41 protein-coding genes and 1 pseudogene are annotated in these 48,433 nt (G+C 60.5%); 9 read left to right on the top strand and 33 right to left on the bottom strand.

The features are described from left to right. Positions 1–140: 140 nt before the first annotated feature. Positions 141–1,115: an IS5 family transposase gene (locus EX20_RS21430; protein ID WP_034194679.1), complete on the bottom strand. Its 975-nt coding sequence runs from the start codon at positions 1,113–1,115 to the stop codon at positions 141–143. A 156-nt stretch (positions 1,116–1,271) separates the two neighbouring features. Here EX20_RS21430 and EX20_RS32110 point away from each other — a divergent pair, with 156 nt between their 5' ends. Then, entirely contained in the window at positions 1,272–1,484 is a 213-nt protein-coding gene (locus tag EX20_RS32110) for a hypothetical protein (protein WP_131929123.1), read from the top strand. Between the two features lie 13 nt (positions 1,485–1,497). Here EX20_RS32110 and EX20_RS21435 read toward each other — a convergent pair whose 3' ends face one another. Continuing rightward, a complete protein-coding gene (locus EX20_RS21435; RefSeq protein WP_034194680.1) occupies positions 1,498–1,926 on the bottom strand; it encodes an ACT domain-containing protein in 429 nt (142 codons plus the stop codon). Positions 1,927–2,144: 218 nt separating this feature from the next. Here EX20_RS21435 and EX20_RS21440 point away from each other — a divergent pair, with 218 nt between their 5' ends. Together EX20_RS21440 and EX20_RS21445 are read left to right on the top strand one after the other, a co-directional pair. After that, positions 2,145–3,110: a fatty acid desaturase family protein gene (locus EX20_RS21440; protein WP_034194681.1), complete on the top strand. Its 966-nt coding sequence runs from the start codon at positions 2,145–2,147 to the stop codon at positions 3,108–3,110. Continuing rightward, positions 3,091–4,338: an SLC5/6 family protein gene (locus EX20_RS21445; RefSeq protein WP_034194682.1), complete on the top strand. Its 1,248-nt coding sequence runs from the start codon at positions 3,091–3,093 to the stop codon at positions 4,336–4,338. Before EX20_RS21440 ends, EX20_RS21445 begins: the two co-directional genes overlap by 20 nt. Here the strand turns inward: EX20_RS21445 and EX20_RS21450 are convergent. Together EX20_RS21450 and pobA are read right to left on the bottom strand one after the other, a co-directional pair. Then, positions 4,335–5,291, bottom strand: a complete 957-nt coding sequence (locus tag EX20_RS21450; protein WP_034194683.1) for an HTH-type transcriptional regulator ArgP — start codon at positions 5,289–5,291, stop codon at positions 4,335–4,337. The genes EX20_RS21445 and EX20_RS21450 overlap by 4 nt on opposite strands. A gap of 230 nt (positions 5,292–5,521) precedes the next feature. After that, positions 5,522–6,718, bottom strand: a complete 1,197-nt coding sequence (gene pobA / locus EX20_RS21455; protein WP_034194684.1) for a 4-hydroxybenzoate 3-monooxygenase — start codon at positions 6,716–6,718, stop codon at positions 5,522–5,524. A 165-nt stretch (positions 6,719–6,883) separates the two neighbouring features. On the opposite strand from pobA, the gene EX20_RS21460 reads away from it, so the two are divergent. Continuing rightward, positions 6,884–7,777 (top strand): helix-turn-helix domain-containing protein, encoded by an 894-nt coding sequence (locus EX20_RS21460; protein ID WP_006400215.1) that lies wholly within the window; start codon positions 6,884–6,886, stop codon positions 7,775–7,777. Between the two features lie 437 nt (positions 7,778–8,214). On the opposite strand, the gene EX20_RS21465 is transcribed toward EX20_RS21460, so the two are convergent. The 16 genes and pseudogenes from EX20_RS21465 to EX20_RS21530 form a co-directional block, all read right to left on the bottom strand. Then, complete coding sequence (locus EX20_RS21465; RefSeq protein ID WP_034194685.1) at positions 8,215–9,792, bottom strand: methyl-accepting chemotaxis protein; 1,578 nt, start codon at positions 9,790–9,792, stop codon at positions 8,215–8,217. A 595-nt stretch (positions 9,793–10,387) separates the two neighbouring features. Further along, positions 10,388–11,800, bottom strand: a complete 1,413-nt coding sequence (locus EX20_RS21470; protein ID WP_231572275.1) for an MmgE/PrpD family protein — start codon at positions 11,798–11,800, stop codon at positions 10,388–10,390. 361 nt (positions 11,801–12,161) lie between these two features. After that, a complete protein-coding gene (locus tag EX20_RS21475; protein ID WP_034194687.1) occupies positions 12,162–13,103 on the bottom strand; it encodes an electron transfer flavoprotein subunit alpha/FixB family protein in 942 nt (313 codons plus the stop codon). Positions 13,104–13,118: 15 nt separating this feature from the next. Beyond that, positions 13,119–13,868, bottom strand: a complete 750-nt coding sequence (locus EX20_RS21480) for an electron transfer flavoprotein subunit beta/FixA family protein (RefSeq protein ID WP_006400219.1) — start codon at positions 13,866–13,868, stop codon at positions 13,119–13,121. Between the two features lie 113 nt (positions 13,869–13,981). Further along, positions 13,982–14,308 carry a hypothetical protein gene (locus tag EX20_RS21485; RefSeq protein WP_034194688.1) on the bottom strand — a complete coding sequence of 109 codons (327 nt, stop codon included), beginning with the start codon at positions 14,306–14,308 and terminating at the stop codon, positions 13,982–13,984. A 207-nt stretch (positions 14,309–14,515) separates the two neighbouring features. Continuing rightward, positions 14,516–15,253, bottom strand: a complete 738-nt coding sequence (locus tag EX20_RS31100; RefSeq protein WP_072465576.1) for an alpha/beta hydrolase — start codon at positions 15,251–15,253, stop codon at positions 14,516–14,518. Positions 15,254–15,280: 27 nt separating this feature from the next. After that, positions 15,281–15,558 (bottom strand): annotated as a pseudogene (locus EX20_RS32970) (FAD-binding protein); the annotation flags it as partial. A gap of 91 nt (positions 15,559–15,649) precedes the next feature. Next, on the bottom strand, positions 15,650–16,711 hold the full coding sequence (locus tag EX20_RS21490) for a porin (RefSeq protein WP_072465575.1): 1,062 nt from the start codon (positions 16,709–16,711) through the stop codon (positions 15,650–15,652). Positions 16,712–17,100: 389 nt separating this feature from the next. Beyond that, positions 17,101–18,495: an MFS transporter gene (locus EX20_RS21495; protein ID WP_034194690.1), complete on the bottom strand. Its 1,395-nt coding sequence runs from the start codon at positions 18,493–18,495 to the stop codon at positions 17,101–17,103. A gap of 216 nt (positions 18,496–18,711) precedes the next feature. Further along, a complete protein-coding gene (locus EX20_RS21500) occupies positions 18,712–20,457 on the bottom strand; it encodes an FAD-dependent oxidoreductase (protein ID WP_034194699.1) in 1,746 nt (581 codons plus the stop codon). A 212-nt stretch (positions 20,458–20,669) separates the two neighbouring features. Continuing rightward, positions 20,670–22,160, bottom strand: coding sequence for an aldehyde dehydrogenase family protein (locus EX20_RS21505; protein WP_006400227.1), 1,491 nt, complete (start codon positions 22,158–22,160; stop codon positions 20,670–20,672). Positions 22,161–22,199: 39 nt separating this feature from the next. Continuing rightward, complete coding sequence (locus tag EX20_RS21510) at positions 22,200–22,970, bottom strand: SDR family NAD(P)-dependent oxidoreductase (RefSeq protein ID WP_006400228.1); 771 nt, start codon at positions 22,968–22,970, stop codon at positions 22,200–22,202. Positions 22,971–23,010: 40 nt separating this feature from the next. Then, the gene (locus tag EX20_RS21515) at positions 23,011–23,967 is read right to left on the bottom strand and encodes an alpha/beta hydrolase (RefSeq protein ID WP_006400229.1); all 957 of its coding nucleotides are present in this window, start codon (positions 23,965–23,967) and stop codon (positions 23,011–23,013) included. 280 nt (positions 23,968–24,247) lie between these two features. Then, entirely contained in the window at positions 24,248–25,402 is a 1,155-nt protein-coding gene (locus EX20_RS21520; protein ID WP_006400230.1) for an acyl-CoA dehydrogenase family protein, read from the bottom strand. Then, a complete protein-coding gene (locus EX20_RS21525; RefSeq protein WP_034194692.1) occupies positions 25,399–25,902 on the bottom strand; it encodes a MaoC/PaaZ C-terminal domain-containing protein in 504 nt (167 codons plus the stop codon). The genes EX20_RS21520 and EX20_RS21525 overlap by 4 nt, the downstream gene beginning before the upstream one ends. Further along, positions 25,899–28,064, bottom strand: a complete 2,166-nt coding sequence (locus EX20_RS21530) for an acetate--CoA ligase family protein (RefSeq protein WP_006400232.1) — start codon at positions 28,062–28,064, stop codon at positions 25,899–25,901. Before EX20_RS21530 ends, EX20_RS21525 begins: the two co-directional genes overlap by 4 nt. Positions 28,065–28,302: 238 nt before the next feature. On the opposite strand from EX20_RS21530, the gene EX20_RS21535 reads away from it, so the two are divergent. The 3 genes from EX20_RS21535 to EX20_RS21545 all read left to right on the top strand — a co-directional run bounded on the left by EX20_RS21535 (position 28,303) and on the right by EX20_RS21545 (position 31,543). Next, positions 28,303–29,496 (top strand): thiolase family protein, encoded by a 1,194-nt coding sequence (locus EX20_RS21535; protein WP_006400233.1) that lies wholly within the window; start codon positions 28,303–28,305, stop codon positions 29,494–29,496. Continuing rightward, positions 29,496–29,921, top strand: a complete 426-nt coding sequence (locus EX20_RS21540; protein ID WP_050804574.1) for a Zn-ribbon domain-containing OB-fold protein — start codon at positions 29,496–29,498, stop codon at positions 29,919–29,921. The genes EX20_RS21535 and EX20_RS21540 overlap by 1 nt, the downstream gene beginning before the upstream one ends. Positions 29,922–30,121: 200 nt before the next feature. Continuing rightward, a complete protein-coding gene (locus tag EX20_RS21545) occupies positions 30,122–31,543 on the top strand; it encodes an MmgE/PrpD family protein (protein ID WP_006400235.1) in 1,422 nt (473 codons plus the stop codon). A gap of 49 nt (positions 31,544–31,592) precedes the next feature. Here the strand turns inward: EX20_RS21545 and EX20_RS21550 are convergent, their stop codons facing one another. From EX20_RS21550 to EX20_RS21560, 3 genes are all read right to left on the bottom strand, one after another. Then, positions 31,593–31,880, bottom strand: a complete 288-nt coding sequence (locus EX20_RS21550; protein ID WP_034194694.1) for a DUF1330 domain-containing protein — start codon at positions 31,878–31,880, stop codon at positions 31,593–31,595. Between the two features lie 307 nt (positions 31,881–32,187). Beyond that, complete coding sequence (locus EX20_RS21555; protein ID WP_034194695.1) at positions 32,188–33,291, bottom strand: CaiB/BaiF CoA transferase family protein; 1,104 nt, start codon at positions 33,289–33,291, stop codon at positions 32,188–32,190. 32 nt (positions 33,292–33,323) lie between these two features. After that, positions 33,324–34,019, bottom strand: a complete 696-nt coding sequence (locus EX20_RS21560) for a nitroreductase (protein WP_006400238.1) — start codon at positions 34,017–34,019, stop codon at positions 33,324–33,326. 251 nt (positions 34,020–34,270) lie between these two features. Here EX20_RS21560 and EX20_RS21565 point away from each other — a divergent pair, with 251 nt between their 5' ends. After that, positions 34,271–35,149, top strand: coding sequence for a FadR/GntR family transcriptional regulator (locus EX20_RS21565; protein WP_006400239.1), 879 nt, complete (start codon positions 34,271–34,273; stop codon positions 35,147–35,149). A gap of 207 nt (positions 35,150–35,356) precedes the next feature. Here EX20_RS21565 and EX20_RS21570 read toward each other — a convergent pair whose 3' ends face one another. The 9 genes from EX20_RS21570 to EX20_RS21610 all read right to left on the bottom strand — a co-directional run bounded on the left by EX20_RS21570 (position 35,357) and on the right by EX20_RS21610 (position 45,797). Next, positions 35,357–36,166, bottom strand: a complete 810-nt coding sequence (locus EX20_RS21570) for an enoyl-CoA hydratase-related protein (RefSeq protein ID WP_051974467.1) — start codon at positions 36,164–36,166, stop codon at positions 35,357–35,359. Positions 36,167–36,381: 215 nt separating this feature from the next. Next, complete coding sequence (locus EX20_RS21575; protein ID WP_006400241.1) at positions 36,382–37,218, bottom strand: SDR family NAD(P)-dependent oxidoreductase; 837 nt, start codon at positions 37,216–37,218, stop codon at positions 36,382–36,384. 186 nt (positions 37,219–37,404) lie between these two features. Next, positions 37,405–38,052 carry a 3,4-dihydroxy-2-butanone-4-phosphate synthase gene (ribB, locus tag EX20_RS21580; protein WP_072465574.1) on the bottom strand — a complete coding sequence of 216 codons (648 nt, stop codon included), beginning with the start codon at positions 38,050–38,052 and terminating at the stop codon, positions 37,405–37,407. A 115-nt stretch (positions 38,053–38,167) separates the two neighbouring features. Continuing rightward, positions 38,168–38,827, bottom strand: a complete 660-nt coding sequence (locus tag EX20_RS21585; RefSeq protein ID WP_050804576.1) for an NADPH-dependent FMN reductase — start codon at positions 38,825–38,827, stop codon at positions 38,168–38,170. Positions 38,828–38,906: 79 nt separating this feature from the next. Beyond that, positions 38,907–39,695 (bottom strand): alpha/beta fold hydrolase, encoded by a 789-nt coding sequence (locus tag EX20_RS21590; protein WP_006400243.1) that lies wholly within the window; start codon positions 39,693–39,695, stop codon positions 38,907–38,909. Beyond that, on the bottom strand, positions 39,692–40,936 hold the full coding sequence (locus EX20_RS21595) for an LLM class flavin-dependent oxidoreductase (RefSeq protein WP_006400244.1): 1,245 nt from the start codon (positions 40,934–40,936) through the stop codon (positions 39,692–39,694). The genes EX20_RS21590 and EX20_RS21595 overlap by 4 nt, the downstream gene beginning before the upstream one ends. A gap of 46 nt (positions 40,937–40,982) precedes the next feature. After that, positions 40,983–42,677, bottom strand: coding sequence for an AMP-binding protein (locus EX20_RS21600; protein WP_034194697.1), 1,695 nt, complete (start codon positions 42,675–42,677; stop codon positions 40,983–40,985). 67 nt (positions 42,678–42,744) lie between these two features. Then, a complete protein-coding gene (locus EX20_RS21605; RefSeq protein WP_006400246.1) occupies positions 42,745–43,779 on the bottom strand; it encodes an alcohol dehydrogenase catalytic domain-containing protein in 1,035 nt (344 codons plus the stop codon). A gap of 197 nt (positions 43,780–43,976) precedes the next feature. Beyond that, positions 43,977–45,797, bottom strand: coding sequence for a flavin-containing monooxygenase (locus tag EX20_RS21610; RefSeq protein ID WP_006400247.1), 1,821 nt, complete (start codon positions 45,795–45,797; stop codon positions 43,977–43,979). A 553-nt stretch (positions 45,798–46,350) separates the two neighbouring features. On the opposite strand from EX20_RS21610, the gene EX20_RS29935 reads away from it, so the two are divergent. Beyond that, the gene (locus EX20_RS29935) at positions 46,351–47,040 is read left to right on the top strand and encodes a TetR/AcrR family transcriptional regulator (RefSeq protein ID WP_050804578.1); all 690 of its coding nucleotides are present in this window, start codon (positions 46,351–46,353) and stop codon (positions 47,038–47,040) included. Positions 47,041–47,870: 830 nt separating this feature from the next. On the opposite strand, the gene EX20_RS31110 is transcribed toward EX20_RS29935, so the two are convergent. Next, positions 47,871–48,140, bottom strand: coding sequence for a DUF4148 domain-containing protein (locus EX20_RS31110; protein ID WP_072465573.1), 270 nt, complete (start codon positions 48,138–48,140; stop codon positions 47,871–47,873). Positions 48,141–48,433: the final 293 nt, after the last annotated feature.

Consider the following 48,433-nt stretch of genomic DNA (forward strand, 5'->3'; position numbering starts at 1 on the left):
CTAAGGCTACGCTGAACAAGCAGCTGAATTGGCGGCGTGTTGGCGATGTGGAGGTGTTCAGGTCGTGAAGCCGACCGTCACTCCTTTGCTTTTGGCCCTTGCGGGCATTGCACGCGGGCGTTTTGCCCGCCTTTCGCCCATTACGGGCGCAACTGCGCCATCAATCGCGTGCGCGACAGGTACACGTTGGCGAGCGCCAAAGCGACGAAGGCCCGGTTCGCATTCTTCGCCAACCCGCGGTAGCGCACCTTCGTGAAGCCCCACAGTCGTTTGACCACCGCGAACACATGCTCCACGCGTGCACGGATCCTCGACTTGTGGCGGTTCTTGCCGCGCTGCACCTCATCGACTTCACCCGCGCGACGGGTGCGCTGATTCGTGAAGTCGCGCGCCTTCGGCGCTTTGCTGTGGATCAGCGCTTTCTGGCTGGCGTATGCGCTGTCACCGTAGACCCGCCGCTCCTGTCCGTGCAGCAATTGTGGCAGCGGATGCTTGTCATGCACGTTGGCCGGCGTGAGCACTGCGCTGTGCGCCAGGCCGCTCTGGCTGTCCACGCCGATATGCAGCTTCGCGCCAAAGTACCATTGCTTGCCTTTGCGCGTCTGATGCATCTCGGGGTCGCGCGACTTCTGCTCATTCTTCGTCGAACTCGGCGCACCGATGATCGTGGCGTCCACGATCGTGCCGCTCTTGAGTTTCATGCCGCTCGCCTGCAGCACCCGGCCGACTTCGGCAAACAGCTTCTCGCCCAGTTTGTGGGTTTCGAGAAGACGACGAAATTTGAGCAGCGTGGTGGCATCTGGTGCCGCCTCGCAGCCCAGATCAATTCTCGCAAAGCGACGCAGGCTGGCACTATCGTAAAGCGCCTCTTCACACGCGAAATCGGCCAGGTTGAACCAGTGCTGGATGAAATGGATTCGCAGCATGCGCTCCAGACCAATCGGCGGGCGGCCATTGCCGCGCTTCGGGTAATGCGGCTCGACCACCGCGCACAACTCAGTCCACGGCAGAATTGCATTCATCGTATCGAGAAACTCATCGCGCCGTGTTCGCTTGCGGTGTGTCTCGAAACCCGCACCTTCATCAGCTGCCATCGCCAACGTCTGCTGCTTCATCCTGTTCTGCCTTCCTTATCCACCCCGATCTATAACGCTCGGAGCAGTTCTGCGGTGGACTTGATCAGCTTTGCCCTAATCTTCAGACCAGTGAGTATGTGCCGAACGTTGCAGTCGCATTTGTTGCGACGTCAAACAGCTTGTGGGAGAAACACCATGAGTCGCCTGGAAGAAGTGCGCGAGGAACTTGAACAACTCGGGAAGGAAATCGAACTGGACGCGCACGCGTGCCAGGGGCCGGCAATCGTCAAAGGCGCATCAAATCCTTGCAAAAACGTCTGCCTGCAACTTTTCCTGCCGCCAGATTTGTACCCGTGCCTTCATGTTGAACTTAAAATCAGCATAACTAAATGTATGAATGACAAATAGACGATTTCAAGGCTCAGCAAACCAGCAACTTTACGCACGCAGCATCGCGCATCCTTTCCAGTAGCGTGATGGCTTCATCCGTACGAGAGACTGGGATCAACAGGTGGTCGTGATAGTAGGCCGCGACAGCGTTACACGGAATCTTCGCATCAGCCAGGACTGTTGCGATCGTCGCGATGAAACCGACGGCTTCTAGGCTCGGAGGAACGTCCAGTGTGACCAGTCTCGATTCAGATAAAAAAGGTAATGCCAGCCGTTCAGCCGTCTGATTCTGGAGGACGACCGTCAATCCTTCGCTTTCGCGAAACGTGAAAAACACCTCGTCCTGCTCTAACCCGCTCAGCAGCACAAAGTCATGGAAACAGCAGTAGACGTAGATCGCGGCCTGCATGACAGGCCGAATCGCCTCACAGAGCTTCGTCAGGTCGCGCTCTCCAGTCATCGAATCCTCCGCTGCTCTCACGTCAGGTTATGCATAAAAAATCAACGTGCGGCAATGGTCAGAAAAATTAAACGGCATGCAATTTTTCTGCTTGCTGGATCAACGTAAGCCCGGTTTCCTAAGATGAGTTGACCGTCGGCACAATACGGAATCCCATTCCCGGAAACACACAGCCCGGCGTACACAGTGGACAGGTCCCCAGGATTGCGAGGCACGCCATGAGTACCAGCACCGTTACCGCCGATCAGAACGTGATTCGTGTCGCGCTTCGCGAACACGGAGTGGATCTTGCCGACCTCGCCGCGCCCGACGTGCTCCATCCGTTGCTCGATATCACATTCGACTGGCTCAGCATCGGGGTAGCCCTCTTCGCGTTGCACCGGATCGGGTGGTGGTTAAGTCCCGCGGTAATCGCATGGATCGGCAACCGGCAACGCGCCCTCGGAAATCTGCTGCACGACGCCGGCCACCGCAATCTGGCCCGGACTCACCGCGTAAACGATACGATCGCCTGCCTGCTTCTTGCGCCGCCGCTACTGAATAGCCTCGCGGTCTACCGCGAGTTACACGCGCGGCACCACGCGTGGCTCGGAAACCCCTCCGCCGACCCCGACCATATCCCGAATGTCTCAGGGCCCACTCACTCATGGTGGATGTCCTACGGTAAGGTTCTGCTAACCCGCCAGGCTCTGCTCGGCTCCATGCTCGGGCACCTTCACGTGTCCCGCACGACCCGCCTCCAGAAACTAGGCATCCTCGGCTGGTGGACTTGCGTGCTGGCGACAGTCTGGACGTGCACCGGCTTTGAGGCTGCGCTAGCATATGTCCTGGTGTGGATGGTCGCCAGAATCACGGCTTTCCACGCCATCACGACATTCCGCGAGATGTGCGACCATTTTGGGTTGCTTCCTGATGGTATCTTCAGCTTTACACGCGACATCTCTACGCGCGGGATCTGGCGATGGATCATCCATCCGCGCAACAATGGGTATCACCTGACGCATCATCTAATGCCGTCGATCCCATACCATCGCCTCGCAAGAGTGCATCACATGCTGGAATGCATCCCCGTCTTCGCCTCAAAAGCGCGGGTGTGTCATGCCTACTTCCACGGTCCCGTATCCGTGGTAAGAGATTGGGGGAGCTTCACACCTGGAGATCATAGTGACATCTCACAGGCTTGACGCGCTCCAGGTCGGTGCGCTGCTGGTGTCCGCCAGCTATGGCATTGCATTTCTGTTCGGCTCTGGCGAAATGGCGATGCGCTGGGGCATGGCGGGTAGCCTCTACGCCGTAGTGACCGCTCTCGGCATGGTCGTGCTCGCCGCATGCGCCCGTCGGTTATGGGCTGCTGCTGAACTCATCTGGGAAGTCTTCGGCCGCGCATACGGCGACGTCATCAGGAAGGGCGTCGCCCTGCTCTCCCTGACCTGGATGGCTGGCGTTCTGGCTGCACAGATTCATGGCGGCTTCGTCATCCTGATGATCGCCGGGGTTCCGAGGGCATGTGCCCCCGTCCTGATGGCGGGGGCATTGCTGGCCGCCTCGTCAATTGATCTCGGCGTTGCCGCGGGTTTCTTCGCCTGCTGTCTTCTCGCGAGCAATATTGTTCTATTTCACATCGTTGTACAGGCAGGAGGAATATCCCTGTACCTCCACGCCGCCCCGGAATTTATCCGGGATGCACACAGCCTGCCACACGCGGATCTGCTGGTTACCACCGTTGCAGTTGGCTTCCTGGTCATCACCGGCGCGGACTACCAGCAGTTCATCATCGCCGCGCGCCGCCCTGTCGACGCCGTCGCCGGCTGCCTGATCGCAGGGCTCTTTCTTCTTCTGACGGGATTCCTCCCAGCGGCTGCCGTGGTTGCCGCACACCGATCCGGCCAGCTGACCGGCATTCCGGACGCTGCGGAAGTCATCCCCCTGTTGTTGCTGCACACAGCCAATGGCATTGGCCGCACCGCAGCACTCGTGTCGCTCGGCTTTCTCCTCGCGGCAGCGCTCGGCGCGGGTGCAGCCATTACGCGCGCAATGGCCGGTGCACTTGCGGCTACCCTGTCCGGAGCCGCTCGACATCGGCTCGCATGCCGGTGTCTGATTGTCGTGGCCGGCAGTGTGATCGCTATCGATGGTCAAACCATCATATCAACCATCGTCTCGCTGAATATCGTGTATGTCTCGGCTATCGGACTGGCATTTCTCCTGTATCAGTCAGGTCGGCCAGTCAGCACCCGATGCATGGCGTGGATGCTTTCATCGGGTGCTGCATTTTCGCTCGGCGCATCTGTAATGAACTGGGCTGGAATCGGCGACACGCCGTCCTGGTGTGCCCTGCCGGCTGGACTCGTCGCCTCGAGCGTTGCCGGCATCTGGCGATCGGCGGTGAGTACGCGCCGCGCGACCGGTTAGCCGCACTTGGCATGCCCAGATACGCTCTCATCGGAACAGTAGCCCTGCACAAGACAGTGTCGGGCGTGCGCCATCACGAGCTGGCTGATTTTTGCCGCCGGCGGGGGTTCAGATTCCCAGTGATGCCAGTACAGATCCACCACGAGACTTTGTTCGGGGGCGAGATCAACCAGTTGACCTGAAGCGATCAAGGGGTCTGCCTGCATCGCAGGGACAAGTCCATAGCCCAGCCCGTTCAGTATCCCGTTCAACAGTGCACCGGGGGACGGGAAGTAGTGCTTCACGTATTTGCCAACCGCCACCCCGAAGAATGATTTGAGAAAGCTGTCGTGGAGGGCGTCCTTGCGGTTAAATAGGATGGCGGTGACTTTCAGTGCGTCTGCGAGCATAAAGCCGTTCGCAAAATGGCGTCCGGCAAATTCGGGGGGCGCCACGCACCGGTAACGCATCCCGCCGACGAACTCCGCGACGAATCCGGGCAGAGGCTGACGCTGCGTGGAAATACAACCCTTCACGTCACCACGCGCAAGAGACGTCAGCGTATGGTCCTGGTCGTCAACGATAATCTCCAGCGACACGTGCTGCCTCGCCAGTTGCCATGCAACCGGCTCGAACCAGGTAGCAAGTGAATCCGCATTCACCGCAATGGCGAAATCCATAGGTGGAAACCTATCGGGCTTGATGCGCTGGAGTGCGTCATACTCAAGCAGGCGCACTGCCATGATATATCGCAGGATTGCGTCTCCGGCCTGTGTGGGAACAATTGTCGGTTCCCGCATGAGTAGCATCGCTCCGACGGATTCTTCCAGCGCCTTGATCCGCTGCGAAACCGCCCCAGGTGAAATATTTAACGCAGCAGCGGCCCGGCGGAAGTGCTTGTGCTGCACAACCGTGGCAAATGTCTCCAGTTGTTGACGGTCTAGCAAGGCGCCCTCCCGATCGATGTTAACCATAACGGTCGATTCAGCGGCAGCAGGCCTCCAGTGTCACGCCCAAGCGTCAAATTCCCGGCATCACCGGAAGCGGCAGCAAAATACAACGCGGGGCAGAGGACTCGAAAGATTCCTTGCTACCGATTTCTCCGTCGACTCCTTGATCTCGCGGCGGGCTTTGCATTATGCCGAGCCAGCGTTCTCATTTCGCTAGCCAACCACGGCCCTATTCAAACGCCCTGAATCAACCGCTATTCGATCGGCTCGCACGGCAACCCAACGTAGTTCTCCGCGATCGTCTTCAGCGCTGCCTCCGAACTCGTGAAGTAATCGCATTCGGTCTGCTGCATCCGCCTGCTGAACGGATCGGCGTCGGGGAATTCGTGCAGTAGCGACGTCATGAACCACGAGAAGCGCTCTGCCTTCCATACGCGGCGAAGCGCGACCGACGAGTACCGGTCGAGCAGATCAGTGCGGCCTTCGCGATACACCCTGACCAGAATCCGGTACAACGTGCTAACGTCGCTCGCTGCCAGATTCAGCCCCTTCGCACCGGTCGGCGGCACGATGTGTGCAGCGTCCCCGACCAGGAACAGCTTGCCGTACTGCATTGGCTCGACGACGAAGCTACGCAGCGGCGCAATGCTCTTTTCGAGCGATGGCCCGGTCTTCACGCGCCCCGCGACCTCATGCGGCAGACGCGCCTTCAGTTCGGCCCAGAAACGCTCGTCGGACCAGTCTTCAACCTTCTCCGTGAGCGGCACCTGCAGGTAATAGCGGCTGCGCGTCTCCGAACGCTGACTGCACAGCACGAAACCGCGCTCGTGATGCGCGTAGATCAGTTCGTGGTTGACGGGTGGCGTATCGGACAGCAGACCAAGCCAGCCGAACGGATAGACGCGTTCGTAAGTCCTGAGCACCTCCGCGGGAATCGTCTGCCGGGACACGCCGTGAAAGCCGTCGCAGCCAGCGATGTAATCGCATTCGAGGGTCACAGTCTCGCCGTCCTGCTCGAACGTCACGTACGGCGCCTCACCCTGCACGTCATTCAACTTCACGTTCGCCGCGCCATAAATACTGGTCGCACCACTCGCCGCGCGCGCCTCCATCAGATCGCGCGTGACTTCGGTCTGACCATAAACGAGTACCGTGCTGCCTCCCGTCAACCGCTTCAGGTCGACCCGCTCCCGCCGCCCGTCAAACACGAGCTCGATACCCTCATGGACGAGCCCTTCGCGGTCCATCCGCTCGCTCACGCCCGCCTCGCGCATCAGGTCGACCATTCCCTGCTCCAGCACGCCAGCGCGAATGCGGCCGAGCACATAGTCGGGGGTCTGCCGCTCCAGAATCACGTTGTCGATGCCGGCCTTATGCAACAACTGGCCAAGCAACAGACCGGACGGACCGGCCCCAATTATCGCGACGCAAGTCCTGTTTACTGCATTCATTCGTCTACTCCTCGCAAGTTTCCGTTCTTTCGTCCCCGTCCCAAAGCTGGGCTGGCGAAACGATTCGTGTACTTGCATTTTTCTTCATTCACGCGACCAGCAGAAGGTAATTATCTGCATTAAACTTGGACTTTTTAAAAGTAGACTTACTGTCTGTATTTTTCGATGCTCCATCCCAAACAGGGTGTTCCAGTTTTCAAGCTGTACGGCGAAAACTATGCATGGCATACACCCGATCTACTGCATTGCGAGTCGATCCCCGAACGAAGCCGGTTGCATGGATGGGAAATCCGCCAGCACCGGCATGCAGATCTCGGCCAACTGCTGTATGTGCAGGGCGGGCGCGCAATGCTCGACGTCGAGGGCCACCACACGCGCATCGACAGGCCGTCGATTCTCGTCATTCCGCCAATGTGCGTGCACGGCTTTACATTCAGCAGGAACATCGCCGGCTATGTGATCACGCTTGCGGCACCGCTACTCGAGTGGCTCAACGACAATCTCACGGGCGTGCGTCCAGCGCTGCTCAACGTCGGCTGCTATCCGGTTGGTGCGGACAAGCCCTATGTCGATCTACTGTGTACGACACTCAACGGCGAATATGCGTCGCAGGCACCGAACCGCGACTTTCTGCTACGGTCGCTGGCCGGCGCGCTCGCGGTGTGGATCGGCCGGCAACAGATCGAGCAGCATGCCGCTGCCGCACGTCCCGGGCGGGCCGAGGGTTATCTCGCCGCATTCAACCGGCTCGTCGAGCAACACTACCGCGAACAATGGCCGGTCAACCGCTACGCGAGCCGGCTCGGCATCACGGCCGTATATCTGAACGGGATCTGCCGTCGGCTGACCCGTCACAGCGCGCTCGAAACCGTACACCAGCGGCTGCTGCTCGAGGCGAAACGCAATCTCGTCTACACGTCGCTGACGATCGCGCAGATCGCCGACGTGCTCGGCTTTTCCGAAGCCGCTTATTTCTCGCGATTCTTCAAACGTCTGACCGGTGCGTCGCCGCGCGAATTCCGCAGTGAGATAGAGCGCGCCGGCAGACAGCTGAAATGAAGTTCGTCTTGAGGCACACCTTGATCTATGGATGGTGCGTAAGGCACTGCGCAACGCGTGAAATACGTGGACATGGAAACCACGAGGCCAGCCAGACGCGAGTTACGACGGCCGTAATAACTGCGTTTGTGGTCCCGACATTTCACCGCAAATACAACGCGAGCTGCAAATCGCACGACGTGCAGGAAGTCGGTCGCTATGTCAAACGGCTTGCCAAAGCTGGTTCCGAGCCTTCTGCGGGCACTCCTTCGAAAAGGCGCTAGCGGAAACCATGAATGGCTTTTGCAAACCAGCGGCTACCCGTGCACGCACACCCCTGACGAAGCGTGCAGATCTTTGGGCCGGCCTCCCCGGAACGGGACAGCTGGCTCAACCGTCGGCGTTAGACCTGTGCGCCATTTTGCGGGTGCCCCCCCGGAGCCGCGCTGCCCGGTCGGTCAGACGCTGGCGACAGGATCTGTCGCCAGCCGAAACACACGCATCGCCTTTTCGAGTTCCTCCGTTTGATGCTGCATGCTGGTCGATGCCGCGGCGGCCTGCTCCACAAGCGCCGCATTTTGCTGCGTCATTTCATCCATGTGTCCAACGGCGCGATTCACTTCCTCGATACCGGTGCTCTGCTCCGCGCTCGCCCGGCTGATCTCCGCCATCAGTCCCGTCACGCCTTGCACCGAGTTCACGATCTGCGCCATGTTCTTGCCGACCTGGTCGATCAGTTGCCCGCCCAGGTCCACCTGGCCGACCGACTCCAGAATCAGCGCCTTGATTTCGCGGGCGGCGTCCGCGCTGCGCTGCGCGAGCGTCCTGACCTCGGCAGCGACGACCGAGAAGCCACGGCCTTCCGCCCCGGCACGCGCCGCCTCGACGGCGGCATTGAGCGCGAGGATGTTGGTCTGAAATGAGATCCCCTCGATAACGCCAATGATCTCCGATACCTTGCGCGAGGTGGTCCGGATCTTCGTCATGGTCTCTTCGGCCTCGGCCATCAGCTGGGAGCCGGCGTTCGCGAGATCGGACGTCGAACCCGCAAACTCGTGCGACTGCTGGGCATTGCCAGCGTTGTTGTGCACCGTTGCGGTCAATTGCTCCATTGCAGCGGCTGTCTGCTCAAGCGAACCGGCCTGCGCTTCCGTGCGGGAAGAGAGATCCGCGTTCCCCGCGGCAATTTCGCGTGCCGCCATGCCAAGACTGTCCGTCGTGCGCCGGACGTTGCCGATCAGTCCGGCCATGCCGACGTTGACGCCGTTCAGGGCGTCAAGGATCGCGCCGATCTCGTCGCCCCGCTTCACTGGCATCTGGGCCGACAGATCGCCTGCCGCAAGCCGCCGCGCAGCCGCGACGGCTTCGAGCAGTGCACCGGAGGCCTGACGCCTGATCGACGCATAGACGAGCAGTCCTACCAGTACGGCAACGACCAGGTTCGGCCATTCATTCGCGAAAGAGAATGGCTGAGCCGCGAAGCCGGCCAGTTGCCGAAGACCATCGAATCCGGCGAGCAGCACGGCGGTTCCGCCTGTCGCCAGCAGGCCCAATTTCCCCGCGAGCGAGAGCGTCCTGAGATTGCTGATGTCTACGCCGACGGAGAAAATGCCGATTACGTTGCGACGCGCATCGGTAATCGGCTGGTAATCCACAATGAACTTCTTTCCGGACAGTACCGTATAGCCGTAATAACCCTCGCCGTCCCGGGTGGACCTGTACGCCGGATGCGAGCGGTCCATCACGACACCGACCGCGCGTACGCCCTGCGCATCCACCACATTGGTCGCGACGCGGACGAAATCGTCGCCCGCGAGCACGAAGATCGACGAAATCCCGCCCGTGTCCCGTCCCCACTGATCGAGAATCGAGTGATCCAGGTTCACCTGAGCCGACCCGCTCAGCAAAGCCGGCGTTTGCCTCCCGGCGACTGTCACCAGCCGCGACGCATCGAGAGAGAAGCCGGCCGGGTAGCGGCCTTCCAGCGTCTTATACAGACGGCGGACCTGACTGCTGAGTGGACGAAACCTGATCATGTCTGGAATCACTCTGGAAATGGACTAACGCGATGGCCATCTGGCTGCGGTACCGGCACGCGATATCTACTTCAAGATAACGGCACGCGGCCGCCAATTTATAGTGTCGACGCTCTCCGTGGATCCCCCGATTGCCTCGCACAGCCCACGCCACCTCAGGCGCAATGTGCTCCAGGTTCGCTCGCCGGTCGCAGTGCAACGGCGGCACGCGAGACTCGTTCGTGATGCAACAGTCTGCGCAGCGTCGGGCCCGGTGCCGCTGTCCGTACATCGCACGTTGACGTATCGTCTCATGACCTCGACATATTAAAAATGCAGGCTTACATGGGCAAGTTCGACGGCTCTTATCATCGCCAAACCATACTTTATAGAACTCGCTCTGCAAACCTCCCCATCGCTAAATAAATCGCCACCGTGCGGGTATCGAATTCCGCTCTGGAAACATCCGAGATGACCTCATCAATCACATGGGAATCACCGGCGGTCCCTACAGCAAAACATGTCGAATGGGCATTGATCGAATCGACTCGTCGTGCCCACTTCAACGATTTCATCCGCAATCTACCCCTGAAACAGTTGAGCAGAGGAAATCATGTCACGGGGTGAGAGCATCAACCAGGTCGCTGACATCTTGAACCTCGTCGAGACCCGCGCATAATTCGACGATTTTTCTCAACTTGGCTTCCGGTAGCGCAACAGCAGCATACGGTACGCATTTCCAGAACTTCCGGGCCAGATCGTCCCAGGTCATCGGATTTTTCGTGTGTCCTTTGACATACGGGGTGGTGTGCCGGAAGACTCTCCCGTCCCGCAGGCAGATCTCTACAGGGAACCCCTCGAACTGATCCGTGATCGCGGGACCGGACGTCACCCTGATCTTTTGCATAAGCTCCTGCTTGTCCGCTCTGAGAATTTCTCTCTCTGAAAAGTCCCCGAGAAATACGTCTCCGGTGATCGCTGCAGTGGCGATGGTATAAGGTGCGCTGAACAAGGCCTCGCCTGCGGTCTTCGGGGTCCATTTCGCATCGACTGGCTCGATGGTCATCCTTGCACCTTCGCTGCCGACGCAGCAAATACTGCTGATATCTCTATGGTCAAGTCTATTCTGGACCATCAGTTCGATCGTGCTCGCAATAAATGAATGAGTATATTTGCATGCCGAATACGGCTTCATGGAAAGCCCTTCGGCATAGTGCCAACGTGTCCCGAGATCGTCAGTCAGGACATTGACGTCAAAATCGTCCCATTCAAGATGCCGGTAGACACCCCCGGGGACGCCCATAAAAATTCCCTTGGGGCCTGTCACTCCGCGGCGGGATAGCAACGTGGCCTTAATCGCGGTCTCGCCAGCGAAGGAGTGCTGGACCCGCACCATTTGCGTGCCTTCTGCATATTTCTGCATCTCCGACATGCCATGCACCGAGTAGGCAATTCCCAGGGCATTCCAGGTTTTTTCGACGCTCAGGCCAAGTAATCTGGACACTGATGCCGTGGCACATAGAGGACCGTTATACTCGCCCGGGATCCCCACGGAAGCATGGGAACAGCCATTCATTGCCGCGTTTACGCGCACGCTCATTTCACTCGCCGTAATGTACGCCGCGAGAAAGTCCTTGCCCGTGATCGGCTTGTCAGAAAGTCCGAGGGCAGCGAACATGGCCGGCACGTTCCATTCCGTAACATGCCCACCGGTTTCGTGAACGTCTCCCATGTCGATGGCCCGCGCCATGACGCCGTTGGCGAATGCTGCCAATGTCGCCGGCACCTTATTTCCGTACACCAGAATCGTGCTTTGCGCCGCCCCGCCCCACTCGGTAACCTGCTCGACGATCTGCGGACTAACTTCCCAACTGGATCCTGCGATTATGACGGAAAGGGTATCGAAGATCGCCTTCTTCGCCAATTCGATCACCGCAGGGGGAATGTCATCATAGGTGGTGTGAATGACCATCTTCGCCAGCTTTCCGGCAGGGTCCTGCTCAGGCGTAGTCGGCTTAAGCGATTTCATTGTCATTCCCCTTACATTCGTCTTGAAGCGATTGAGCGAGTCGGCGAGCGTCCGCAGGTCACGCTAAAGACCTGCGCCTCCCCCCAAAGGCCGTGCGCGTCCAGTACCTCATCGAGAGCATGGCCTCCCGCTCACCGGTAGTACAGCGCATGTCCGACGCTTGCCTTTTGTGCCACTCGACACATAAGCCGGAAAAGTCGGCATATATGAGGCATCACAGGTTTGCGAAGGCTACAGGCTGTAAGCGCACAGCATCCCCATCGTGCGGGACACTTGTCAACGCCTCACCTGATACAACTGTCCGTAGCGCCTCTTTCGGGTGTTGCAGCTGGATTTGTGGCGACCACAATTTATGCTCGAACTACGACGTAACCCACTCCGGGACGCATTCAAAGAGGTCGCCCACGAGGCCATAATCGGCGACGCTGAAGATCGGCGCTTCTTCGTCCTTGTTGATCGCGACGATCACCTTCGAATCCTTCATGCCGGCCAAGTGCTGGATCGCACCCGAGATGCCGACCGCGATGTACAGCTGCGGCGCGACGATCTTGCCCGTCTGGCCGACCTGATAGTCGTTCGGGACATAGCCTGCGTCCACTGCTGCACGCGAGGCGCCCAGTGCAGCGTTGAGCTTGTCGGCGAGCGGCTCAAGGACCTTCGTGTAGTTTTCGCCGCTGCCTAGGCCCCGGCCACCCGAGACGATGATCGATGCGCTCGTCAGTTCCGGGCGGTCCAGCTTCGTCACTTCACGGCTCACGAACTGTGACTTGCCGGCGTCCGCCGCCGCGTCGATCTTCTCGACCGCTGCGCTGCCGCCAACGGCCGCCACCGGATCGAAACCCGTCGCACGCACCGTGATGACCTTGATCGGGTCTTGCGACTGAACCGTCGCAATCGCGTTGCCCGCGTAGATCGGGCGCTCAAACGTGTCGGGCGAATCGACTGCGGTGATGTCGCTGATCTGCGCGACATCGAGTTTTGCTGCGATGCGGGGCGCGACGTTTTTGCCCGCGGCCGTCGTCGAGGCGAGGATGTGCGTGTAGTTTTTCGCCGCATCTTGCACAAGCGCGATGACCGTCGCTTCGACGTTTTCAGCGAGACCCGCTTCGAGTTGCGGCGCGTCGGCCAGCAGAACCTTCGAAACGCCTGCGATCTTCGCGGCTGCGTCCGCTGCACCCTGGGCGTTGTAGCCCGCGATCAGCACATGCACGTCGCCACCGATCTTCTGTGCGGCAGCCACGGTGTTCAGCGTTGCGGCCTTCACGGACGCGTTGTCGTGTTCGGCAATTACCAGAATCGTCATTTCCTTGCGCCCCCTTTACAGCACCTTGGCTTCGGTCTTCAGCTTCCCGACCAGCGTCTTCACGTCCGGCACCTTCACACCGGCGCTGCGCTTCGGCGGCTCGACGACCTTCAGTGTCTTCAGGTGCGGCGTGACGTCCACGCCGAGCTCTTCCGGCTTGACGGTCTCCAGCGGCTTCTTCTTCGCCTTCATGATGTTCGGCAGCGTAACGTAGCGCGGTTCGTTCAGACGCAGGTCCGTCGTGACCACAGCGGGCAGCTTCAGCGACAGCGTTTCCGCACCGCCATCGACTTCACGCGACACGGTGGCCTTGCCGTCAGCGACGACAACCTTCGAAGCAAACGTGGCCTGCGGCAAGCCAGCCAGCGCCGCGAGCATCTGCCCGGTCTGGTTCGAATCGTCGTCGATGGCCTGCTTGCCGAGGATGACCAGCGAAGGCTGTTCCTTGTCGACCAGCGCCTTCAACAGCTTCGCGACGGCGAGCGGCTGCAGGTCTTCGTTCGACTCGATCAGGATCGCGCGATCCGCGCCGATGGCCAGCGCCGTACGCAGCGTTTCCTGCGCCTGCGCGACACCGGCGGACACCGCGATCACCTCAGTCGCGATGCCTGCTTCCTTCAGACGAACGGCTTCTTCCACCGCAATCTCGTCAAACGGATTCATTGACATTTTCACGTTCGAAATGTCGACGCCGGTACCATCCGACCTCACCTGCACCTTCACGTTTGCGTCGACCGCCCGTTTGATTGCCACCAGCACCTTCATTCGCCTCTCCATAACATTCAGACAACCGTCTTCAAACAAGGAACGCCATCCGTCGCAGCCGGGGACGAACGCTGCCCAAAGCCAGCGCCCGACCAACTGCGTTCCATTGAACCTCAGGGTGCGTTCTGCCCCGGCGCGCCCTGGACACCGGCCTTCTTCGCTGCGTCCTGCGCGTTGACCGGATAGTTCGGGTCGTTCTGACCCGGCCGGTAACCCGCTCCCTCGAGCTTTTTGATCTCCTCCGTGCGCTTCGCCCGCGCCGCCTTGCGTTCGGCCTTGCGCTCGGCGCGCCGCTGCGCCCGCGTCGGTGAAGCCGGCTTCGCCGCACTGACCCCGCTGGCGTCGCCCACACCCTGCGCCATCACGGCCTCACCCACTCCCAGCATCAGCAAAACAGCCAGTGTCCCAGCCGCCATCCTTCTTGCGGTCAGCATGTTCATTCGCGTCTTCCTTTGGGATTTGTGGTACGTCCGAGCACCCTGTTTTTTGTGCTCCAGCGAACGCATCCTGGAATTTGTTCCGAATACCGATATCGACACAGAACGTCGTGCGCTACGGCGGACCGAGCCAAGCCACGGCGTTCGCGGCCGGCATCGTGTCCATCGCTTCCTTGTTGCCGACGACGCCCTCGAAACTGCCGATCATAATCATCCACGAGAACCCTCAATCAGCAGCTTGGCGAGCCCGATGGGATCATCAATCATGACATCGTGTCCGGTCTTGATGTTGTCTACCCGCCACCCTGGTTCATCACGTAGTCGTTCGGCGACATCCGGAAAATGACTGCCAGGAAAATCCGTCGCCAAGATATATTGACGCGGCAAAGACGTCACTCTGTCTGTGTAATGAACCCGCTCTTCAAAGCAACGTAGTGGATGGGGAACACATAGACCATCAACCCAGCCGATATCATTCGTGTTGACGTTGAATACGGTCGCAGGAACCGGTGGAATGAGCCAGCCAAAGCCACGTTCCAACGTCAGGGCGCGTACCTCATCGACGCGTTCCACTGACAATGTATCGAATAGCGCTTGACCTGGTTGCGGTACAAACGCATCAATATACGAAAGCCTTCTAATTCTTCGACGCACTCTTTCCGCCACACCTGAAATCACCATTCCACCGTATGAATGGCCGCACAGCACAACGTCATGCAGATTCTCCCATTCGAGGAGATTCACGACATCGTCGATATGAGTCTGCAAGCCGATGCCGCGCGACACAAGATGCGAGCGCTCTCCAAGTCCAGACAAGGTTGGTGTATGGACGTGATACCCGAGTTCGCGAAGGTAGAGCGCTGTACGCCCGTAGCACCATCCACCATGCCATGCCCCATGCACGAGCACGAACGTTGGTTTTCTTTCTGTCCCGGAAAAACTATCCATAAATCGTTCTCCACATGCTACCTGTAGTCAGGCTTCCGATTTGGCACGCAGTGAGGCCCACTCAGGAACAACGTCAAAGAGGTCGCCGACAGGGCTACAATCGGCGACGCTAAAAATCGCGGCTTCCGGGTCGCTGTTGATCGCGACGATGAGTTGCGAGTCCTTCATCCGGCCAGATGCTGGATCGACTCCGAGATGCCCACCGCCATGTACAGCAGCGGTTCGAAGATCTTGCCGGCCTGGTCGCCCCGGTAGTCGTTCGGCACGAAGCCTGCATCGACGACCGCACCGAGTTTGTCGGCCATACTCCCTGCGATCATCCTGCTTATTTCCGTCTCCTCTCGGGATTCGCGATGTACCGGAGCGATATCGTTCTTCCGCCCCGGCGAACGCATCCTAGAACTCGTGCCGGATACCGACGTTCACACCCACCGTCGTGCCCTGCGGCGGACTCAGCGAAGCGGCCGCATTGGCCGCCAGCGTCGTGTCCATCGCCCCCTTGTTGTCGACAACACCAACCTGGGCGTACAGCGTCGTGCGTTTCGAGAGCAGGTATTGCGCCCCCGCCGCATAAAGCATTGACTTGTTGGCCGTCACGTTCCTGTCACGCGATGCATACACGGCAGCGTTCAGGATCACCACGCTGTTCACGTCCCACTCCGCACCGGCCGTATAGACATTCACGTTCGCCAGTCCCGCGTCCGACGACGGATTCCGGTACTTCGTGAACGCCAGCTTCATCGTCACCGGACCGAGCCGGTACCCCGCGCCAATGTTCTCACCCCGGAACGTCGTCAGGCCGCTCGTTGCATCCTTGGCCTCGAAATACGACGCGGTCGCGCTGACCGGACCGTTGTTGTAGTTCAGGGCCGCGCTGATGTGCCGTCCCGCAGCGAAGCTCCCTGCGACGTTGCCAAACGCATACTCGACCGAACCGCTCAGTCCCGCAATGGTCGGCGACGTATACACCAGCGCGTTACTGTCAAAGAGTCCGGTGATCACGAAGTTGTCGAGATACGGAATCAGCGCACTGGAAAAAAGCGGCAGGCCGCGCGGGTCAGACGAATACACCGAAAGAAAGAACGGTGAATACTGCAGACCCGCATTGAGCTGCCCGAACGGACCGCTCATGCCGACGTACGCATTCCGCCCGAACAGCCCGCCATTCGAGTTGCCGATGCTTCCGTTGGTCATCGACATGCCCCCCTCGAGCTTGAAATGCACCTTGTAGCCGGCCCCCAGGTCCTCCGTACCCATCATCCCCCAGAACGATGGCGACCAGCCACCGTCAAGGGCCGAAACAGTACCGCCACCGCCGTTCGGCGTGCGCGACTGCCACAACAGACCCGAGTCGACGGTGCCGTAAAGCGTGACGCTCGACTGCGCCTGTGCCATCGCACCCGTCAGGCATAACACGCTGCACACCGCTCCTTTGCAAGCTGCCTCTTTCCGAATCATTGCTGTCTCCAAACCTGATAGTTTTACGTCAGCACGCTCTTCAGGCCGGCCCGCAAACCCGTGTTCCGGTTCCTTCGGTACCGGCTTGTCGCGAACTGCACAAAAATGACTTCCTCCTGCGGCCCTGCACCCCACCCCATGACCAGCCCCTCCAAGCTGCATGGATAAACGTTATTTTGTATACCTAAATATCTCGCATGATAAATGCCAGAGAACCAGATCCTTCCCCGTTCTTCACGACCCCGCGATACCTGAACGCACCAGCTCCAGCATCTCCGCCTTGGCTGAGGTAGAACGTGGTCCAGCAGCATCGAAAAACGATGTGGCCTGCCCGAAGCCTGCACCAGCAGCCGGATCGTCAGTCCAGGCCGGCAGGTCCAGGCGCCCCTTCACGAATGCGATCGCGACGCTACGGCCATCCCGTCATCCGCGACGTCGTGTTCGACATATGCCGGCTCTCTGGCCATGACGATCAGTGCAAGCGCAGCAATCACCAACGGTACGGCAAGCAGACCAAAAATTGCTCCGAAATGCCACCCCAGCCCCATCAGGACAGCCCCACCGAATGCTCCACCGACGGCGCCCAGCCTTCCGACCGCGAGCAGCCAGGCAACCCCCGTCGCGCGACTGGTGGTCGGATAGAATTCCGCCGCGATCGGCGCCATCGAGGCAGCTGCACCGGACATCGCCACACCCGCGACGAAGATCAGCACCCCAAGCCACTCGGGATGCCCGAGGTTCAGACCCACTACGATAACGAGTGCCGCCGTGAGGACATAGAACAACGCCACCACGCTGACAGCCTTGAAGCGGTCCATCATCCAGCCGGCCACAAGAATACCGAGGCACCCGCCTACGTGAAACAACGAAGTCGTAACGACCGATGCGCGAAGCGTGAAGCCAGAGGCCTTAAAAAGCGTGGGCAGCCAGTTTGTCAGCAGATAGAACACGGCCAGACACATGAAGTAGCTCAACCACAGCATGAAAGTTCCGAGCCTGTAACGCTGCGACAGGAGCTGAGAAACCGGACCTCGCTTATCCGCACCCGCACCGGCCGGTTCTTCGGAGACGAAGACGCATCCGTCCAGCGGCGTGCCCGGAGCGAGTCGCCGTAGAAGCTGCTCCACCTTGACTGAGGACCGATGCCGGACAATCAGGAGCTTCACGGATTCGGGCAACAACAGGATGAGTGCAACCGTCAGCAGAAGAGGAGCAATGCCCCCCGCCAACAACACGCTCGGCCACCCGAATCGCGGGATCAGCAGCGCTGCGACAACTCCCCCCATCGCCAGACCAGCAGCAAAGCCCATGAACATCGCGTTGACAACGAAACCCCTGATACGGCGCGGCGCATACTCCGACATCAAGGTGACGGCATTGGGTACGGCTGCGCCCAGCCCAAGGCCCGTCAGCAACCGGAAGACCGTGAGCGCCTCCATCGAAGTCGCGCGCGCTGCTGCAACACTCCATACGCCGAAGAAAAACACCGAACCGATAAGCACCGCCTTACGGCCGATCCGGTCGGCAATCGGACCTGCCATAAGCGCACCAACGCCAAGTCCAACCAGAGCTGCGCTCAGCACCGGGCCCAACGTATCTCGCGAAATTTTCCAGTCCTGCACCAGCGATGGTGCAATGAAACCCATCGCCCCCGTGTCGAACCCATCCAGCGCGACGACCAGGAAACACAGCACAAGGATGGTCCAGTGAAAGCCTGAGAAGCGTTGACTGTCAATGAGGTCCTGGACATTGACCGTGCGCGAGTCGGTGGTGGCCTGTTTCATTGCGCGCCTCCTCTCGCAACCGGAGAATTTCCGGCTCTACGTGTGAGTGCGACGTCCAACATCCTGCTTCGATTTGACCGTTCCATTTCCGAAATGCCTCCGTGATATTGTAATGTAGTACTTAATATAAATTCGACGACTCCTGCTTCTGGAGATACCGATGCCACGCGCACGGCGATGGAGAGGGTAGCCGACCGCCACCCTCCCCACTTTCTCTTACGACGCCACCTTCAGACTCGGTCTTGCCTGCGTGGATCTGGTCTGTTCCGCGATGTGTCGTCCAGTGATAAAACCGAAGGTCATGATCGGTCCGAGCGTAATCCCTGCGCCCGGATAGTTTCCGCCCATCACGCTTGCCCGGTCGTTCCCGACCGCAAACAACCCCGGAATCGGCTCGCTGTCTTTCAACACCTGGCCGACCACGTTAGTGGCAATGCCGTCGAACGTTCCAAGATCTCCCATGACGATCTTCAATGCGTAATAGGGTCCGGGACCCACAGGCGCGACGCACGGGTTCGGCTGATGACCGGGGTCCCCCAGGTACCGGTTGAACGACGTGGAGCCGCGTTGGAATTCGATATCGATACCGCGTACGGCATGTTCATCGTAGCGATGTACCGTCTCCTCCAGCCCCAGCGGATCGATACCCGCGCGCTCAGCGAGTTCCTGAAGCGTGCGGCCCTTTACCAGGTAGCCGTTGCGTACCAGGGGACCGAGCGGCACAGGCGCAGGTTTTGCAAAGCCAAGCCCGTATTTGCGGATCGTTCGATGGTTGCAGATCAGCCACATAGCGGTTTCACGCTCGCCTTCGCAAGCCGCAATCATTGCGACGCCCACGTCGTGGTACGAATTGGACTCGTTTGTGAAGCGGCGACCGTTGCGCGTGACGCCGATTATTCCCGGCTTGTACCGGTCAACAAGGTGAGGAAACACGCCAAACGTTCCATTGCCCAGCGGAACGCGCGACACAGGCATCCATGCAGCCGCTTGTGGATAGCGGATCTCCACATGTGCACCGACCTGTTCGGCCATCCTTGCACCGTCACCCGTGTTACCCGTGGGTACCGGCGATACGTGTTCGCCGCCTCGACGTACATGGGGGTAGGCGTTGCCGATACGCGCGAGGTCGTGAGAAAAACCACCGCATGCGAGCACGACGGCGTGCTGTGCGCTAATGTTAAAGACGCCGTCCTTGCCCTGCACAACAGCGCCGCATACGCGTCCTCCCTTGAGGGTCAACTCACGCGCTGCTGTTTCCGTCAGGATCGGAATGCCCAGATCGAGGGCGGACTTCGCAAGACGTGCCGCGAGTGCATTTCCACTCGTGATCTGCACTCCGCGACGGTAGAGCGCGAGATCCTTCAGGTGAGTCGCGAGACGCTTAGCCACATAGATCGCGGAAGTCAGCGATCTGGTCGCGTTGAAGAAGTGCTTGAGATCGGCGTTGGACGAATTGAACATCATGCCGATGAACGTAATCGTCTTCAGCGGCGGCCTCAGCCGCGCGATATCGGCGCCAAGCTTGCGCGCGTCATAGGGAGCAGCTACGACCGAGCGGCCGATGTCGACACCGCCCGCCACATCGGGGTGGTAGTCCGGATACAAGGTCGGCAGAAACCTGACCTCGGTTTCACGTTCAAAGAAATCGAGCATCTCGGGACCGGTTTCCAGAAACGCCTCGACGGCAGCGTCGTCGAAGAAGGCGCCCGCCTCGTTGCGCAGGTACCGACGGGCGGCTTCACGCGTATCGGCAACGCCGTTTGCCGTAGCATGACGATTGCCGGGAATCCACAGAACGCCGCCCGAATAGGCTGTCGTGCCGCCAAAGAAAGCTTCCTTCTCGATCACGATCACATTGAGCCCCTGCTTGCGCGCAGTGATGGCCGCGGAGAGGCCACCTGCACCCGATCCGATCACGAGTAGATCGCACGTGAGATCAGCAGAGCGCGTTGCGGTAGTCATGACTTGCATCCTTTTCTTGAAGAGAGCACACGAGCAGATCGTGGATACCCGAGGCAAAAATTGTTGCTGTCGTGCCATACAGCGACGGTCACTGCCTGTGCACCCCGCCACTGCATTCCCACATAACAACCGACGGTATCTTTGTAGTGCGCCAGGGCGCCGCCCACCGCGTCATTTCGAGTCAGACACCGGCCCCCGCCGGCACCTGTCATTTACGCTGTCTTGATCCAGACCGCCTTGGTCTGCAGGAATTCGTCCATGTGCTCCTCGCCGGATTCGCGCCCGTAGCCACTCATCTTGTAGCCGCCAAACGGTACCGCCGGGTCCATCGCCTGATAGCAGTTCACCCAGACAGAGCCTGCGCGCAAACCTTTGGAGATACGCTGGACATTGTTGACGTCGCGCGTCCACAGACCGCTTCCGAGCCCGAACTCGGTTGCGTTGGCACGGCGGATCACCTCGTCGACATCGCTGAACGGCAGCGCCGAAATCACCGGACCAAAGATCTCCTCCCTTGCGATGGCCATCGTGTCCTGCACATCGGCAAAGACCGTAGGTTCCACGAAGTAACCTTCGGCCAGCGCTCCTTCGCGGATACGCGCACCCCCAGCCGCCGCGCGTGCTCCCTGAGCGACGCCCTTTTCCAGATAACCTGTCACACGTTCGAGCTGCGCGGCCGACACGAGCGGCCCGAGCTGTGTCGCGGGGTCCAGAGGATCGCCGACGCGCAGCTTGCGGGCAAAATCAGAGACCCGCTCGACGAACTCCTCATAAATCCGCTCTTCGACGAACAGCCGCGTACCGGCACTGCAGATCTGCCCCGAGTTCGCGAAGACCGCCATTGCTGCACCCGGCACCGCAGCATCCAGATCAGCGTCCGCGAAAACGATGTTGGGCGACTTGCCGCCGAGCTCCACCGACACACGCTTCACGTTGCCAGCCGAAGCCCGGATGATGTGCTGCCCGACTTCGGTAGAACCCGTAAACGCGACCTTGTCGACGCCCGGGTGCGCTGCCAGCGCCGCGCCAGCTGGGCCAAAGCCCGGCACCACGTTGACGACACCCGGGGGGATGCCCGCCTCCAGACAAAGTTCGGCCAGCCGCAGCGGCGACAGCGGCGCCTGCTCGGCAGGCTTGAGCACTACCGTGCACCCCGCCGCCAGCGCCGGCGCGATTTTCCAGATAGCCAGTCCGAGCGGCCCATTCCAGGGGTTGATGGCGGCGACTACGCCCACCGCTTCCTTCACCGTGTAGGAGAAGATCTCTCCCGGTTGCGAGTTCTCGATGGTCTTGCCGTGTGTGGATGTCGCGAGGCCGGCGTAATAGCGCAGCAGTGCCACAGCACGACGGCGCTTGCCCGCCGTACCCGCGATGGGGCCGCCCATATCGAGCGTGTCAAGCATGGAGAGCTCATCGAAATGGGCATCGACGAGATCCGCCAGACGCAGGAGGACGGCCTGGCGGTCAAACGGCTTGAATCTGCTCCAGGCCCCTTCGAAGGCGCGGCGAGCCGCGGCTACGGCCAGGTCGATGTCGGCTTCAGCCGCCTCGGCCACTTCGGCAAGCACCTTACCCGTGCTCGGGTTGATCGTCTCAAAGGTGCGGCCCGACTGCGCAGGCACCTGCTGACCGTCGATCAGCAGAAGCTTGGGTTTTCCGTCGAGGAACGCTGGCAAGCCAGCGGGTTCGTTTAAACTTCCCATGCTTTGGATCCTCTCTGATATGTGCGGAGATGTGCGGAATCAGCGTGCCGTATAGCCGCCGTCAACGGGCAACGCAGCCCCGGTAACATACGACGCGTCGTCGGATGCGAGCCACAGGGCCGCCTGTGCAATCTCTGCCGGCTGGGCTACGCGACCCAGAGGAATCGCCGCAAGGGTGCGAGCCTGAGCTGCAGCGGCCTCCTCGGCACTTGCATTGGGGTCGTAAAATTTTGCCAGCATGGGTGTCTCAACCTGACCGGGGCACACGACATTGAAGCGGATCTTTTCCGGTGCGTAGCGCAGCGCAAAGGACTTCGCCATCCCCACGACCGCGAACTTCGCGGCGGAATACACCGGACTGACGGACGCGCCGACCAGGCCCGCCACCGAAGCGGTGAATACTACCGAGCCGCCACCGGCACGACGCAGATGAGGAATCGCAGCACCTGTTGCTAGCAGGGCACTGCGCACGTTCAGGTCCATGGACTTCGCATACTCCTCAAGATCCAGGTTCTCCACATCACGAAGACCGGGCATGCCAGCGTGATTCCACAGTACATCCAGGCCACCCAGGCGCTCCACAGCCTCATCAATGAAACCGCGGCATGCGTTCGCGTCCAGCAGGTTCGCAACCAGTGCCGTACATTTGCCACCGCTTGCCGTAATGCCAGCCGCAACGTCACGGACACGCTCGGCATCGATGTCGACCGCCACCACCGTAGCGCCCTCCCGGGCGAAAAGTTCGCAGCCGGCGCGGCCCATGCCCGACGCTGCGGCAGTGATGACAACGCGTTTGTCCTTGAGTCTCATGAATCGTCTCCTTTATTTTTTCGAAAAAACCGGATTAATTTCATCCCCTGTGGACAAGCACGTCCTTCAGGAAATTTGCAATGTCTTCCATCGCCTGACCGGAATGCGGCAGCAGCCCCCGGTCCATGGTGAAGAATCCATGAATGCCGCCTTCAAACCGGCGCACCCGCACGGTCACGCCTTCCGATTGAAGTCGCGCCGCATACGCCTCTCCTTCGTCGCAAAGCAGATCGCATTCAGCCGTCAACACAAGCGCCGGCGGCAAACCATCTACACGCGGCCCATGCAGCGGTGCGAAACGCGGATCCGCGCGCTGATCGCGGTCTGGAACATATTGATCAAAGAACCAGGCAATCTCGTCGCGCGTCAGAAACGGCGATTCGAACTGTCGCATGTAGTCCGAGTCGATGTTTCCATCGGTACTCGGATAGATCAGGATCTGTGCGGCCAGTCCATGTGTGCCTTCCTCGCATAGAATGCGGGCAACGACGGCGCTGAGGTTTCCCCCGGCGCTGTCGCCTGCCACCACCACGGGAACAGCAGCGTGCGCGATTGACTCAACCCCGGCAAGCGCCCAGTGCGTCGCGGCCACCGCGTCATCGACTGCGGCGGGAAAGCGATGCTCCGGAGCAAGCCGATAATCGACCGAGACGACTGCGCATTGGCTCGCCAATGCCAGCCTGCGCAGCGCAGCATCCCAGCCGTCGAGCGAACCAATTGTCCAGCCACCTCCGTGGAAGTACACGATCAGCGCCCTGGGAAGACCCGCCGGGCGATAAATCCGTGCAGCAACCCCTCCTTCAGGCACTGGAATCATGCAATCCTCGACGCTCTCCACCGCCGGCCCCGGCGGCAACTTCGCAAGCATCGATTCGTGGTAGCTGCGCATCTCCGCAGCCGTGACACTACCAATCTGAGGCATTCCCGCAGCCTTAGCCGCTTCTATCAGCGCCCTGTAGCCCTCGTCCAGCTTCCTGGGTTGTGCTTGAGACGTCATGCTATTGACCTTGCATATCAGTGGTTAAGTAAGTCTACTTACTAAGTATATTTACTTAAATGAAACGCTGCAGAAACCCGTGTTTACCCCGCCGAACATCAACCCGTCGGGCGGCTCCCCGCACGCCTGCGTTCGCGCCCATGTCCCAAAACACGGGCGTAGACGCTCCCACTGGCTCAGTGACCCGCAGCACGCAAGAGACGCATATCGCAGCCGGCGTATCGGTCCGACCGGCTGCGTGCAAGTCCTGAAACGAGAAATGAGGTCACACGACTCGCGGTCAAAGCCCCATGCGTTTTGCGAGCACGTTGCGCTGGATTTCGTTACTGCCCCCGCCGATCGGGCCGACACGCGAATCGCGGAAGAACATCTGCATGTCGTACTCCATCGAATAGCCAGCGCCACCGAGAATCTGCAGCCCTTCGTCCGCACAGCGGAAGTTGTTTTCCGTGCAGACAATCTTGGCAATCGACGTCTCATTGATCGCGGGATTGCCCCCATCCAGCAGTTCCGCCACCCGGTAGACCGACTGCCGGGATGTCTCGGCCATGATCGCCATGTTGACCAGCTTGTGCTGGATCACCTGGAAGCTGGAGATGGGCTGGTCAAACTGGATGCGCTGCTTCGCATAGTCGCTTGCGTATTCGGTAATCCGGAAACAGTGTCCCGCCGAGATTGCCGCGAGCGCCATCCGTTCGAGGCCCAGACACTTCATGATGTTCTTCCACGCCTGGCCCTCACCGCCGAACAGGTTCGAGGCGGGAACGCGCACGTTGTCGAAGAAGACCTCGTTCGCGTGCGTCGTGCGGCGACCGAGCATGTTCAGCGGCCGGATCGTCACACCAGGCGCCTTTGCATCCACGAGGATCGTGCTGATCCCCTGGTGGCGAGGTGCGTCGCGATCGGTCTTGGCAATCACGACGATGTAGTCCGCGACGTGCGCGCAGGTGATCCAGACCTTGCTGCCGTTGAGAACATACTCATCGCCGTCGCGAATCGCGGTCGTCCGGATACCCGCCACATCGGAGCCGGTACCCGGCTCCGACATCGCGAGCGACAGCTTCGCCTTGCCCGAAATGATCTTCGGTATGATTTCCTGCTTCAGTGCATCGGAGCCAAACTTGGCCACGTGCATGCCAGCGTAGACCGCAGTCGTCGTAATCCCCTGAGCGATGCCCGTGTAGTAATAGCCGAGCGTTTCCAGGAGAACCGTGATGTCCTTGTAGGTGCCCCCACTGCCGCCCAGCTCTTCCGGATAGAAGAGTCCGAGGAAACCTGCTTCCGCAAGCGCTGCATGCGCTTCGTGAGGATATTCCTTCGCCTCGTCCATCTTGCGAACCCGTTCCCACGGAAGATGCCGCTCAAGCAACGTGAGGATGCTCTCACGCATCATGTGCTGTTCTTCCGAGAGACCAAATGTGTTCATCAGCGTCATTTCTGTTCCCCTGCAATTGCCGTAGCGTTCTGGCGGGCATTGAGCGCATCCCTGCCCGCGCGAGTCAGTACCATCGTGGTCATTACACCGGTCTGCACGATCTCGCCGCGCTGGTTAATGAGTTCCATCCGGCGCTTGAGGACACCGCGATCCGGCTTGGAAGTCGTGCGCGCGGAAACGATCGTCGCGCGCAGGTGGACGGTGTCGCCCAGGAAGATTGGCGCAAGAAAGCGCCATTCATCGACGCCGAGCGCGGCGATGGCCGTGCCGATCAATTGACCTAACTGCGCACTGAGCCCCGTGGAGACGGAAAGCCCCAGTGCGCCATGGGCGATACGCTGACCGAGTGCAGATTTCGCGCTGTATTCGGCATCCGTATGCATGGGGTTGACGTCACCCGAAAGCCACGAGAACGTCACCACGTCAGTCTCGGTGATCGTGCGTGCCGGGCTGATATCTACCTGCCCTTCTACAAACTCCTCGATAACCTTGCCACTCATTGAATGCACTCCTCTTGTGAGAGAACCAGCAATGCATCGACGGCCACCACACCGTCCTGTCCGACGATGACCGGGTTGACGTCTGCCTCGCTGAGCGCGTCGCCCATATCGGCAGCCAGCTCCGAAAAACGGCAGATTGCATCCACCGCGCTCTCGATGTCCCGTGGCGCCTGTCCGCGATAGCCCGTGAGCAGCCGGTAACCCTTAAGTAAACTGAGCATCTTCCTCGCCTTCTCCGGCGTGACCGGTGCCAGCGCGATCGATACGTCGCCGAGCAGTTCCACCAGCACCCCACCCAGCCCGACCACAACCAGCGTGCCGAACTGCGCGTCACGCTGGATGCCCAGCACCAGCTCGACTCCGGGCGGTGCCATTTCCTGAACGCTGACGCCGTCGAGCCGGGCCTGCGGCTTGTGCTTCGCGGCCGATGCCAGTACGGCGGCCGCTGCCTCGCGTACCGCATTCGCGTCGGTCAGGTTCAGCCGGATGCCGGAAACCTCGGTCTTATGAGGAATATCCGGCGAAGCAATCTTGACGACGAGCGGAAAACGCATGGCGCTCGCGGCCTGCGCGGCTTCGTCCGGCGTCGCTGCGACGGTCTCGCGCGGCACCCTTATCCCGTATGCCGCCAGCACACGTTTGGAATCCTGCTCACCGAGCACGTTGCCGCGCGCCTTTGCGGCGGCGAGGATCGCCCGCGCCGTTGCGGGCGCGTCAGATGCGGATCGCCGCAGCCACTTGTCGTGACGCAGTGCACGGCGTTCATGCCAGTCGCACCAGGCGCGAATCGTGGAGAAGCAACGGTCTGCCGAACGGAAAAGCACCACGTTCGGGTCCGCGTCGAGCACGGCACTGCCCGGTCCCTCCAGCCACTCGTTCATCCAGACGGCAGCGATCGCGCCCTTTCTGCGGGCAGCCACTTCACAGATGACGGGGGCTCGCGAACCCGTTGCCGCCTCATGCGCAAATACAAGCGGCACGACTACCGCGCTGAAACCCGGATCATCGACAAAAGCATTCAGGCAATGGGCGAAAGTCGACGAGGTTTTAAGGACCTCTGCCGTCAGATCCGCCGGATTTGCGATGGAACCGAAGTCGGGTACCACGGAGGCGAGTGCTTCGTGCGTCGCCGCGGCAAGTTCAGGAAGCTCAAGGCCATGCTGCTCAGCCTTGTCGGCATTGATCACGCCCGCGCCACCCGAGGTCGCCATGATGCCGACGCCGCGTCCTTTTTTTGGCGCATCGTTGCGCGCGAAGAAATTCGCCATTTCCAGCACCGCTTCGAGATCATCGGTCTGGATCGCGCCGACTTCCTCGAGCGCTGCACGGTACGCGGCGACGGAGCCGACGAGCGTGCCGGTATGAGAGAGTGCCGCCTTGCCGCTCGCTGCCGTGTTGCCCGCCTTGTAGACGACCAGTGGCTTGCCCGCAGCGTCGGCGAGGCGCGCGGCCTCGAGGAAGCGCGCTCCGCTCTTGACGCCTTCGAACAGGCAGATGATGGAGCCGACTTCAGGATCGTCAGCGAGAGTGGCGATGAAATCGGCCACGTCCACGTCGGACGAGTTGCCCGCGGCGAGGTAGTGGCTGATGCCGACACCACGGGTCATCGCCTGCAGCACCGTATAGCCGAGCGCACCACTCTGCGAAACCACCGCGACCCGGCCTGACCGGCCATTGATCATCTTGCCGCAATCGGGCATGAAGTTCATCGCGGCGCCGGTGCGGACGTTCGCGAGACCGACACAGTTCGGCCCCGCAATGCGGATTGCCCCGCGACGCGCGATCTCGACCAGCCGCTCCTGGGCGGCGATGCGCTCCGCGCGGCCGGTCTCCGAATAGCCCGACGCATAAACGATCGCGCCGCCTGCCCCAACCGCAATGGCCTCTTCGAGCGTTGGCTCCACCAGCGACTGCGCCACACACATCACGACGCAGTCCGGCGATTCGGGCAAATCAGCAAGACTCGGCACGCAGGCAAATCCCACTGTCTCGCGGTACTTGGGATTGACACCAAACACCTTGCCCTGAAAGCCCGCGAGATTGGCGAGCGTGCGTTGCCCAAATGAACCGGGGGTTTCCGATGCGCCGACCACTGCAATCGTTTTTGGATCAACCAGCCGGCGAAGATCGTTCATCCGGTATACGGCTCTTTCCTCGTGCATCCGTCCTTCTCCTCCTGACCTGCCCGGCTTCCGGTCGACATGACCTGTACCGCAGCAGAAACTAATGGACCGTCCATTAGAGGAATATTGCGCCGCAGCCGATCCGGTGTCTACCAGGCTATAACCCTAATGGACCGTCCATTGGACCTGCATTATCTTGAACGCTGCCCCGCGCTGGCGGGGTTCGTGCCGGGGCGAATCAGCCCGGCATTTCCCTGCAGAAAGGAGGCTGGAAGGTATGGGCAGGACAGTTACGATCGTCGGCACAGCAGCGCTGCCGGTCGGCAAGTGGCAATCACCATCTGACGCTCAGGAGCAGACGCTCGAGCATGAGATTCTGGCCAGACTGGTGCTCGATGCGGTTGAGGACGCAGGCGTTGAGAGAACGGACATCGGCACGCTGTCTCTCGCACAATGCAGGCCGTACACCTCTCAGAAGTACTTCGCCACTTTCATGGCGCATCATCTGCGCCTTCCCTGCGCTGGCAGCGTTGCCGAGATTCTCGGCAACGGCATGACGGCGGGCCTCGCATTCGAGCATGCGGCGAACGATATCCTGCTCGGCCGCTCGAAGGTGGCATTGGCGCTCGGCGTGAACTTCGAAACCGCGACATCCGCTGCGGATCACATGATGAGTTCCATGCGTGCAGTTGGGGACGTGGACTTTCAGGGACCTTTTGGCATCACGCCAATCGCGTGGTACGCGATGGACGCGGCGCGCTACATTCACGAGTACGGTTCGTCGCGCGAGGAACTGGCCAGTGTGGCGGTCAAGAACCGTGCGCATGCCGCGCTGAACCCGCTCGCGCAGTTCCGCAAGCCCATCACGCTCGACGATGTCCTCGCGCAACCGATGATTGTCGAACCACTGGGCCTCTACGAGGTACCGCCCCGCAGCGATGGCGCGGTGTGCCTGGTGCTCGCCGAAGAAGACGTTGCCCGCTCGCTCGGCCGCCCGTACGTACGGGTCCGTTCGCGCGGCTTCTTTCACGAAGGCGCGCATCAGATCAGCGAAGTCCCGAACGACATGACTGCGTTCGTCTCAGCCCAGGCCGCGGGGCGCGAGGCGTACGAGGCAGCAGGTATTGCTCCGGCCGACATCGATGTCGCCGAACTCTACGCCCCCTGCACGATCGTTGAAGTGCTGGTCAGCGAGGCACTCGGTCTCGTCCCGCGCGGCCTGGGCGCACGGTGCGCCGCGCAAGGTGAAACCCGCCTTGGTGGCCGCATCCCCATCTGCACGTCCGGCGGTCTGCAGTCACGCGGCCATCCTGCCTATGTCACGCCGTTCTACAGTTTTGTTGAAATCGCGGACCAGTTGCGCGGCCGGGCGGGCGAGCGTCAGGTCGCCAATGCTGAACTGGCGATGACGAGTGCCGAACTCGGCAACTACAACGCAGCCCTGGTGCACATCATGGAGGCCGTCCGCTAATGCTTGAAATCCTCACCGTCGATGGGCCGCGGGCCTATCCCCCGCGCGTGACAGCCTTTACCCGAACGTTCTGGGACGCACTGCGGGATGGACAGTTCCGCACGACCCGGTGCGACGCATGTCACGGATACACGTTTCCACCCAAACCGTTCTGCCCTCACTGCTGGTCGCGGAGCGTGAGCTGGGCCGATCTGTCGGGCCGCGGAAAACTCTACTCGGCAACGCGTGTTCACGCCGCGCCGGCCGCCTTTCGGGCGGACGCGCCTTATCGCGTCGGCATCGTCGATCTCGATGAAGGGCCCCGTATTGCGGTCAGGATCTGGGACACGGACGCCATCGCGCTCGATGCCCCGGTCCAGATCGTCGCGCTTCGGTATGAAGACGGCCCACTGTTCGCCGCACGGCATGCTGGCGTGCCGGAGTGAACCGCCATCTGCGGGACAGCCGTGATCAGGCGGTACAGCAGGACGGAGAGACATGACGCAACCGTGCACCTTCGTGCCATGTCTTCCACTTTCCCGATTGTCCCACCTGATAGCGAAGGGATAACGCCGCCCCCGATAACCGCCGGCTAACGCAAGTCAGCGCAGACTACAACACGCTTTCCGCACTACGAGGTACACCCATGCAATCGCCGCCTGCACCGGCAGTCCCTGCTGCATCATCCCTTCTCGATTCGCTTGCGGACTTCACTACGTCGCTGGAACTCGACCGCATTCCCGAACAGGTGCGTCGACAGGCGGGACTATGCATCCTCGACACGATTGGATGTGCGCTGGCTGGTGCCGGGTCTGCCGAAGGCGTCACATTGCTCGAGGCTGAGCGTGCACTCGGCGGTGGTGACCCCGTCGCACGCGTCCTCGGGCATACGGAGACCCTGCCAGCGGAAGCCGCCGCACGGGTCCATGGATACTGGGGGGATATCTTTGAGCTCAACGACCTGATCGGCGGGCATGCGAGCATCGGTAACGTCGCCGCTGCCCTCGCACTGATCGAGTGCAGCAACGGCTCAGGCGCGTCACTGCTCAAAGCCGTCATCGCCGGCATAGAGGTCACGTCCCGTATCTATGCCAGCGTCTATCCGAAGCTCAAGCCGTATACCGACGTGGCGATGGTCACGCCAGGCCTCGTCTCGGCCTTCGGATCCGCAGCCGTGGCCGCATCGCTGCGCGGCATGTCGCGCGACCGGACGAGGGACGCCCTTGCCATCGCCGGCACGCTGACCACGTGGTGCCCGGCCGAGACAATTTTTGGCGACGGCGGGACCGTCAAGCCGATGCTGTTCGGCGCCTGGCCAGCCGCAGTCGGACTGCGCGCAGCAGGCTATGCGTCGCACGGCATGACCGGGCCCGGCAGGCTCCTGGAGAGCCGCATGGGTCTCTTTGCCACCTTGTGCCGCGAGTACGACCCAGACGTCATTACGGACGATTCGCGCTGGTTTCTTGCAGAACCTCGCAGAAAGCTCCATGCGTGCTGCGGGTATACGCACTCCGCGATTGATCTGGTGGTGTCGCTGCGCGATCAGTTGGGTGAGGACGTGCTGCTACGTGGCAAGCTGAAGATCGAGGTGCCGGCTTACATCATTCCGGCGGTATCCAAGAGCCATCTTCCGCATACGCCGAACGAGGCAAGATTCCACATGCAGTACTGTATCGCGCTCGCCGCCTGCGGTGCAGACGTGATCCTTCCCGGACACAGCGTCGACATCGAAGCGCATCTGCGCCGGCCCGAAATCCGTGACATGCTCGCGAGGATTGAAATCGTCACGGGTCCCGGACTGGATCATTATCACCAGTGCCGCGTTACCGTGCTCAAAGACGGCGTGGAGGTTCATCATGCCCATTGCGATGCGCCGCGAGGCTCACCGCGCAATCCGTTGAGCGACGCGGAGGTGATCGGAAAGTTCCAGCGACTCGTCAGCCACCGGATGACGCAGGACGACAGTGCCGCGTACGCGTCGCGATTCACCGGGCTTGAACACCAGCACGATTGCGACTGGATATTCGATGACCTGATCAGTGCGGAAGCGGTTGCCGGAAAAAGATAGGCCTGCTGGCACGGCACTGGTGGGTAGCGGCGCCAACTGCGGGCGGCCCCTACGCGCCTTCGACGGCGATAAAGTCCGCTACTGCAGCGCCGCTACGGGCGGCTCGCGCGTGCGCGTATTCCGGGGAATGGTAATAGCGCTGGGCCTGCTCGACTGAATCGAACTCGATAACCACGTTCCGCGCACGCCCCTCTCCTTCAAGCACAGAACATGGGCCGCCGCGCACCAGCACACGTCCACCGTACTGCCGGATGACCGGCGTGGCCATACTGGCGTATCGCGCATACGCCTCCTCGTCCGTCACGTCGACGCGCGCAATGATGTATCCCTTGGGCATAAGCAGTTCTTCCTTGAATCAGAGAGGCAATTTCATGCGGCATCCGCAGCCGCGCACGGTGATCATATCCGGAATGCCGACACCCCGCGGCGGGGTCTTCTTCTCCACGCAGTCACCGACCGGCGTACACGCGGCTGTACCGATATGTTCATGCCAAAAGCGAATGCTTTTGCGCGCGACAGTCGTCGGTAACCGGGACAGGCATCAGACTCCAGGCCATTATCTTTGGGGCTCGTGCCGTGTCGGCATCCATTGTCACGCCTGGGCAAGTGGACGAATATCCCGTCCGCCTCGCCCAGGCCCGGACTTAACCGTTGCTGGACTTTGGACCCACGCCCCACGCGTCAAATACCGCGGCGACTACCTCCGGCCCCATCGCAGCCGGGCGTGCACTGCCCGGCGTGCGACTGAAGCGCGGCGCCGGTGCAGGCTGCTTCACGCCGTCGAGATCGATAAAAACGCCGCGCCGGGCCACATGTTCATGGTTAGCCGCTTCCTGCAGCGCAAGCACCGGGCTCACGCAGGCATCCGACTCGTGGAACGTGTTCGCCCATTCGTCCCGCGTTCGCTTCCCGAAAGACTGTGCAAGCACATTGCGAATGGTGTTCCAGCCAGTACGATCTGTTCGCGGCGGAAGCGTGTCCGGCGCTATGTCCAGGCGGGCCAGCAACTCGCGCCAGAACGGCTCCTCAATCGCGCCTACCGCAACATACCTGCCGTCGGCGGTCTCATAGGTCGTGTACCATGGCGCGCCCCCATCGAGCGCGTTCTGGCCGCGCCCGTCCGTCCAGCGTCCCTTTGCGTAGAGGCTGCAGAAGAGCGACATCAGCGTGGCCGAGCCGTCCACCATGGCGGCATCAACGACCTGCCCCTTGCCGCTATTGCGCGCTTCGAGCACAGCACACAGCACGCCGAACGCGAGAAACATCGCCCCACCGCCATAGTCGCCGACAAGGTTCAGCGGAGGAACCGGTCCACCACCAGCGGGGCCGATTGCCGCCAGCGCGCCCGTCAGCGAAATGTAGTTGATGTCGTGGCCGGCGGTTGGCGCAAGCGGGCCGTCCTGCCCCCACCCCGTCATGCGACCGTAAACGAGGCGGGGATTAAGCGTGCGACAGACGTCGGGACCGATCCCGAGCCGTTCCATGACACCCGGCCGGTTGCCTTCCAGGACAATGTCTGCCGATGCCACCAGCTCCAGCGCGGTCGCCCGGTCACGCTCTTCCTTGAGGTTCAGCGGGACGATGCGTCGGCCACGCATGGTGACATCCCTGGGATCGAGTTGCACGCCAGGGCGGGCAAGATGTACCACGTCGGCACCCATATCGGCGAGCAGCATCGCGCAGAACGGTACGGGGCCGATGGCACCGAATTCCAGCACCTTCACGCCCGACAACGGACCTTCCTTCATTTAGTGAACTCCCTGGGGAAAAACAGTGCCGGCTAGCCGCGCCAGTCGACAACCTCATTGAGTGGCGCACGGGTAGTCCGGAAGCGGTTGGCCGGGTGGTCCTGATCTGCATACCCGAAAGAGATGCCACACACGATGACGCGGTCTTCCGGAATGTCGAAGTATGCCCGGAGGAACGGCGAATACGACGCCAGCGCCGCCTGCGCGATACTGGCAACGCCATGGGCTGCCGCTGCAAGCAGGAACGTGGTCACATAGGCACCACAGTCGATCGTCCCGTACTGACCCAGCGATACGTCGCTGGTCACGATCGCGACATGCGGCGCGCCGAAGAAACGGAAATTCTCGCGCGCCTGTTGGCTGGATGCCTCGCGGTCACCGCGCGCAATGCCTACCGCTTCGTACAGCTGGAAGCCGCAGGTACGCCTCCGGTCGAGGTAGACGCCACGGTACGCCTGCGGAAAAGGAATGTCGGGTTCCGGCTGCGAGGCGCGGATGTGCTCCAGCAGCTCACGACGAAAGCGCTCCGTGGCTTCGCCGCCCGTAATGATGAGCTTCCACGGTTGAGCGTTACACCAGGATGGCGCCAGCTGCGCGGTGCGCAAAATCCGCTGGATGACGTCCCTGTCTACCGACGTGGGCAAAAACGCGCGGCAGCTATGACGCGCGAGCAGGAACTGCTCAAAGCTCGCGCCCTCCCCGGCCTGCTCAACTGGTAACCCACTCATCCTGGCTGTCTCACTCCGAATACGCGTTGAGCAGGTTGACCAACCCGCTTTATCCCATGCTGTGTGTCAGTGCAACCCTCGAACTATGCCTGTTCCGCTGCAAACCGGCCTGATGCGAGCTTGCAATAAAGCTCATAATAAGCCAATGGACCGTCCATTACAAGCATGTGTCACGGCAGTCGCCCGCCGCCGGCCGGGAGGTTTTTGAGCGCGGCGCATGGGTTAATATGGCGGGTTCAATCGACTAACAGATGGATGGCATGAAAGCACCGCGAACCGCGCGACCGGAAACACCCGCAATAGACGAACCATCCGGACATGAGGCGCAATCCCCCAGGCGACGCAAGCCTCGCTCCGCCAGCGCTACACCCGCGGAGGGCGGCGAAGCATTCGGCCCGATCACGACGCGGCGGATATCGGAAGAGATCGGGGCACGAATTCGCCAGCAGATTGCAGCCGGTACGCTGCCACCGGGCACCCGCCTGCCGACCGAGCGCGAACTCGCCGAACAATTCGCAGTGAGCCGAATGGCCGTGCGCGAGGGCATGCGCAATCTCGAGGTTGCAGGGCTCATCATCCTAAAAAAAGGCAGACACGGCGGCGCCTTCGTCAACGAGTCGAGCGCCAAGCTGGTCACCCAGCAGATCCGGGACATGATCGACCTGGGCCGCGCCTCCCTTCCGATGCTGATGGAGGCACGCCTGAAAATCATGGACACGGTGATTCGTCTCGCCTGCGAGCGAGCTACGGCGGCGGATTTCGACGCACTGGAGTCCAATCTGGAAAAAACCGAGAAGTTGACCGAGGCCGGCCGTTTCGAAGAGAGGACTTTCACCGCGATCGAATTCAACAAGCTGCTCGCTGATGCCACGCGCAACTACATCCTGAGCGCGATCGTCGAGGGGCTCAGTGAAGTGCTCCGCCACTTCATCGTACTGGCCGGCCCGAGGCCGTACGATGCCGTGGTCAAAACCCGCCGGAAGCTGATCGATCAGATCCGTAACCGGGATGCGGATGGCGCGGCGGCCACGATGAGGGCATATCTCGAAGAAATACACCGATACCTCACCCGCCAGTCGCGCAGTGCGCTGCGCAAGGGCCATCCTGTCACGGGTGGCATTGACGCCTGACCTGACAGGTGGCATCCGGACGCAGGAAGGAACTTGCCCCCTTCCTCCGGTCCTGTCTATACGGCCGTCGCCGCTCGACGGTATCGCGTCATGCCGGACATCCGGCCAGACCTCGCGAACACTGGAATATTCTTCGTCAATCACGGCAATGCGCTTCTCGCCCGTCTGCCAACGAACGCGGCGCCCTGCAAGTCACCGGCACTTCATTCAACTGACGGTCCACGACGCCGGCCGCTTTTCGAGGAACGCAGCAAAACCCTCCTTCGCCTCGTCGGTGGCACGTACACGCGCGATGGTCTCCGCGGTAAGCTCCGATGTCTCCGCATTGATTGGCCGACCCGTCAGGCTATGAAACAGCGCCTTGATTTCCTGGAGCGCGACTGGGCCGTTGCCCAACAGGTCCCGAACAACGCGTTCAACACATGCATCCAGCTCCGACTCGGGCACGACGTGATGCACAAGACCGATCGCCTTTGCCTCCGGCGCACTCATCGGTACCTCGGTAAGCGCAAGCCGCTTTGCCTGACGCGTCCCGACGGCTTCGAGCAGATAGGGACCAATAACCGCCGGGAGAATCCCGAACCGTGATTCTGAGACCCCGAACGTCGCACGCTCACTCGCGATGACAACATCACACGCGCAGGCGAGTCCGACACCCAGACCGAACGCACCGCCTTGCACCCGTGCCAGGGTCGGCTTCGAGCTTCCGTGCAAGACTGCCATCATTGCCGCGAACCGTCGTGCATCTTCGAGATTCGCTTCAAAACTATTCGTACTTGCCCGCTTCATCCAGTTCATATCGGCCCCCGCACAGAACGCGGTGCCGGACGAAGCGACTACGATAAGCCGGACTTCGGCGCGCGACGAAAGCGAACGAATACAGTCAGCCAACTGGTCAATCATGGACTCATTGAATGCGTTGCGAACCTCAGGTCTGACGAGGTTCACCCATGCCACACCGCGCGTATCGACTACGCCGTGCACGAATTCCAACGAAATTTCATCCTTGCCTGACACGTCCTGACTCCATCAAAGAGAGGTCCTGTGCGTCTGCCTGTCGATACGAGACGTCTGATCGTCGTCCTTCGTACGTGCTCCGCACGCGTGGCGGAAGCACCCCGCGCCCGCCCTCCGAAAACTGCCTGACGCCCTGTCACTGGCAACGGCGCCCCAAGGCAAACCCTCCTTCCTGGAGATGGAGAAATTCGCGCAGAAGGGCCGAAATCGCCGGTCTAGGCCGTGCCCAGGTTGCGGGTGTTCATTCCGCTTTGTGCGTGTGCGCCTGCGTGCGGAAACAATGACGGCCCCCAGGCGAGGAGGCCTCCGTCAATGGTGATCGTCGTGCCGGTACAAAAACCCGACTCGTCACTGGCCAGGAACAGCGCCGCATTGGCGATGTCGAGCGGACGCCCAACATCGGGCCATGGCTGACGTCCTTTCATGAAGTCCAGCATCTGCGCGTCGCTGCTAGCCGGGATCAATGGCGTCAGAATACCACCGGGGGCGATGGTGTTGACGCGTATCCGCGCGCTCGCCAGTTCGACCGCCGCGCATCGCGTCAGATTGACGACACCGGCTTTCGCGGCCGAATAGGCTGCCGGTCCGCTCCCGCCGCCCAGACCGGCTGTCGACGCCGTATTGATGATCGAGCCGCCGCTACCCTGGCTGCGCAATGCCCGACCGCCGTGCTTGATGCCGAGAAACACCGAGCGCAGCAGCAGGCCCTGCGTGCGATCCCACTCTTCCACCGTGGTTTCCGTGACCGGTCCCATCGCACCGGCCACGCCCGCGTTGTTAAACATGCAGTCCAGACGACCGAAACTCTCGAACGCGAAAGCGATCGTCGCTTCAACGGCTGATTCGAGCGAAACATCGGCGCGTATGAACCTGATGGCCGTTGCATGCCCCTGCTGCGCTGCCAGCTCGAGTGTTTCCTCGGCCATCCCGGTATTCAGATCCGCAACGACAACCTTGGCCCCTTCTGCCAGAAACCGGAGTGCCGACGAGCGCCCCATACCGCTGGCACCACCAGTAATCACCGCGACCTTTCCCTGCAAACGTCCTGACATGAATTTTCTCCAGTTATACTAATTATTTGATCGGATTCCGATGCCGCTGCCCAACAGATCAGATATAGAAACAGGCGGCGCCGCACAGCCGCGAGGCATCCCGCAGGACCGTCCCCTGGTTACCCCATGGTTTCTATCGACCCAGCCCCGATGACCCACACACGTGGTCCAGACAACGCACCAGGATCAAACCGACAAAGCCTCCAGGCTGTGGCTTACCGCGTCGGCATCGCGCTTGCGGTACGCGATCAGGTCGCGAATCGTGACGATTGGCAGCCTGTGCAGTCGCGCGAACTGACAAAGCTGGTCGAACCTGGCCATGCTGCCGTCGTCGTTGACCACTTCAGCAAGCACGCCGCCCTCCCGCAAACCTGCGAGCCGGGTAAGGTCAACCGCGGCCTCCGTGTGGCCCGCGCGGCGCAGAACGCCTCCAGGCACGGCGCGAAGCGGAAAGATATGGCCAGGCCGGTTGAAATCCTCTGCGCGCACACGCGGATCGACCAGCGCGCGAACGGTAACAGCCCGGTCCGACGCAGATATGCCCGTGGTGGTTTCATGGCGGTAGTCGACCGTAATGGTGAAGGCCGTACGCATCGAGTCAGTGTTCTCGCGAACCATCAGCGGAAGCTTCAGTTCGTCCAGACGCTGTCCGGGCAGCGCAACGCATAACACGCCGCTCGTGTAGCGAACCATAAAGGCAATATCGGCCGTCGTCGCCTTCTCGGCGCTCATGATGAGATCGCCCTCATTCTCCCGGTCTTCATCGTCGACCACCACGACCATCGAGCCAGCCGCAATAGCCGTCAATGCATCCTCAATCCGATCTGTTGCCACGTTTCTTCTCACTCGTTATGCGCGCTGACGTCCATCCGGGCGCGCGTCAAGCCCGCGCTGTATTACCAGCGGTTCCGTACAGCACATGCGCCTGATCCGGGCGCCCGCGCCCTTGCTATGCCTTCGCTAACGTCCGTTCGCGCGCGCCGGTACATCCGTCTTTGCGATGTTGTCCTTCAGCCACTGCCGACTGCCTCGACAGACGGGCAAAATCGACGACCTGCCGACCCATCATTTCCAGCTGGCTCCCGACATCGGATAGCAGGCATCCTCCCTCGGCGTCAAACACAGGCTCGCGCGTGTTGATCGCCACGCCGATTGGCGTGGGCCAGCCCCGCAGCGCGTGGACTACCTGACGCAGTGCACCCAACGTTGCATTCGCGCCCTGCCAGCCACTACCGGTTGCGAGGCAACCGACTGCCCGACCGTCGAAATAAGGACGCGGATCCTTCGCCATGTCTTCCGTGTAGTCCAGCGCGTTCTTGACCAGGCCCGAGATGCCACCGTGATAGCCAGGTGACCCCAGAACAATGCCATCGGCTGCGCGCAGCGCCGCGAGCAGTGAAACGGCCTCCTCGGTACGCTCGGCCCGCTCCGGCGCGTAGAGCGGCAACTCAAGATCGGTGCCAGCGAACAGTTGTACGTCGGCTCCGTTCTCTCTGGCTGAACGCAGCACGAGCCGCAGCGCCTTTTCGGTGGACGATCCCTGGCGGATGGTCCCGCCAATGGCGACAATCCGGACCGGTGAATCGCGATCAATAGAATGTAATGTCATGTCGATACCTCTCGAACCAGAATGTGTGCCCGCGTGCGAGCCCGTCCGGGGCGGCACGGCAACGCCGCCCCCATCACGACTAGCGCGCGAGGAACGACTTGATGCTCTCGGCAACCCGCACCGGCTGATCAAAGTGCGGCGTGTGTCCCGCACCGGGCACATACTCGATACGCGAACCGGCAATCCGCTCCGCGAAGTCCCCGGCATAACACCGGTCCATCAGACCGTCGGACTCGCCCCAGACAATGAGCGTTTCTGCGCGCACGCGTCGGAGCCGCCGTGCCAGTCCACGTTCGGCAATGGGCCATGCGAAATGCGCCACGCTGGCCGATACCGTGAAGCGCCGGACCAGTTCGGCAATCCGCGCCTCGGGGTCCTCCGGCAGCGCAAGTCTGGCCTTGACCGGTTCACTGTCCGGGTCACCGATAAGAACCCGTGCCGCCTGATTGGCGTCAACGAGGTAAAAGTCGCCGACCGGTTTGTCATCGCGCCACAATCCCAGCGGATTGACGAGCACGAGTTTCCCGACACGCGAAGGATAGGCCGCGGCATATTCGGCAGCAACCATACCCCCGAAGGAGTGCCCGACAAGATCGAACTTGCCGATATCCAGACGATCGAAAAGGTCGTCGTAGTAGAGGACCAGTTCGTGGATGTTGTCGATATTGCGCAATTCCGCAGGATCGTCCGACCCGGCGGTGGCCGGCGCGTATACCGTTCTCGACTGCGCAAGACTATCGTGCATCGGGGACCATTCCTGGCCCTGCACGCCGTGCAGATATACGAGCGGCGCGCCGCTACCCTTGACGATTACCGGGTTCGGCCCCAGCGGAGCCGGCATCTCGATTCTTTTCGTTGCTGCGATCATGCTGCGACACCTCCTGTGAATTGATTGCGGGTAGCGCCCTGCGGCCACCAGTGGTCCTTGTACCCCTCCTTCTCCCACAGGCCTCGCAGTTGCGGCAGCACCTTCTCGGCGTACATGCGGATGTTGTACCGCGTCAGTTCCGTTTCCATCGACTGGATCTGCAGCAGCACCATCATGTGACCGACACGCAGGTTTCGCGCCGCCTCCTTGAGTTCCGCCGCCACGCGCTCGGGACTGCCACCAATCACCATCTTGTGCTTTTCGGTGAAGTCGGCCCAGGTAGCCTTCGCAGGGTCACCAAGCAACGCACCGTGACGAGCCACCTTTCTGACGTTGAATTCATAGCTCTCCTTGGTCATGAAACCCGGCGGGTTGGCCATGTGAGGAGGTACATGCAGTGCTTTTGAGTAGAAGTTCCGGATATGCGGCAGATAGAGCTTCTCTGCCTCGGCATCCGAATCGGCAACGACGACCACCTGAGCGAACCCTGCCCGGAACGGGTTGTCGTCCAGACCTGCTTTTTCGACCTGCTGCCAGTAGCCATCCATGAGCGTCTTGCCCGCCTTGTGGCCGCTGAAGCTGAGGTAGCTGTAGGTGTAGTTGTGGTCAGTCGCGTACTTCCACGTCTCGATCGAGCCACCGCCGGCCAGCCAGATCGGCGGATGCGGTTTCTGGATCGGCTTGGGCCAGATGTTGACGTAGCGAAGCTTGTTGTACTTTCCGTTAAATGCGAAAGGCGTATCGGTTCGAGTCCAGGCCTGCGTGATCAGGTCATGTGCCTCCCAGTAGCGCGGGCGCACGTGCGTCGGCGGCGTGCTGTAAGCGCCCACGGTGTCCATCGCGGAGCCAACCGGAAAGCCAGCAACCAGCCGGCCGCCACTGATGCCGTCAAGCATCGCGAATTCTTCCGCGGTACGTATCGCCGGGCTGTAGAGGGGCAATGTGTTCCCCAGCACCACGAGTGCAGCGTCAGATTTACGCCGCGCGAGAATGGCCGCGATGAGATTGGGCGAATTACAGTAACCGTAGCCGTTAGAATGGTGCTCATTGATTCCCAAGCCGTCGAAGCCCAGTTCGTCAGCCAGCTCGAGTTCCTCGATGTTCCAGCGTGCGTATTTTGCCGAGGTCTGCGGATCACAGAACTGGTCCGTTGAAGGCTTGACCCAGATGCTTTCGTTTTTCTGCACGAAGTCGTCCGGCAGATCCCGGTAGCCCTGGAAGTGGAAGAATATGGATTTCATTGGGGTTGTGTCCTCTCCGATATGGTTCAAAACAACAGCTGCTGGATCAGGCCGTCTGCCCGGTCATCAGCCCAAGCTCGTGCTGCATGATTTCGCGGATGCGGTATTTCTGGATCTTTCCGGTAATGGTCATAGGGAACTCGTCGACGAAGCGCACATAACGCGGCACCTTGTAATGCGCGATCTGCCCCTTGCAATGGGCCCGCAGTTCTTCCTCCGTGAGGGTATGGTCCGGTCTCAGCACCACCCACGCACAAAGCTCTTCCCCGTATTTCGGATCTGGCACACCAACAACCTGCACATCCCTGATCGCTGGGTGCCCGTACAGAAATTCCTCAATTTCCCGCGGATAAACGTTCTCTCCACCACGGATCACCATGTCCTTGATACGCCCGACGATGTTGACGTAGCCTTTCGCGTCCATCGTGGCGAGGTCGCCGGTATGCATCCACTCATCCTCATCGATCGCCTCGCGCGTGCGCTTCTCGTCATTCCAGTAGCCATTCATGACCGAGTAGCCCCTCGTGCAGAGTTCGCCCGTCTCGCCGATGCCGACCGTACGGCCGGTATCCGGATCGACCAGCTTGATCTCGAGGTGTGGATGAACCTGACCAACAGTGCCGACTCGTCGTTCAAGTGGCGTATCGACCGTACTCTGGCAACTCACCGGGCTCGTTTCCGTCATACCGTATGCGATCGTCACTTCCTTCATATGCATGTCATCCACGACTCGCTTCATGACCTCGATCGGGCACGGCGAACCCGCCATGCAGCCGGTTCGCAGCGAGTTCAGATCGAATTCTGCAAACCGCGGATGAGACAGCATTGCGATGAACATGGTGGGCACGCCATACAATGCCGTGCATCGCTCATCCTGAACGGCAGTCAGAACGCTGACGGGATCAAATGACTCGCCTGGATAAACGATGGTGGCACCGTGCGCCAGGCAGTTAAGGTTGCCCATTACCATGCCGAAACAGTGGTAAAGCGGCACTGGAACGCACAAACGGTCCCGCTCGGTGAAGCGCATCGCCTCACCGACGAAGAATCCGTTATTGAGGATGTTGCGATGACTGAGCGTCGCCCCTTTGGGGAAACCCGTGGTTCCGCTCGTGAACTGGATGTTGATTGGATCCGTTGCCTTCAGCGACTCGCCTGCGGCGCGCACCGCAGGATCGTCGGGATCACCCAGCGCCATGAGTTCTGAAAAGCACATCACGCCCGCAATGGGCTCATTGCCCAGATGGACCAGCCATCGCAGTTGCGGAAGCCGTGGCGCGTCAAGCGCGCCTGGCACGGCGTGGGCAAGTCCCGGCGCCAGCTCGCGCACAATCTCGATGTACTCCGTCGTCTTGAACGACGTCATCGTGATCAGCATGCGACAGCCCACCTTGTTGAGCGCGTAGTCGAGCTCGCTTGCGCGGTACGCCGGATTGATGTTGACCAGGACGATACCGATCCTGGCGGTCGCCAGCTGGATCAACAGCCATTCCATGTTGTTGTGCGACCAGATGCCGACGCGCTCGCCAGTGCGCAGCCCTAATCGAAGCAAGGCGCTTGCGAGACGGCCCACCTCGCGATCCAGTTGCCGGTAGCTGTACCGCAGGCCCTGATGGCACGACACCACGGCTTCGCGGTCCGGAAACCTGGCAACCGTTTCCTCGAAGCAGCGACCGATCGTTTGCTCGATGAGCGCGGGATGAGCCGCGCCAACGGCATAACTGGTTTCAAGGACATTCATAGGACTTCCCTGCGTTCTGGCTTTGCTATTCACAGTTTCTCTCACCCAACAGACGACACCCACGCCGTCACGGCGCCATCACCATCTTCAGCGCGCCGTCTTCACGGCGATCGAACTTCCGGTATGCCTCAGCGCCGTCCGAGAGGCTCAGGCGATGCGAGATCACCTGCTCGGGCCGCAACCGTCCCTGCTGCACGAGCGGCACCAGCCCCGGCAGGTACCGCTGTACCGAGCAGATACTTGCGCGGAATGTGAGACCCTTGCGAAACGCGGCCTGAACCGGAAAAGTGAAGCTTTCCAGGCCCGCCCCGATGACCGACACGGTCCCCGACTTGCCCACAAGATCGATTGCCAGCGCGGTCGTAACGGCCGCGCCGACGACCTCTACCGCACAATCGAGCAGACGGCCTGCCGTGGCCTCACGAATGGTCTCCAGAGCGGTAGCCGGATCGAGCGCGACGGCACCCATTTCACGCGCCAGTTCGCGTCGTCCAGCCACGAGATCCAGCGCGTAAACCCGTTCCGCACCGAGGGCGAAGGCACATTCGACGGCATTGAGTCCGATGGGTCCGAGGCCTATGATCGCGACGCTCTTGCCGGGACCGATCTCGGCATTGACACATCCCATGTAGGCCGTGGGCAACGAGTCGGTCAACAGGAGTGCCTGTTCGTCCGTCACACCGTCCGGCACCGGGATCGCATTGAAATCTCCGTTCGGAACGAGAATCGCCTCGGCCTGACAGCCTTCGAGTTCACGGCCGAGCCCATAGACCCGCATGCCGCCGCGCTCGCAACTATTGACGAGACCGAGCTGACAGTACCGGCAGGTGCCGCAACCGGTGGAACCCGGCAACATGACTTGATCTCCGGGCTTCAGACGCTTTACGCCACGCCCTACCTCGACCACCTCGCCGATCGCTTCGTGCCCGAGGCCAAATAACGGACGTGAAGGTGCAAGGCCACCGTGATAGATGTGCAGGTCGCTGCCGCAGATGCTGCACAGTTTCATCCTGACCACAACATCCGTTTCTTCACCCAGTTGCGGATCTTGAAGATCGCCGAAGCGAACATCCCCCGCCGAGTGATACACCAGACCCTTCATGAATTTGCTCCTGTTTCGACGCGTATTCCCGGCGAGTCATCGATGCCGGACAGCACCTCGCCGTCGACACCGCCCGTCTTCAGCACTACCGCTGCGATGACAACGATCAGTCTTCGTAACAGGGGAATAACGCCGCGATATCAATGTCGCCACGACACCCGGTCAGTTATCCTTTTCCGAGCATCTCCGGCTGTGCCTCAGGAACGCTCGAGTCCCTTCATTTGCCCGTCAGCGTGCCAGTCGTTGAGAAGCTTCGTGAACTCAAGCGACCCACCGCCGTATGTGTCGACCAGAAGCCCCTTGTCGACGTCGCCCTCGCCGCTGTAGTACCCGGGGGTGCACTCCGCGAGGAACGCGCGGACCTGTGTGGACTTCTCCCGGATAACGTCCTGCCACTGCTCTTCCGCCTCGGCTGTCGGCTCGATGCGTGTGAGCTTGTGAGCCTTCATGTACTTGAGCATTTTCAGGACATGATCGGTTTGCTCTCCGAGCATATCGACCAGGTTCGGCTTGAACCCGTTCTGGCTGATACCGAGGATGAAGAAGTTCGGAAACCCATGGCTGTAAAAACCGTGCAGCGTCTTCATGCGCTTTGCGTGATGCTCGCTCAAGGTCTTGCCGCCCCGACCATAGACCTCGAAACCCGAACGTCGCGTGTACTCGGTGCCCGTCTCGAATCCCGTCGCGAATATGATGCAATCGACTTCATACTCGACACCATCAAATACCAGCGCGTTCTCCGTAATGCGATCAATACCGCGCCCCTGGGTATCCACGAGCGTCACGCTGGGAAGGTTGAACGTCGGCAAATACTCGTCGTTGAAGGCTGGCCTCTTGCAGAACGTCCGGAACCACGCCTTCAATCCTTCGGCCGTCCGTTTCTCGCGCACGATGCTGTCGACACGCGCACGAACCTGGTTGCCCTTCCTGAAGTCAGCCAGTTCAAGGTCGCGGGCCATCTGCTCGGGCGGGACGTTGACGTTGCGTTGTACGCCTGACGTTTTCAGGCTGCGAATGATGTCTGTCCAGCCATCATGAACGAGGTCTTCGTCCTGATCACCGCCCGCCACCAGCGTATTGAAGTTTTCCGTGCGCCGTTGCTGCCACCCCGGTTTTAGCGTTTTCACCCATTCGGGGTCGGTCGGGCGGTTTCCGCGCACATCCACCATTGAAGGTGTGCGCTGAAAGACATAGAGTTGCCGGGCATCCTGACCAACATAGGGAACACATTGAATGGCGGTCGCTCCAGTGCCTACAATGGCGACTCGCTTATCGGCAAGTTCGGTCATGCCTCCACGGTTGTTGCCGCCCGTATATCTGTAGTCCCAACGGCTCGTATGGAAGGTGTGCCCTTTGAAAGTACCGATACCCGGAATACCCGGCAATTTTGGCCTGTTGAGGGGACCACTGGCCGAAATGACGAATCGCGCTTTAATGACATCGTCGCGATCCGTCACGACGGCCCATCGGCCATCTTCGTCACTCCACCGCATCTCCTTGATCTGGGTCTGGAACAGCGCGGCCGGGTAAAGGTCGAATCTCCTGCCGATCCGCTGCGCGTGCTCAAAAATCTCCGGCGCGTAGGCATACTTTTGCGTCGGGATGTAGCCCGTCTCTTCCAGCAGCGGCATGTAGATGTACGCTTCAATGTCGCATTGCGCGCCAGGATACCGGTTCCAATACCACGTGCCGCCGAAATCACCGCCTTTCTCGATGATGCGAAAACTGTTGATGCCTGCCTGGCGCAGCTTGGCAGCAGACAGTAGTCCGCCGAACCCGCCGCCGACTACAACCACGTCGACCTCTTCAATGACTGGCGAGCGCGTGAACCCGGGCTCGACATAAGGATCGTCGACGTAATGGGTGAAATCACCCTTGATTTCCGTCCACTGGTTATTCTGCTTCGGATTGATGCGCTTGTCCCGCTCCTGACGGTAATTTTCGCGAAGCACATCGGGATCGACGTCGACATCAGCCACTTGATTATTTGTTAGTTTTCCATAATTCATAGTTGACATCTTTGTCTCCTCAAATCTGACTCTGGCACAAATTTCATTCAGGACGTGGGGTCATTGGGAACAGCCTGGCTCGCGCCTGGATTGCCTCCCTTCCTCAAATGGACCTGAACTACACGATTCCAGTCTTCATGAAAGCCATTTCGCACCCTCCAGTGCAGACTGACGCCAGCAATCAGGCACCCGGTAGTCACTGTCAACACGACCAGATGAGCGCCCGTCAGTCTTGCCTCAAACCACCCGTGCCCAGATGCGTTGCGAGACGCAGGGCGTGGCGCAATGCGCGCTCGCGCGCCCGTCTCTGGAAAAGGGCCGACCGAGGACATTTCAGTACCCTTCGCTGCCGGCGCTCACATCCCACCTCAGGCGCCAGGGTTGTGCTTTAGACTTCATACTGGTAGCGTGCCCTCGCCTATTTAAGTACAATTACTTAATAAGTATGGTTACTTAAAACGAAAGCTGGAGAAACTGGTGTTTACCCCTTACCCCGAAGCACTTCGACCTGCAGCTGTCTACGCAGCAGTTCCACGACTCCCATCTGGCCAGAGGCCAAACCATGCTTGAAGACAGACAGGATGCGAAAGGCCGCCTCATCCAGGCCGCCATGCATTTTTTTGCGGAGCGTGGCATCGCGGGTGTTGCCATGCATGAGATCAGCGCAGCAGCAGGCAATCGCAACAAATCCGCCATCACCTATCACTTCGACGGCCGGGATGGTCTGATCCAGGCCATCCAGAATGAATTCGCGGCGTTCCTCAAACCGCGCTTCGACAGGGAGCTGGGACGCCTTGAGCGAACGCGGAAGGATCGCCTGTCGCTTTACGAGGTCGGCTTGGCGATCAACGCCCCGTTCTTCGCGCTGTACGCGTCATCAGGTGGAGATATCGCGCTCAAGACGATGGCGCGCCTCAATCACGAGCGTGAACTGGGCAGCGGCCTTTACCACGACACGTTGATAGCGAGCTTCAACCGCGTCGAGGATCTCATTCTGGCCAAGATTCCCGGGAAATCGAGAGGTCAGTTGAAGTTCCATCTGGCGCACTACCTGATAGCCACGGTAAACGGCCTCGCCCTCACGGACCGCTGGACGGGGGAGAACTTTCGCGAAGATCCCGATTTGTTGCTGGAGTTAATGCTTTCGTACAATGACTATGTCGTGGGCGGGCTTGCCAGCACTGAGACCCAGCGGCCGGTTATCGACTACGCGTATTGGCGAGATGCCATTGCGCAACTGGTGACAGACTAAGATCGCACCTGTCGGTCTCAAATCCTGCTGACTTCGAGTAAAGGAAATGGATGCCGACAGCGGCGCAATGCTCTTTTCGAGCGATCGCCCGGTCTTCACGCGCCCCGCGACCTCGTGCGGCGGACGCGCCTTCAGTTCGGTCCAGGAACGGCCATCGGCGAGTCCTGGACCCTCTGGGTGCGTGGCGTCAGCAGAAAGTAGCCGTTGCGTGAAGGTCGGCCATGCGGGCTTTTCAGTGTCGCCGCACGAGCTCAACACGTCGAACGACTAACAGACGGAGCGTAACCTAACTTTGGCCCAGGGCGGAATTCAACTGCCGGTATTGCCTCTGGATCGGTGAAATGTCTGCACGTTGAAGACTCTACTGCATGGCACCACGCTCGCCTACAGCGGATCTTGCCGTCCATTAGGTACGTTTTGGCGGACATCGAGGCGCCACAGTTAACCGCGCCGAAAACTTCGCCGATGGACCTTTGGCGACGTACATTCGGGGGACTCCGTCGCCTGTGGACGTCAGATGCCCATCGCTGTCCACAATTACGAAAGCCCAAGCGGATATGGGGATAATCCGCAATGTGGTGGGACATTTTGCTCAAACGTCCCTGCGACGTCCAGCTATAAACACCCCTGCGGCCCCCAGTGCAACCGCCCTGATCGCAAAACGCGGGGGACTGGCAGTCTCAGTACCCAGCGTTCTGGGCCGCTGAAGGTTGGTGACAGCATATGCGCCGCGAACAATTCGGCAGCGCCATCTGCACGCGACCAATGGCATCCACGCAGCAATGTGATGGAGCGCCACCCTTGGCGCAATGCATGCGCGCCGCACACAGTTAATCACTGGACTCTGACGTGCTGCTGGCCGGTGAGCCGTACGATGCATTCGCGTTCTTTCTCTGTGCAATAACTTCCTCCGCCTGCTGAACGCTCTCCGGGAAGTGTAGCCAGTCGGCAGGTTGATACCCTGCCTGGCGGTATTGGGCCAGTTCCGAACGAACCTGCGCACGGGTCAGTGGCTGGCTGGCTTGAGCAAACGAGACATCCGGCGCAAAAAGGACAACAGCGCCGACGACGGTAATTGCTACGATGTTGACGTATCGCATGGTTCAACCTTTGTGATTTCAGGAAAGCCACGATCAGCCTTTATCGCAGCCGACAAGGCAGTCTATCCCACCAACATTTAAGTACACATACTTAAATAACTGAGAAACTTTTTCATTATTTGAAACAATGTGCGGCCGTATCTGGCAACCCCTCCGCTGACCACCTCATCCGATGTGTATGCCCGAAGCGCGCACTCCCCTAGGGCCTGTTCACACTAATTTTGTTTGACCGTATACTTCGGTGATGGAAATCACCGAAGCCCAATATCAGCGTATCGAGCATTGCCTGCCAC

This window comes from Burkholderia sp. WP42 (genome assembly GCF_000745665.1).
In the GTDB taxonomy this organism is placed as follows: domain Bacteria; phylum Pseudomonadota; class Gammaproteobacteria; order Burkholderiales; family Burkholderiaceae; genus Burkholderia; species Burkholderia vietnamiensis.

Bases quoted from the DNA above. Each gene is read 5' to 3' on its own strand.
- EX20_RS31110 (WP_072465573.1), bottom strand. From the start codon at position 48,140: ATGCGATACGTCAACATCGTAGCAATTACCGTCGTCGGCGCTGTTGTC.
- EX20_RS21485 (WP_034194688.1), bottom strand. From the start codon at position 14,308: ATGAACATGCTGACCGCAAGAAGGATGGCGGCTGGGACACTGGCTGTT.
- EX20_RS21465 (WP_034194685.1), bottom strand. From the start codon at position 9,792: ATGATCAGGTTTCGTCCACTCAGCAGTCAGGTCCGCCGTCTGTATAAG.
- EX20_RS21605 (WP_006400246.1), bottom strand. From the start codon at position 43,779: ATGAAGGGTCTGGTGTATCACTCGGCGGGGGATGTTCGCTTCGGCGAT.
- EX20_RS21470 (WP_231572275.1), bottom strand. From the start codon at position 11,800: ATGAAATCGCTTAAGCCGACTACGCCTGAGCAGGACCCTGCCGGAAAG.
- EX20_RS21500 (WP_034194699.1), bottom strand. From the start codon at position 20,457: ATGACTACCGCAACGCGCTCTGCTGATCTCACGTGCGATCTACTCGTG.
- EX20_RS21440 (WP_034194681.1), top strand. From the start codon at position 2,145: ATGAGTACCAGCACCGTTACCGCCGATCAGAACGTGATTCGTGTCGCG.
- EX20_RS21515 (WP_006400229.1), bottom strand. From the start codon at position 23,967: ATGACGTCTCAAGCACAACCCAGGAAGCTGGACGAGGGCTACAGGGCG.
- EX20_RS21460 (WP_006400215.1), top strand. From the start codon at position 6,884: ATGCTCCATCCCAAACAGGGTGTTCCAGTTTTCAAGCTGTACGGCGAA.
- EX20_RS21550 (WP_034194694.1), bottom strand. From the start codon at position 31,880: ATGCCCAAGGGATACATCATTGCGCGCGTCGACGTGACGGACGAGGAG.
- EX20_RS21535 (WP_006400233.1), top strand. From the start codon at position 28,303: ATGGGCAGGACAGTTACGATCGTCGGCACAGCAGCGCTGCCGGTCGGC.
- EX20_RS21610 (WP_006400247.1), bottom strand. From the start codon at position 45,797: ATGTCAACTATGAATTATGGAAAACTAACAAATAATCAAGTGGCTGAT.
- EX20_RS21430 (WP_034194679.1), bottom strand. From the start codon at position 1,115: ATGAAGCAGCAGACGTTGGCGATGGCAGCTGATGAAGGTGCGGGTTTC.
- EX20_RS29935 (WP_050804578.1), top strand. From the start codon at position 46,351: ATGCTTGAAGACAGACAGGATGCGAAAGGCCGCCTCATCCAGGCCGCC.
- EX20_RS21565 (WP_006400239.1), top strand. From the start codon at position 34,271: ATGGATGGCATGAAAGCACCGCGAACCGCGCGACCGGAAACACCCGCA.
- EX20_RS21600 (WP_034194697.1), bottom strand. From the start codon at position 42,677: ATGAATGTCCTTGAAACCAGTTATGCCGTTGGCGCGGCTCATCCCGCG.
- EX20_RS21590 (WP_006400243.1), bottom strand. From the start codon at position 39,695: ATGATCGCAGCAACGAAAAGAATCGAGATGCCGGCTCCGCTGGGGCCG.
- EX20_RS21585 (WP_050804576.1), bottom strand. From the start codon at position 38,827: ATGACATTACATTCTATTGATCGCGATTCACCGGTCCGGATTGTCGCC.
- EX20_RS21555 (WP_034194695.1), bottom strand. From the start codon at position 33,291: ATGAAGGAAGGTCCGTTGTCGGGCGTGAAGGTGCTGGAATTCGGTGCC.
- EX20_RS21490 (WP_072465575.1), bottom strand. From the start codon at position 16,711: ATGATTCGGAAAGAGGCAGCTTGCAAAGGAGCGGTGTGCAGCGTGTTA.
- EX20_RS21520 (WP_006400230.1), bottom strand. From the start codon at position 25,402: ATGACGCTGATGAACACATTTGGTCTCTCGGAAGAACAGCACATGATG.
- pobA (WP_034194684.1), bottom strand. From the start codon at position 6,718: ATGAATGCAGTAAACAGGACTTGCGTCGCGATAATTGGGGCCGGTCCG.
- EX20_RS21475 (WP_034194687.1), bottom strand. From the start codon at position 13,103: ATGACGATTCTGGTAATTGCCGAACACGACAACGCGTCCGTGAAGGCC.
- EX20_RS21505 (WP_006400227.1), bottom strand. From the start codon at position 22,160: ATGGGAAGTTTAAACGAACCCGCTGGCTTGCCAGCGTTCCTCGACGGA.
- EX20_RS21435 (WP_034194680.1), bottom strand. From the start codon at position 1,926: ATGACTGGAGAGCGCGACCTGACGAAGCTCTGTGAGGCGATTCGGCCT.
- EX20_RS21540 (WP_050804574.1), top strand. From the start codon at position 29,496: ATGCTTGAAATCCTCACCGTCGATGGGCCGCGGGCCTATCCCCCGCGC.
- EX20_RS31100 (WP_072465576.1), bottom strand. From the start codon at position 15,253: ATGGATAGTTTTTCCGGGACAGAAAGAAAACCAACGTTCGTGCTCGTG.
- EX20_RS21545 (WP_006400235.1), top strand. From the start codon at position 30,122: ATGCAATCGCCGCCTGCACCGGCAGTCCCTGCTGCATCATCCCTTCTC.
- EX20_RS21575 (WP_006400241.1), bottom strand. From the start codon at position 37,218: ATGTCAGGACGTTTGCAGGGAAAGGTCGCGGTGATTACTGGTGGTGCC.
- EX20_RS21450 (WP_034194683.1), bottom strand. From the start codon at position 5,291: ATGGTTAACATCGATCGGGAGGGCGCCTTGCTAGACCGTCAACAACTG.
- EX20_RS21560 (WP_006400238.1), bottom strand. From the start codon at position 34,019: ATGAGTGGGTTACCAGTTGAGCAGGCCGGGGAGGGCGCGAGCTTTGAG.
- EX20_RS21495 (WP_034194690.1), bottom strand. From the start codon at position 18,495: ATGAAACAGGCCACCACCGACTCGCGCACGGTCAATGTCCAGGACCTC.
- EX20_RS21595 (WP_006400244.1), bottom strand. From the start codon at position 40,936: ATGAAATCCATATTCTTCCACTTCCAGGGCTACCGGGATCTGCCGGAC.
- EX20_RS21480 (WP_006400219.1), bottom strand. From the start codon at position 13,868: ATGAAGGTGCTGGTGGCAATCAAACGGGCGGTCGACGCAAACGTGAAG.
- EX20_RS21530 (WP_006400232.1), bottom strand. From the start codon at position 28,064: ATGCACGAGGAAAGAGCCGTATACCGGATGAACGATCTTCGCCGGCTG.
- EX20_RS21525 (WP_034194692.1), bottom strand. From the start codon at position 25,902: ATGAGTGGCAAGGTTATCGAGGAGTTTGTAGAAGGGCAGGTAGATATC.
- EX20_RS32110 (WP_131929123.1), top strand. From the start codon at position 1,272: ATGAGTCGCCTGGAAGAAGTGCGCGAGGAACTTGAACAACTCGGGAAG.
- EX20_RS21510 (WP_006400228.1), bottom strand. From the start codon at position 22,970: ATGAGACTCAAGGACAAACGCGTTGTCATCACTGCCGCAGCGTCGGGC.